Annotated in this window: 54 protein-coding genes (2 of these 54 only partly in view); 26 read left to right on the top strand and 28 right to left on the bottom strand. The window is 62.2% G+C overall.

The features are described from left to right. Positions 1 to 342, bottom strand: partial view of a LysR family transcriptional regulator gene (locus ACF8FB_RS23210; RefSeq protein WP_010955834.1) — the 5' end (the start) only. Its footprint begins 621 nt before the window's first position; only the first 342 of its 963 coding nucleotides appear in the window; its start codon is at positions 340 to 342; its stop codon lies beyond the left edge, outside the window. A gap of 189 nt (positions 343 to 531) precedes the next feature. Between ACF8FB_RS23210 and ACF8FB_RS23205 the strand changes: the two genes are divergently transcribed. Then, positions 532 to 1,947 (top strand): acetyl-CoA carboxylase biotin carboxylase subunit, encoded by a 1,416-nt coding sequence (locus ACF8FB_RS23205; protein ID WP_003253279.1) that lies wholly within the window; start codon positions 532 to 534, stop codon positions 1,945 to 1,947. An 11-nt stretch (positions 1,948 to 1,958) separates the two neighbouring features. Further along, the gene (gene oadA, locus ACF8FB_RS23200; RefSeq protein WP_003253282.1) at positions 1,959 to 3,767 is read left to right on the top strand and encodes a sodium-extruding oxaloacetate decarboxylase subunit alpha; all 1,809 of its coding nucleotides are present in this window, start codon (positions 1,959 to 1,961) and stop codon (positions 3,765 to 3,767) included. Positions 3,768 to 3,886: 119 nt separating this feature from the next. Here the strand turns inward: oadA and ACF8FB_RS23195 are convergent, their stop codons facing one another. From ACF8FB_RS23195 to ACF8FB_RS23185, 3 genes are read right to left on the bottom strand one after another with little or no spacing between them, the layout of a single operon-like run. Continuing rightward, positions 3,887 to 4,558 carry a GNAT family N-acetyltransferase gene (locus ACF8FB_RS23195; RefSeq protein ID WP_010955833.1) on the bottom strand — a complete coding sequence of 224 codons (672 nt, stop codon included), beginning with the start codon at positions 4,556 to 4,558 and terminating at the stop codon, positions 3,887 to 3,889. Positions 4,559 to 4,565: 7 nt separating this feature from the next. After that, entirely contained in the window at positions 4,566 to 5,012 is a 447-nt protein-coding gene (locus ACF8FB_RS23190) for a GNAT family N-acetyltransferase (RefSeq protein ID WP_392512102.1), read from the bottom strand. A gap of 11 nt (positions 5,013 to 5,023) precedes the next feature. Beyond that, positions 5,024 to 5,653 (bottom strand): FMN-binding negative transcriptional regulator, encoded by a 630-nt coding sequence (locus ACF8FB_RS23185; RefSeq protein WP_392512100.1) that lies wholly within the window; start codon positions 5,651 to 5,653, stop codon positions 5,024 to 5,026. 89 nt (positions 5,654 to 5,742) lie between these two features. On the opposite strand from ACF8FB_RS23185, the gene ACF8FB_RS23180 reads away from it, so the two are divergent. Continuing rightward, entirely contained in the window at positions 5,743 to 7,272 is a 1,530-nt protein-coding gene (locus ACF8FB_RS23180) for a PLP-dependent aminotransferase family protein (RefSeq protein WP_392512098.1), read from the top strand. 31 nt (positions 7,273 to 7,303) lie between these two features. Here the strand turns inward: ACF8FB_RS23180 and ACF8FB_RS23175 are convergent, their stop codons facing one another. The 4 genes from ACF8FB_RS23175 to aspA form a co-directional block, all read right to left on the bottom strand. Continuing rightward, complete coding sequence (locus ACF8FB_RS23175; protein ID WP_010955830.1) at positions 7,304 to 8,407, bottom strand: polyamine ABC transporter substrate-binding protein; 1,104 nt, start codon at positions 8,405 to 8,407, stop codon at positions 7,304 to 7,306. Then, on the bottom strand, positions 8,407 to 9,450 hold the full coding sequence (locus ACF8FB_RS23170; protein ID WP_010955829.1) for a histone deacetylase family protein: 1,044 nt from the start codon (positions 9,448 to 9,450) through the stop codon (positions 8,407 to 8,409). Before ACF8FB_RS23170 ends, ACF8FB_RS23175 begins: the two co-directional genes overlap by 1 nt. A gap of 229 nt (positions 9,451 to 9,679) precedes the next feature. Next, complete coding sequence (locus ACF8FB_RS23165) at positions 9,680 to 10,672, bottom strand: AraC family transcriptional regulator (RefSeq protein WP_020191297.1); 993 nt, start codon at positions 10,670 to 10,672, stop codon at positions 9,680 to 9,682. A gap of 229 nt (positions 10,673 to 10,901) precedes the next feature. Next, positions 10,902 to 12,326: an aspartate ammonia-lyase gene (gene aspA, locus ACF8FB_RS23160; protein ID WP_029380744.1), complete on the bottom strand. Its 1,425-nt coding sequence runs from the start codon at positions 12,324 to 12,326 to the stop codon at positions 10,902 to 10,904. 182 nt (positions 12,327 to 12,508) lie between these two features. Between aspA and ACF8FB_RS23155 the strand changes: the two genes are divergently transcribed. From ACF8FB_RS23155 to ACF8FB_RS23135, 5 genes are all read left to right on the top strand, one after another. Continuing rightward, positions 12,509 to 13,426 (top strand): LysR substrate-binding domain-containing protein, encoded by a 918-nt coding sequence (locus tag ACF8FB_RS23155; RefSeq protein ID WP_010955826.1) that lies wholly within the window; start codon positions 12,509 to 12,511, stop codon positions 13,424 to 13,426. Between the two features lie 267 nt (positions 13,427 to 13,693). Continuing rightward, positions 13,694 to 14,185 (top strand): 5-(carboxyamino)imidazole ribonucleotide mutase, encoded by a 492-nt coding sequence (purE, locus tag ACF8FB_RS23150; RefSeq protein ID WP_003253304.1) that lies wholly within the window; start codon positions 13,694 to 13,696, stop codon positions 14,183 to 14,185. A 10-nt stretch (positions 14,186 to 14,195) separates the two neighbouring features. Further along, positions 14,196 to 15,278 (top strand): 5-(carboxyamino)imidazole ribonucleotide synthase, encoded by a 1,083-nt coding sequence (locus ACF8FB_RS23145; protein ID WP_176682913.1) that lies wholly within the window; start codon positions 14,196 to 14,198, stop codon positions 15,276 to 15,278. Between the two features lie 108 nt (positions 15,279 to 15,386). Next, a complete protein-coding gene (locus ACF8FB_RS23140) occupies positions 15,387 to 15,632 on the top strand; it encodes a GlsB/YeaQ/YmgE family stress response membrane protein (RefSeq protein ID WP_010955824.1) in 246 nt (81 codons plus the stop codon). Between the two features lie 48 nt (positions 15,633 to 15,680). Continuing rightward, positions 15,681 to 16,214: a DUF3299 domain-containing protein gene (locus ACF8FB_RS23135; RefSeq protein WP_012054120.1), complete on the top strand. Its 534-nt coding sequence runs from the start codon at positions 15,681 to 15,683 to the stop codon at positions 16,212 to 16,214. A 61-nt stretch (positions 16,215 to 16,275) separates the two neighbouring features. Here the strand turns inward: ACF8FB_RS23135 and ACF8FB_RS23130 are convergent, their stop codons facing one another. Further along, complete coding sequence (locus tag ACF8FB_RS23130) at positions 16,276 to 17,172, bottom strand: D-hexose-6-phosphate mutarotase (protein ID WP_010955822.1); 897 nt, start codon at positions 17,170 to 17,172, stop codon at positions 16,276 to 16,278. A 71-nt stretch (positions 17,173 to 17,243) separates the two neighbouring features. Next, positions 17,244 to 17,642, bottom strand: a complete 399-nt coding sequence (locus ACF8FB_RS23125) for an acyl-CoA thioesterase (RefSeq protein ID WP_003253317.1) — start codon at positions 17,640 to 17,642, stop codon at positions 17,244 to 17,246. Between the two features lie 361 nt (positions 17,643 to 18,003). Between ACF8FB_RS23125 and ACF8FB_RS23120 the strand changes: the two genes are divergently transcribed. The 8 genes from ACF8FB_RS23120 (at position 18,004) to ACF8FB_RS23085 (ending at position 28,518) form a co-directional block, all read left to right on the top strand. Beyond that, the gene (locus ACF8FB_RS23120; protein ID WP_010955821.1) at positions 18,004 to 19,293 is read left to right on the top strand and encodes an MFS transporter; all 1,290 of its coding nucleotides are present in this window, start codon (positions 18,004 to 18,006) and stop codon (positions 19,291 to 19,293) included. A 237-nt stretch (positions 19,294 to 19,530) separates the two neighbouring features. Beyond that, positions 19,531 to 20,529 (top strand): phosphate ABC transporter substrate-binding protein PstS, encoded by a 999-nt coding sequence (locus ACF8FB_RS23115; RefSeq protein ID WP_010955820.1) that lies wholly within the window; start codon positions 19,531 to 19,533, stop codon positions 20,527 to 20,529. Between the two features lie 138 nt (positions 20,530 to 20,667). Continuing rightward, positions 20,668 to 22,956 (top strand): ABC transporter permease subunit, encoded by a 2,289-nt coding sequence (locus ACF8FB_RS23110; protein ID WP_392512095.1) that lies wholly within the window; start codon positions 20,668 to 20,670, stop codon positions 22,954 to 22,956. 71 nt (positions 22,957 to 23,027) lie between these two features. After that, entirely contained in the window at positions 23,028 to 24,644 is a 1,617-nt protein-coding gene (gene pstA / locus ACF8FB_RS23105) for a phosphate ABC transporter permease PstA (RefSeq protein ID WP_173881456.1), read from the top strand. A 72-nt stretch (positions 24,645 to 24,716) separates the two neighbouring features. After that, a complete protein-coding gene (gene pstB / locus ACF8FB_RS23100; RefSeq protein ID WP_003253327.1) occupies positions 24,717 to 25,550 on the top strand; it encodes a phosphate ABC transporter ATP-binding protein PstB in 834 nt (277 codons plus the stop codon). A 101-nt stretch (positions 25,551 to 25,651) separates the two neighbouring features. Next, positions 25,652 to 26,422, top strand: a complete 771-nt coding sequence (gene phoU, locus ACF8FB_RS23095; RefSeq protein WP_003253329.1) for a phosphate signaling complex protein PhoU — start codon at positions 25,652 to 25,654, stop codon at positions 26,420 to 26,422. Between the two features lie 162 nt (positions 26,423 to 26,584). Then, positions 26,585 to 27,475: a response regulator gene (locus tag ACF8FB_RS23090; protein ID WP_010955816.1), complete on the top strand. Its 891-nt coding sequence runs from the start codon at positions 26,585 to 26,587 to the stop codon at positions 27,473 to 27,475. A 146-nt stretch (positions 27,476 to 27,621) separates the two neighbouring features. Continuing rightward, a complete protein-coding gene (locus ACF8FB_RS23085) occupies positions 27,622 to 28,518 on the top strand; it encodes a peptidoglycan DD-metalloendopeptidase family protein (protein WP_104962825.1) in 897 nt (298 codons plus the stop codon). Positions 28,519 to 28,530: 12 nt separating this feature from the next. Here the strand turns inward: ACF8FB_RS23085 and ACF8FB_RS23080 are convergent, their stop codons facing one another. From ACF8FB_RS23080 to phoB, 3 genes are all read right to left on the bottom strand, one after another. Further along, the gene (locus ACF8FB_RS23080) at positions 28,531 to 29,871 is read right to left on the bottom strand and encodes a hemolysin family protein (RefSeq protein ID WP_392512092.1); all 1,341 of its coding nucleotides are present in this window, start codon (positions 29,869 to 29,871) and stop codon (positions 28,531 to 28,533) included. Positions 29,872 to 30,044: 173 nt separating this feature from the next. Further along, positions 30,045 to 31,352: a phosphate regulon sensor histidine kinase PhoR gene (gene phoR / locus ACF8FB_RS23075; protein WP_020190122.1), complete on the bottom strand. Its 1,308-nt coding sequence runs from the start codon at positions 31,350 to 31,352 to the stop codon at positions 30,045 to 30,047. 48 nt (positions 31,353 to 31,400) lie between these two features. Then, positions 31,401 to 32,090, bottom strand: a complete 690-nt coding sequence (gene phoB / locus ACF8FB_RS23070) for a phosphate regulon transcriptional regulator PhoB (protein WP_003253341.1) — start codon at positions 32,088 to 32,090, stop codon at positions 31,401 to 31,403. A 173-nt stretch (positions 32,091 to 32,263) separates the two neighbouring features. Between phoB and ACF8FB_RS23065 the strand changes: the two genes are divergently transcribed. Then, the gene (locus tag ACF8FB_RS23065) at positions 32,264 to 32,635 is read left to right on the top strand and encodes a hypothetical protein (RefSeq protein WP_020190123.1); all 372 of its coding nucleotides are present in this window, start codon (positions 32,264 to 32,266) and stop codon (positions 32,633 to 32,635) included. A 33-nt stretch (positions 32,636 to 32,668) separates the two neighbouring features. Here the strand turns inward: ACF8FB_RS23065 and ubiA are convergent, their stop codons facing one another. Both ubiA and ACF8FB_RS23055 read right to left on the bottom strand, forming a co-directional pair. Then, positions 32,669 to 33,559 carry a 4-hydroxybenzoate octaprenyltransferase gene (gene ubiA, locus ACF8FB_RS23060; protein ID WP_004575206.1) on the bottom strand — a complete coding sequence of 297 codons (891 nt, stop codon included), beginning with the start codon at positions 33,557 to 33,559 and terminating at the stop codon, positions 32,669 to 32,671. After that, complete coding sequence (locus ACF8FB_RS23055; RefSeq protein ID WP_010955810.1) at positions 33,559 to 34,116, bottom strand: chorismate lyase; 558 nt, start codon at positions 34,114 to 34,116, stop codon at positions 33,559 to 33,561. Before ACF8FB_RS23055 ends, ubiA begins: the two co-directional genes overlap by 1 nt. Before the next feature lie 224 nt (positions 34,117 to 34,340). Here ACF8FB_RS23055 and ACF8FB_RS23050 point away from each other — a divergent pair, with 224 nt between their 5' ends. The 4 genes from ACF8FB_RS23050 (at position 34,341) to ACF8FB_RS23035 (ending at position 36,682) form a co-directional block, all read left to right on the top strand. Further along, positions 34,341 to 34,508, top strand: a complete 168-nt coding sequence (locus ACF8FB_RS23050) for a rubredoxin (protein WP_003253349.1) — start codon at positions 34,341 to 34,343, stop codon at positions 34,506 to 34,508. Between the two features lie 16 nt (positions 34,509 to 34,524). After that, positions 34,525 to 35,673, top strand: coding sequence for an NAD(P)/FAD-dependent oxidoreductase (locus tag ACF8FB_RS23045; protein ID WP_392512089.1), 1,149 nt, complete (start codon positions 34,525 to 34,527; stop codon positions 35,671 to 35,673). Between the two features lie 187 nt (positions 35,674 to 35,860). Next, positions 35,861 to 36,160 (top strand): HU family DNA-binding protein, encoded by a 300-nt coding sequence (locus ACF8FB_RS23040; RefSeq protein ID WP_003253355.1) that lies wholly within the window; start codon positions 35,861 to 35,863, stop codon positions 36,158 to 36,160. Positions 36,161 to 36,307: 147 nt separating this feature from the next. Then, a complete protein-coding gene (locus tag ACF8FB_RS23035; RefSeq protein WP_010955807.1) occupies positions 36,308 to 36,682 on the top strand; it encodes an SCP2 sterol-binding domain-containing protein in 375 nt (124 codons plus the stop codon). Positions 36,683 to 36,862: 180 nt separating this feature from the next. On the opposite strand, the gene ACF8FB_RS23030 is transcribed toward ACF8FB_RS23035, so the two are convergent. From ACF8FB_RS23030 to exbB, 6 genes are all read right to left on the bottom strand, one after another. Next, a complete protein-coding gene (locus ACF8FB_RS23030) occupies positions 36,863 to 38,266 on the bottom strand; it encodes an aminoacyl-tRNA deacylase and HDOD domain-containing protein (protein ID WP_010955806.1) in 1,404 nt (467 codons plus the stop codon). 78 nt (positions 38,267 to 38,344) lie between these two features. Beyond that, positions 38,345 to 40,423: an ATP-dependent DNA helicase RecG gene (gene recG / locus ACF8FB_RS23025; protein ID WP_392512087.1), complete on the bottom strand. Its 2,079-nt coding sequence runs from the start codon at positions 40,421 to 40,423 to the stop codon at positions 38,345 to 38,347. 3 nt (positions 40,424 to 40,426) lie between these two features. Beyond that, positions 40,427 to 41,353 carry a hydrogen peroxide-inducible genes activator gene (locus ACF8FB_RS23020; protein ID WP_003253362.1) on the bottom strand — a complete coding sequence of 309 codons (927 nt, stop codon included), beginning with the start codon at positions 41,351 to 41,353 and terminating at the stop codon, positions 40,427 to 40,429. Between the two features lie 94 nt (positions 41,354 to 41,447). After that, entirely contained in the window at positions 41,448 to 42,179 is a 732-nt protein-coding gene (locus tag ACF8FB_RS23015; protein ID WP_010955804.1) for an energy transducer TonB, read from the bottom strand. After that, positions 42,176 to 42,604 carry a TonB system transport protein ExbD gene (exbD, locus tag ACF8FB_RS23010; protein ID WP_003253367.1) on the bottom strand — a complete coding sequence of 143 codons (429 nt, stop codon included), beginning with the start codon at positions 42,602 to 42,604 and terminating at the stop codon, positions 42,176 to 42,178. The genes ACF8FB_RS23015 and exbD overlap by 4 nt, the downstream gene beginning before the upstream one ends. Before the next feature lie 3 nt (positions 42,605 to 42,607). After that, on the bottom strand, positions 42,608 to 43,570 hold the full coding sequence (gene exbB, locus ACF8FB_RS23005; RefSeq protein ID WP_392509867.1) for a tonB-system energizer ExbB: 963 nt from the start codon (positions 43,568 to 43,570) through the stop codon (positions 42,608 to 42,610). A 190-nt stretch (positions 43,571 to 43,760) separates the two neighbouring features. Here exbB and ACF8FB_RS23000 point away from each other — a divergent pair, with 190 nt between their 5' ends. After that, positions 43,761 to 44,618, top strand: coding sequence for an NAD-dependent epimerase/dehydratase family protein (locus ACF8FB_RS23000; RefSeq protein ID WP_064493086.1), 858 nt, complete (start codon positions 43,761 to 43,763; stop codon positions 44,616 to 44,618). Between the two features lie 169 nt (positions 44,619 to 44,787). Here the strand turns inward: ACF8FB_RS23000 and ACF8FB_RS22995 are convergent, their stop codons facing one another. From ACF8FB_RS22995 to ACF8FB_RS22975, 5 genes are all read right to left on the bottom strand, one after another. Further along, on the bottom strand, positions 44,788 to 45,519 hold the full coding sequence (locus tag ACF8FB_RS22995) for a lipoprotein (protein ID WP_010955801.1): 732 nt from the start codon (positions 45,517 to 45,519) through the stop codon (positions 44,788 to 44,790). 56 nt (positions 45,520 to 45,575) lie between these two features. Next, positions 45,576 to 45,956: a RidA family protein gene (locus tag ACF8FB_RS22990; protein WP_009684531.1), complete on the bottom strand. Its 381-nt coding sequence runs from the start codon at positions 45,954 to 45,956 to the stop codon at positions 45,576 to 45,578. 23 nt (positions 45,957 to 45,979) lie between these two features. Continuing rightward, entirely contained in the window at positions 45,980 to 48,088 is a 2,109-nt protein-coding gene (spoT, locus tag ACF8FB_RS22985; RefSeq protein WP_010955800.1) for a bifunctional GTP diphosphokinase/guanosine-3',5'-bis pyrophosphate 3'-pyrophosphohydrolase, read from the bottom strand. A 59-nt stretch (positions 48,089 to 48,147) separates the two neighbouring features. Next, a complete protein-coding gene (gene rpoZ / locus ACF8FB_RS22980; RefSeq protein ID WP_003253383.1) occupies positions 48,148 to 48,411 on the bottom strand; it encodes a DNA-directed RNA polymerase subunit omega in 264 nt (87 codons plus the stop codon). Between the two features lie 240 nt (positions 48,412 to 48,651). Then, the gene (locus tag ACF8FB_RS22975) at positions 48,652 to 49,524 is read right to left on the bottom strand and encodes a LysR family transcriptional regulator (protein ID WP_003253385.1); all 873 of its coding nucleotides are present in this window, start codon (positions 49,522 to 49,524) and stop codon (positions 48,652 to 48,654) included. A 205-nt stretch (positions 49,525 to 49,729) separates the two neighbouring features. On the opposite strand from ACF8FB_RS22975, the gene ACF8FB_RS22970 reads away from it, so the two are divergent. The 3 genes from ACF8FB_RS22970 (at position 49,730) to ACF8FB_RS22960 (ending at position 53,545) form a co-directional block, all read left to right on the top strand. Continuing rightward, the gene (locus ACF8FB_RS22970; RefSeq protein WP_129931877.1) at positions 49,730 to 51,112 is read left to right on the top strand and encodes a glutamine synthetase family protein; all 1,383 of its coding nucleotides are present in this window, start codon (positions 49,730 to 49,732) and stop codon (positions 51,110 to 51,112) included. 4 nt (positions 51,113 to 51,116) lie between these two features. Next, positions 51,117 to 51,884, top strand: coding sequence for a gamma-glutamyl-gamma-aminobutyrate hydrolase family protein (locus tag ACF8FB_RS22965; protein ID WP_392509865.1), 768 nt, complete (start codon positions 51,117 to 51,119; stop codon positions 51,882 to 51,884). A gap of 119 nt (positions 51,885 to 52,003) precedes the next feature. Continuing rightward, positions 52,004 to 53,545, top strand: a complete 1,542-nt coding sequence (locus ACF8FB_RS22960; RefSeq protein WP_049588397.1) for an APC family permease — start codon at positions 52,004 to 52,006, stop codon at positions 53,543 to 53,545. Positions 53,546 to 53,578: 33 nt separating this feature from the next. Here the strand turns inward: ACF8FB_RS22960 and gmk are convergent, their stop codons facing one another. Both gmk and ACF8FB_RS22950 read right to left on the bottom strand, forming a co-directional pair. Then, positions 53,579 to 54,199 carry a guanylate kinase gene (gmk, locus tag ACF8FB_RS22955; RefSeq protein WP_010955795.1) on the bottom strand — a complete coding sequence of 207 codons (621 nt, stop codon included), beginning with the start codon at positions 54,197 to 54,199 and terminating at the stop codon, positions 53,579 to 53,581. 13 nt (positions 54,200 to 54,212) lie between these two features. Beyond that, positions 54,213 to 55,076, bottom strand: coding sequence for a YicC/YloC family endoribonuclease (locus ACF8FB_RS22950; protein WP_010955794.1), 864 nt, complete (start codon positions 55,074 to 55,076; stop codon positions 54,213 to 54,215). Between the two features lie 227 nt (positions 55,077 to 55,303). Between ACF8FB_RS22950 and rph the strand changes: the two genes are divergently transcribed. Next, positions 55,304 to 55,451 carry the beginning of a ribonuclease PH gene (rph, locus tag ACF8FB_RS22945; RefSeq protein ID WP_003253397.1) on the top strand. Its footprint extends 575 nt past the window's final position, so only the first 148 of its 723 coding nucleotides appear in the window; the start codon lies at positions 55,304 to 55,306; the stop codon falls past the right edge of the window.

Genomic DNA, 55,451 nt, shown 5'->3' with positions numbered 1-55,451 from the left:
GTGTGGCACGAAGTACTTGGCACTGGACTCGATCGCCAGTTTCAACTGACCCTGCAGTGAGCCCTGCATGTCCGACAGCTGCATGTCCAGGCTCTCCAGGCGCCCGAAGATATCGTGGCTGGCGCGCTGCAGGGCCTCGGCCGCCTCGGTCAGGTAGAGCTTCTTGCCCACGTACTCGAACAATGGCTGGCCAATCAGCTCTTCAAGCTGGCGGATCTGTAGACTAACGGCGGGTTGCGTCAGCGCCATCTCCTCCGCAGCACGGCTGTACGACCGCAAATCGCACACCTCGTTAAAGATCTGGAGTTGACGCAATGTCATACGCATCAAGGACTTACGCATTTTAATCAGCTCGTCGGCAACACCTTGTTACCCAACTATAAGCTTTTGCTAATACAGCCTCTAACAAATATTGATTTTTGTTTATCGACCTACAGCGCTAGGGTGAATACGCGACTGGCTAGCAACGTCTGGTCACGCGCCGACCGGTAGAACCGGCTCGACTGTTCCTACGGCTTTGGGAAGACTCCAGTGATAAAAAAAATCCTGATCGCCAACCGAGGTGAAATCGCAGTTCGGATCGTGCGTGCTTGCGCCGAGATGGGCATTCGCTCGGTAGCGATCTTTTCCGACGCCGACCGGCATGCCTTGCACGTCAAGCGCGCTGACGAAGCACACAGCATCGGTGCCGAGCCGCTGGCCGGTTACCTCAACCCGCGCAAGCTGGTGAACCTGGCTGTGGAAACCGGCTGTGATGCCCTGCACCCAGGCTACGGTTTCCTTTCGGAAAACGCTGAACTGGCAGAAATTTGCGCCGAGCGCGGGATCAAGTTCATCGGCCCGGCCGCCGACGTGATTCGCCGTATGGGCGACAAGACCGAAGCGCGCCGCACCATGATCGCCGCCGGTGTGCCGGTAACCCCGGGCACCGAAGGTAACGTTGCCGATATTCATGAAGCCCTGAGCGAAGGTGACCGCATCGGTTATCCGGTGATGCTCAAGGCCACCTCCGGTGGTGGCGGCCGTGGTATTCGCCGTTGCAATAGCCGCGAAGAACTGGAACAGAACTTCCCACGGGTCATTTCCGAGGCGACCAAGGCATTCGGTTCGGCCGAAGTGTTCCTGGAGAAATGCATCGTCAACCCTAAGCACATCGAGGCGCAAATTCTCGGTGACAGCTTCGGTAACGTAGTGCACCTGTTCGAGCGCGACTGCTCTATCCAGCGCCGTAACCAGAAGCTCATCGAAATTGCCCCCAGCCCACAGCTCACTCCTGAGCAGCGCGCCTACATCGGCGACCTGGCGGTGCGTGCGGCCAAAGCGGTGAATTACGAGAACGCCGGTACCGTGGAGTTCCTGCTCGCCGATGGCGAAGTGTACTTCATGGAAATGAACACCCGGGTGCAGGTGGAACACACTATTACCGAGGAAATCACCGGTATCGACATCGTTCGTGAGCAGATCCGCATCGCCTCGGGGCTGCCACTGTCGGTCAAGCAGGAAGACATTCAGCACCGCGGCTACGCCCTGCAGTTCCGTATCAATGCTGAAGACCCGAAAAACAACTTCCTGCCCAGCTTCGGCAAGATCACCCGTTACTACGCCCCCGGCGGCCCGGGCGTGCGCACCGACACGGCGATCTACACCGGCTATACCATTCCACCGTTCTACGACTCCATGTGCCTGAAACTGGTGGTGTGGGCGTTGACCTGGGAAGAAGCCATGGACCGCGGCCTGCGGGCCCTGGACGACATGCGCGTGCAAGGGGTGAAGACCACCGCCGCGTACTACCAGGAAATCCTGCGCAATCCGGAATTCCGTAGCGGCCAGTTCAATACCAGCTTTGTCGAAAGCCACCCTGAATTGACCAACTACTCGATCAAGCGCAAACCCGAAGAGCTGGCCCTGGCCATCGCCGCCGCCATCGCCGCCCACGCAGGCCTGTGAGGAACCCTATAATGTCCAAGAAAATTCACGTAACCGACACGATCCTGCGCGACGCTCACCAGTCCCTGCTGGCTACCCGCATGCGTACCGAAGACATGCTGCCGATCTGCGACAAGCTCGACAAGGTTGGCTACTGGTCGCTGGAAGTCTGGGGTGGTGCAACCTTCGACGCCTGCGTGCGCTTCCTCAAGGAAGACCCGTGGGAGCGCCTGCGCAAGCTGCGCGCAGCGCTGCCAAACACCCGCCTGCAAATGCTGCTGCGCGGCCAGAACCTGTTGGGCTACCGTCATTACAGCGACGACGTGGTCAAGGCCTTCGTCGCCAAGGCGGCGGTCAACGGCATCGATGTGTTCCGCATTTTCGACGCCATGAACGACGTGCGTAACCTGCGCGTGGCCATCGAAGCGGTCAAGGCCGCCGGCAAGCACGCCCAGGGCACCATCGCTTACACCACCAGCCCGGTACACACCATCGAAGCCTTCGTGAACCAGGCCAAGCAGATGGAAGCCATGGGTTGCGACTCGGTGGCGATCAAGGACATGGCCGGCCTGCTGACCCCGTTCGCCACTGGCGAGCTGGTCAAGGCGCTGAAGGCAGAACAGTCGCTGCCGGTGTTCATTCACTCCCACGATACCGCCGGCCTGGCAGCCATGTGCCAGCTGAAGGCCGTGGAAAATGGCGCGGACCACATCGACACCGCCATCTCCAGCTTCGCCTGGGGCACCAGCCATCCGGGTACCGAGTCGATGGTTGCTGCACTCAAGGGCAGCGAGTTCGACACCGGCCTGGACCTGGAGCTTCTGCAGGAGATCGGCTTGTACTTCTACGCTGTGCGCAAGAAGTACCACCAGTTCGAAAGCGAGTTCACCGCGGTAGACACCCGGGTGCAGGTCAACCAGGTACCGGGCGGCATGATTTCCAACCTGGCCAACCAGCTCAAGGAGCAGGGCGCCCTCAACCGCATGAACGAAGTGCTGGCCGAAATCCCGCGTGTGCGTGAAGACCTCGGCTTCCCGCCACTGGTCACCCCGACCTCGCAGATCGTCGGCACCCAGGCGTTCTTCAACGTGCTGGCGGGTGAGCGCTACAAAACCATCACCAATGAGGTGAAGCTGTACCTGCAAGGTGGCTATGGCAAGGCCCCGGGTGTGGTCAACGAGCAACTGCGTCGCCAGGCTATCGGCAGCGAAGAAGTGATCGATGTGCGCCCGGCTGACCTGCTGAAGCCGGAAATGGCCAAGTTGCGTAGCGACATCGGTGCCCTGGCCCGTTGCGAAGAAGACGTGCTGACCTTTGCCATGTTCCCGGACATTGGCCGCAAGTTCCTCGAAGAACGCGAAGCTGGCACCTTGACGCCTGAAGTTCTGCTGCCGATTCCGGAAGCCGGTGCCGTGGCTGCCCCAGGCGGTGAAGGCGTGCCGACCGAGTTCGTGATCGACGTACACGGCGAAACCTACCGCGTCGACATCACCGGTGTGGGCGTGAAGGCCGAAGGCAAGCGTCACTTCTATCTGTCGATCGACGGCATGCCGGAGGAAGTGGTATTCGAGCCACTCAACGAGTTCGTCAGCGGTGGCGGCAGCAAGCGCAAGCAAGCGACCGACCCTGGCCACGTGAGCACCACCATGCCAGGGAACATCGTTGATGTGCTGGTCAAGGAAGGTGACATGGTCAAGGCCGGCCAGGCGGTCCTGATCACCGAAGCCATGAAGATGGAAACCGAAGTGCAGGCGGCCATCGCCGGTAAGGTCGTGGCCATCCATGTGGCCAAGGGTGATCGCGTGACGCCGGGTGAGATCCTGATCGAGATCGAGGGCTGATTTAAGCCCTCATCTACAAGTGGTTAACCTCTGGGGAGCGGATGCTCCCCTTTTTTTGTGCCGGACTCACCCGCACCTCACAACGCGCATCCCTTGTAGGAGCTGATTCAGCACACCGCTCAACCTTTGCGGCACATCTCAAGGCTTTCCACCTGGCCACCCGGCTGCTGGTTCTCTTCACTCAACCACCGCTCAAACCCGGCAGCCACCGCCGGCCATTCATCATCGGTAATCGAATACCACGCCGTATCGCGGTTATGGTCCTTCACCACCAGGTGCTTGCGGAACACCCCTTCGTAGACGAAGCCGAATCGCTCTGCCGCACGTTTGGAGCGGGCGTTGGCGTTATTGCACTTCCACTCCAGCCGTCGATTACCCAGCGCGAAGCCCAGCTTGCCCAGCAGGTACACCGCCTCGGTACCCTTGGGCGTGCGCTGCATGGCGGCACCGAAGGCAATGTGGCCGATCTCGATCCGGCCGTGTTCAGGCACGATCGACATCAGGCTGAGGATGCCTTGGGCCTGGCCACTGGCGCGGTCGATGACGGTGTAGAAAAGCGGGTCGCGGCCAGCAGCGTTGCCTTCCAGCCAGCGGTCGAAGGCGGCGCGTTCGGCGAACGGGCCGTAGGGCAGGTAGTCCCACAGCACCGGATCGGAGGCCGGACCCTGCAGTGCCTCCCAGAGGTCTTCGCCATGGCGCCCCGGATCGAGCTTCTCCAGGCGGATGAAGCGGCCTTCAATGGGTTCGGCCTGGGGGGTTGCGGCGGGTTTCCAGTTCAATGCGTCTGTCATGTGCGGCCTACAAGCCTTTACGGAATTGGATGAAGCCCGAGCGCTCGGCAACCTGCTGGTACAGGCTGATGGCGGTGGCGTTGGTTTCGTGGGTCAGCCAGTGCACCTTGATGCAGTTGTCGGCCTTGGCAGTGGTGTAGACGTGCTCGATCAACTGTCGACCAATGCCCAGGCCACGTTGCGTGCTGTCCACATACAGGTCCTGCAGGTAGCAGGAATTCTCGATACTCCAGTTGGAACGATGGTAGATGAAGTTGACCATCCCCACCGCCTTGCCGTCGACCCAGGCCAGTGCCGAATGGGTTGGCTCGCTGGGGTCGAGCAGGCGTTGCCAGGTGCTCAGGCTGACGGCATCTGCCAGCTCGGTCTCGTAGAAGTGCAGGTAGGCCTGCCAAAGGGCGTGCCAGGCTGCGTGATCTTGGGCCGTGACAGCGCGCAGGGTAAGGTTGGGCATGGGCTATTCCTTCAGAGTTGGCGCATGTGCGCCGCGAGTTGATTGTCCAGTTGATCGGGGCTGGCGCTCAGGCCTTCACGCACACCAGCGATGTCTTGCCCGGAGCGGTTCTGGCTGAGCTTGCGCGCACCTTGCAGGCGCGCGATGGGCAGACGGATACCGACGATGGCGCGGAGCATGCCCTCGATGTAATCGGCAGGGGCGTCGGTGACTTTCCATGGTTCGCTGCGACCCTGTTCGTGGCGGTCGGTCAGGCGGCTTACGATAGCCAGTAGCGGCTCGGCCTCATGGATAACTTCGGCCGTGCCATAAGCGTGCACCGCCAGGTAGTTCCAGGTCGGCACCACATTGGGGTTTTCGGCCTTGCTTGGGTAATAGCCGGGGCTGACATAGGCATCGGCGCCGGGGAATACCAGCAGTGCTTCGCCGCCGTGCTGCAGGTCTTGCCATTGGCGGTTGGCTCGGGCCAGGTGGGCATACACAGTGCCAAAATCGCCCTCGGCGGTATCGACCAGCACCGGCAGGTGCGTGGCCAGAAGGCCCTGTTCGCCCTGGCTGACCAGAACGGCCAGGCGGGTGTCTAGCATGTGCTGGTGCAACCGAGTGAGGTCGTGTTCCTGATGCGGCTTACTGTTGTACATGGCGGGATCCTTGTCGAATGGTTCCATCCTAGGCAGGCTATTGGTTCTGGGTAAGATCCATTAATGCCTGTTTTCATAGGTCCAATATCATGCGCGAGTCGCCCCCCATACTGCCTTTCGACCCTGCCGGGATCGCGCTCGACCGCAGTCGCGGGCTTAGCCAGCAGCTATATCAGGCGTTGCGAGCGCGGGTGCTGGATGGGCGCCTGAGCAGTGGTACTCGTCTGCCGGCTACGCGCGACCTGGCTGCCATGTTGGCGCTTTCACGCAACAGCGTGGTGCGCGCGTACGATCAACTGTATGCCGAGGGCTTCATCGAAAGCCGGGTCGGTGATGGCACCTACGTTAGCCGGCTGCCAAAACTGTCCACACAAGTATCCACAGGGTTATCCCTGGGCTTATCAACAGGTTTATCCACATTTCATGAAGAAAATACTGAGGATTTATCCAGCGGGAGGCATATCAGCGCGCCTCTGCAGCGCCTGAAAAACAACCATTTGCCACCGCCCAGAAGCGGTTCGCCGCGTGCTTTTCGCGTTGGTATTCCAGCATTCGACCTGTTCCCGTTTGACGTCTGGGCCAAGCTACAGGCGGGTTTCTGGCGCAACCCATCGCCTGCACAACTGGGCTATGGTGACCCCGCTGGCGAGCCGGCTTTGCGCGATCTGATAGCGGCCTATCTACGCCGCTCGCGGGGGCTGAGCTGTACGGCTGAACAAATTGTGATCACAAGCGGTGCGCAGCAGGCCATCAGCCTTTGTGCACAGTTGCTGCTGCAGCCGGGCGACGGTGTGGCTGTGGAAAACCCAGGCTATCGGGCGGCCGCTCATGCCTTCACGCTCGCGGGTGGCCGGGTGTGTGGCGTGCCTGTGGATGAAGACGGGCTGGACTGCGGCCGGCTGGAACAGTTGACCGATTGCCGACTGACCTATGTCACGCCTGCACACCAATACCCGACCGGGGTGACCATGAGCCTTGCACGTCGCCTGGCATTGCTGGCCTGGGCTGAACGCAGTGACGGCTGGATCATCGAGGACGACTACGACGGCGAGTATCGCTACAGCGGTGCGCCGCTGGCCCCGCTGGCAGCGCTCGACCGGCACGGGCGGGTGCTGTATGTCGGCACCTTCGGCAAGATCGCCTTCCCGGCGTTGCGTCTAGGCTACCTGGTGCTTCCGTCGAAACTGGTGCAGGCCTTCAGCCAGGGCAGAGCTATAGCGGTGCGGCATTCGGAGGTCAGCAGCCAGTGCGTGATGGCCGAGTTCATGGCCCGTGGCCATTTTCAGCGGCACATCCGCCGTATGCGCAAGGCGGCATTGAAGCGGCGCGATGTGCTCAAGGCCGGTTGGCCTGTGGATATTCCGGGGTTGGGTGCAATGCCGGAAGTGGCGGCTGGGCTGCATGTGAAGGTCAATGTGGATAACTTTGCTCGGGAGCAGGAGTTGGTGGCCAAGGCTGAGGCGGTGGAAGTGGAAGTGACGCCACTGAGCAATTTCTGGTTGGCGGACTGCGAGGTGCCTGTGGATAAGCGGGCGGGGCTGGTGCTGGGCTTCGCGGCGGTGCCGGAGGGCGAGATAGCCGAAGCCTTGATGAAATTACGCAAAGTCTGGAGAAAATGAAGGGGGCTGCAAAGCAGCCCCCGGTTCAACATCACGTACCGGACTTTATCCGCGTCCAGGCGCGGGTCCTGGCCCGTTCGGCATTTCGCGTCAAAGGCTTGAGGGTATACAGCTTGGCCATCGCCTCTGCCGTCGGATACAGGTTGGGGTTGTTGCGAATCGTCGGATTCACCTTGTCGGTCGCATCCTTGTTCGGGTTCGGATACCCCACGAAGTCGCTGATCGGCGCAATCACCTCTGGCCGCAGCAGGTAATTGATGAACGTATGCGCATCCTCCGGGTTCGCAGCGCCCTTTGGAATCGCCAGCATGTCGAACCAGATCGGCGCGCCTTCCTTGGGCAGGCGCATGTCCACCACCACGCCGTTGTTCGCCTCACGGGCGCGGTTGGCTGCCTGCGAGAAGCTGCCGCTGTAGCCCACTGCCACACAGATGTCGCCATTGGCGATGTCTGCCATGTACTTCGAGGAGTGGAAGTAGGTGATATGCGGACGAATCTTCAGCATCAGTTCCTCGGCCTTCTTGTAGTCCGCCGGTTTGTCGCTGTTCGGCGGCAAGCCCAGGTACTGCAGCGCCAGCGGTAGAATCTCCGACGGCGAGTCGAGCAGGGCCACGCCGCACTGCTTGAGCTTGGCGATGTTCTCTTCCTTGAAGATCAGGTCCCAGCTGTCCACCGGCGCGTTGTCGCCGAGTGCAGCCTTGACCTTGGCCGGGTTGAAGCCGATCAGCACGGTGCCGTACATATACGGCACGGCAAACTTGTTGCCCGGGTCGTTAGCTTCGATCAGCTTCATCAGTGCCGGGTCCAGGTGTTGCCAGTTCGGCAGCTTGCTGCGATCCAGCGGCTGGAACACCCCGGCTTCGATCTGCTTGGCGAGGAACACGTTGGACGGTACTACCACGTCATAGCCGGAGTTGCCGGTCAGCAGCTTGGCTTCCAGCGCCTCGTTGGTGTCGAAGATGTCGTACACCAGCTTCACGCCGCTGTCCTTCTGGAAGGCAGTCAAGGTCTGTGGGGTGATGTAATCGAACCAGTTATATACACGCAGGGTGCGCTGCTCGGCTTGTGCATGCAGGGCGCCTGCGAACAGGGTGGCAGCGATGAACGGGGCGAGCAGACGTTTGAGTCGGACCATTATCGGGCTCCTGACTGGGCGCGCTGGAAGCCTTCCAGCACATTGACCGCGTTGATGCCGATTTCTTCCACAGCGTAGCCGCCTTCCATCACGAACAGGGTCGGCTTGCCGAGTTGGCCGATGCGCTTGCCCATTTCCAGGTAATCCGGGCTGTCCAGCTTGAACTGCGAGATGGGGTCGTCCTTGAAGGTGTCCACACCCAGGGAGATGACCAGCACGTCGGCGTCATAGCTGGCGATGCGCTTGCAGGCATCCTCCAGGGCTGCGCTCCAGGCGGCCCAGTCGCTACCGGCGGGCAAGGGGTAGTTGATGTTGTAGCCCTGGCCTGCGCCTTCGCCGGTTTCATCGGCATAGCCGAGGAAGAACGGGAATTCGTCCTGCGGATCGCCGTGGATCGAGGCGAAGAACACGTCGTCGCGGCTGTAGAAGATGTCCTGCGTACCGTTGCCGTGGTGGTAGTCGACGTCAAGGATGGCGACCTTGCGTCGGCCTTGGTCGAGGAAGGCCTGGGCGGCGATGGCGGCATTATTCAGATAGCAGTAGCCGCCCATCACTTCGCCGGCAGCGTGGTGCCCTGGCGGACGGCACAGGGCGAACGCGGCATGGGCGCCTTGCTGAATTGCAGCCTGGGCGGTCAGGGCAACTTGCGCAGCACTGTAGGCCGCCTGCCAGGTACCCGCGGTGATGGGGGCGCCGGCATCGAAACTGTAGTAACCCAGTTCGCCATGCAGGCCGGTCGGCTTGACCTGGCGCAGTGTGCGGGCCGGCCAGGTGAAGGGCAGCAGGTCACCCTCTTGGCCCAGCGCAGCCCAGCGGGCCCAGGCGCCTTCGAAGAAATCCAGGTAATCGGCGCTGTGGACGCGCAACAACGGCGCACGGCCGAAGTCGGTCGGGCCCTGGATGTCGCCGAGCTTGCGTTTTTTCACCTGGTCGAGCACATGGTCGGCGCGCGAAGGCATTTCGAAACAGGGCATCAGCTTGCCATCGATCAGCTCGCAGCGGCCGTGGTGCAGGCGGTGGTCATCGGAATAGATCGTCAGCATTGTTGTTCTCCGGTGGGACTGGCGTGGGTCCATTGTCATGGGCTGATCAGCAGGGGAGAACGACGCAAACGGCCAAAAGGGGATCGATATGGCCAAGGTCTTTGGCCGGATGGGTGGTGACCTATCCGGCCTTTTCGCGGGTGAACCCGCTCCTACAATGGCCACCAGGGCGTCAGGGGTTGTGACGCCCCTGTAGGAGCGGGTTTACCCGCGAAGAGGCCAGAACAGGTCAACCACGAAAATGGCTGGGCGCCACGCCACTCCAGCGCTGGAAGGCATGCCGAAAACTGGCCGTCTCACTGAACCCCAAAGTCTCTGCAATCCGGTAGATCGGCATCTGTTCATCGGCCAGCAACTGCTTGGCCCGCTCGAACCTCAGCTCGTCCAACAGCTGTTGATAACTGCTGCCCAGCGCCTGCAAATGCCGGCGCAGGGTGCGCGAAGAGCAGTTCATCTGCCGCGCAAGCCCTTCCAGCCCGGGGGCTGCGTCCAGTTGCTGCGCCAGCAGCTGGCGAATCCGTCCCAGCCATGCCTGGCGACCGGTGAATTCAAGGTTCAGGCGCCGGCAGCGCTCGCTCATGGCTTTGTGAGTAATCGGGTCGGCCAGCGGCAGCGGCATATCCAGCCATCGCCGTTCGAAGGCAAAGGCATTGTCCTCGGCGGCGAAACCGATCGGGCATTGAAACGCTCCGGCATAGAGCGCGTGGTAACCAGGGCGAGGGTGTTCGAAGCGTGCGCCAAGCAGCGGCAACGGCCGGCCAAGCAGGTCATCACAGATGACTTTCAGCGACACCAGGCAGAACTCGGCGTTGAAAGCGCTCAGCGCCGGGCTGTCCTGGTAATCGCTGGCGCTGAACCAGACACGTTGGCCGTCGTCGAGCAAGCGCAGCTTGAAGACTGTTCCCAGCAGTGCCGGATACTGCAGCGCCAGGCGTAGGGCGTCACCCAAAGTGGCACTGGAGAGCAGCGCGTAACCGAGCATGCCGTAGCACGACACGCGCATGCGCTGGCCCAGTTCCAGGCCAATGTCCTCGCGCCGGGCCACAGCATTGGCGCAAACCTGCAGCTCCTGCTGGGTGGTGATGCGCGCATCGGCATGCCCCAGGTCTGCCGGGCCAATGCCGCTGCCGGCCAGCAACGCCGACGCCTCGCAACCGTCTGCCTGGAAGACGTTGAGGATCAGCGAAACTGCGTTGAGGGTGGTCAGGTGGCTGTGCAGCATGCTGGGTAATCCCGTTTGGCTGGGACGCATTACGGAGCAAGTTATGTGCCGATATCCGGGGCTGCAGGCAAACCACATACCCTGCCGGCGCGGCCGGGTGTTGCGAAGGCTGCATAGCGGCCTCCAAAACCTTCAGGCAAAAAAAAGGCCCGAAGCAAGCGCTCGGGCCTTGGAAAGGTTGAGAGGTGTCTAGTCCCTCGACCTGGTGAGACTGTTTACAGCGGCCTGATTACGCCTTCAGCGGAACCAGACGTGGAGCGATCATATTTTCCGGACGCAGGATGTCGTCGAGCATCGCGTCGTCCAGCAGCTTCTCTTCGCGCACCAGTTCCAGTACGCCGCGGCCGCTTTCCAGGGCAACGCGGGCAATACGGGTGGCGTTTTCGTAGCCGATGTACGGGTTCAGTGCGGTAACCAGGCCGATCGAGTGCTCGACCAGTTCACGGCAGCGCTGTTCGTTGGCGGTGATGCCGACGATGCAGTGCTCGCGCAGCATGTCCATGGCGCGTTGCAGCAGGCGGATCGAGTCGAAGATCTTGTAGGCGATCAGCGGCTCCATCACGTTCAGCTGCAGCTGACCACCTTCGGCGGCGACGGTCAGGGCCAGGTCGTTGCCCATGATGGCGAAGGCCACCTGGTTCACAGCTTCTGGAATAACCGGGTTGACCTTGCCTGGCATGATCGAGCTGCCTGGCTGACGCGCTGGCAGGTTGATCTCGTTGATGCCGGTGCGTGGGCCGCTGGACAGCAGGCGCAGGTCGTTGCAGATCTTCGACAGCTTGACCGCGGTGCGCTTGAGCATGCCGGAGAACAGCACGAAGGCGCCCATGTCGGAGGTGGCTTCGATCAGGTCGGCAGCCGGTACCAGCGGGTGGCCGCTGATGGTGGCCAGGCGCTGTACGGCCAAGGCCTGGTAGCCAGGGTCGGCGTTGATGCCAGTACCGATGGCGGTACCGCCCAGGTTGATTTCGGTCAGCAGTTCCGGAGCCAGCGAGCGCAGGCGCTGCAGGTCTTCAGTCATGGTGGTGGCGAAGGCGCGGAATTCCTGGCCCAGGGTCATCGGTACGGCGTCCTGCAGCTGGGTACGGCCCATCTTCAGTACGTGGTCGAATTCTTTACCCTTGGCAGCGAAGGCCTGGATCAGGCTATCAAGGCTGGCCAGCAGCGCGTCGTGGCCCAGCAGCAGGCCCAGGCGGATTGCGGTCGGGTAGGCGTCGTTGGTCGACTGCGCCATGTTCACGTCGTTGTTAGGGTGCAGGTACTGGTACTCACCCTTCTGGTGGCCCATGGCCTCCAGCGCAACGTTGGCAATGACTTCGTTGGCGTTCATGTTGGTAGAAGTACCAGCGCCGCCCTGGATCATGTCTACCACGAACTGGTCGTGGAAATCGCCTTTGATCAGGCGGGCGCAGGCTGCGGAAATGGCAGCGTGCTTGGCATCGCTCAGGTGACCCAGCTCACGGTTGGCGTCGGCAGCGGCCTGCTTGACCATGGCCAGGGCCACGACCAGCTTCGGGTAGTGCGACAGCGGAACACCGGAGAGGTGGAAGTTGTTGGCAGCGCGCAGGGTCTGGATGCCGTAGTAGGCATCTGCAGGAACTTCAAGGGTACCCAACAAGTCTTTTTCGACGCGGAACGATGCAGCAGAGGACATGATGTATATCATCTCGATTTTGACCCGGCACATGCCGGAATGGCGCCAATCCTAGGCCTGAAGGTGTTTTTGCGGCCAATGCTATTGCACGCTAACCTATGCACAAACGGCATAGTGTTTCATGTGACGCCAATTGATATTCGAGCGTGTTCCATTTTGGTGCGCGCCGGGAGATGTGCTTCGTGAACCTTGAAAGCAAATGGCTGGAAGACTTCAGTGCTCTGGCCGCTACCCGCAGTTTTTCCCAGGCCGCAGAGCGGCGTTTCGTGACCCAACCGGCCTTCAGCCGGCGCATTCGCAGCCTTGAGGCGGCGTTGGGCCTGCAACTGGTGAACCGCTCTCGCACACCCATCGAGCTGACCGAGGCGGGTCAGCTATTTCTCGTCACAGCACGTACTGTTGTCGACCAGTTGAGCGAAATTCTCCGCCATTTGCATCACTTGGAAGGCGGGCAGGGCGAGGTGGTGCAGGTGGCTGCGGCACACTCCTTGGCGTCGGGTTTCTTCCCCCGTTGGGTGGCCCAGTTGCGCAACGACGGGTTGAACATCGCCACCCGCCTGGTTGCGACTAACGTCGGAGATGCCGTACATGCACTGCGCGAAGGCGGCTGCGACCTGATGCTGGCGTTCTACGACCCGGACGCGGCCTTGCAGATGGATGCCGAGATCTTCCCGTCGCTGCACATGGGCACCACTGAAATGCTGCCGGTGTGCGCTGTGGATGCCGATGGCAAGCCATTGTTCGACCTGGAGGGCGAGGGCAGTGTGCCGTTGCTAGCCTACACCGCCGGCGCATTCCTCGGCCGCTCGGTCAACTTGCTGCTGCGCCAGCGCAACCTGCGGTATACCACCGTTTATGAAACTGCCATGGCCGACAGCCTCAAGAGCATGGCCCTGGAAGGGATGGGCATCGCTTGGGTACCGCGTCTGTCCATGCGTGGCGAGCTCGAACGCGGTGAACTGGCGATCTGCGGCGGTAGCCAATGGCATGTGCCGCTGGAAATCCGCCTGTACCGCTGCGCGCTGGTGCGTAAGGCTAACGTCCGCTTGCTATGGCGCAAGCTGGAGTCGTCTGGAGCACAAGGTGAAGCGTCACTTTGAATTGTCCTTCAGGTATTCAGTGATTTGATGCAGGCGTGCAGCGCTCGTCGACCCCGAGGCAGCAGGAAAAAGTTGTCCCACGAGACAGCTTGCCCTTTGATCCGGCATGTGCTTGTAGGGGTGGGCGGCCAGCCTTTAAATACGTTACAATCCCGCGCCTTCGGCCGACCTGGTCGATTCAGAATCCGTATGACAAGCCACGCCGGCCCACCTGCGTGGCTTGTTGCTTTTAGCGCGCCAGAAGGCGCTTGCAGGAGAGGCTCGACGATGAGTGCACTGGTTGGCGTGATCATGGGCTCCAAGTCCGATTGGTCCACCCTTAGCCACACCGCCGATATGCTGGAAAAACTCGGCATTCCCTACGAAGTGAAGGTGGTTTCCGCCCACCGCACCCCGGATCTGCTGTTCCAGTATGCCGAGGAGGCTGAGGGCCGTGGCATCGAGGTGATCATCGCCGGTGCCGGTGGCGCAGCCCACCTGCCAGGCATGTGCGCCGCCAAGACCCACCTGCCGGTGCTGGGCGTGCCGGTGCAGTCGTCGATGCTGTCGGGCGTCGATTCGCTGCTGTCGATCGTGCAGATGCCAGCCGGTGTGCCGGTTGCCACCCTGGCCATCGGCCGTGCCGGTGCGGTCAACGCTGCCCTGCTGTCGGCCAGCATTCTGGGCGCCAAGTACCCGCAGTACCACGCGGCGTTGAAGCAGTTCCGCACGGAACAGACCGACACCGTGCTGGACAACCCAGACCCGCGCCAGGCTTGAGGCTCAACCCATGAAGATCGGTGTAATCGGTGGCGGCCAGCTGGGCCGCATGCTGGCCTTGGCGGGTACCCCGCTGGGCATGAACTTCGCCTTCCTCGACCCGGCACCGGACGCCTGCGCTGCGCCCCTGGGCGAGCACCTGCGTGCCGACTACGGCGATCAGGACCACCTGCGTCAGCTGGCCGACGAAGTCGACCTGGTCACCTTCGAGTTCGAAAGCGTCCCGGCCGAGACCGTGGCCTTCCTCTCGCAGTTCGTGCCGGTATACCCCAGCGCCGAATCGCTGCGCATCGCCCGTGACCGCCTGTTCGAAAAGAGCATGTTCCGCGACCTGGGCATCCCCACCCCGGCCTTCGCCGACATCCTCTCGCAGGCCGATCTGGACGCCGCAGTGGCCAGCATCGGCCTGCCGGCCGTGCTGAAAACCCGCACGCTGGGTTACGACGGCAAGGGCCAGAAGGTGCTGCGCACGCCAGAAGACGTGGTGGGTACCTTCGCCGAGCTGGGCAGCGTGCCATGCCTGCTGGAGGGCTTCGTGCCGTTCACCGGCGAGGTGTCGCTGGTGGCCGTGCGTGGCCGCGATGGTGAAACCCGCTTCTACCCGCTGGTGCACAATACCCACGAGAGCGGCATCCTGCGCTTGTCGGTAGCCAGCCAGGCACACCCGCTGCAGGCTCTGGCCGAAGATTACGTCGGCCGTGTGTTGCAGAAGCTGGATTACGTTGGCGTGATGGCCTTCGAGTTCTTTGAAGTTGACGGTGGCTTGAAGGCCAACGAAATCGCCCCGCGCGTGCACAACTCCGGGCACTGGACCATCGAAGGCGCCGAGTGCAGCCAGTTCGAGAACCATCTGCGTGCCGTTGCCGGCCTGCCACTTGGCTCGACCGCCAAGGTGGGCGAGAGCGCGATGCTCAACTTCATCGGTGAAGTGCCGGCCGTGGACAAAGTTGTTGCCATCGGCGACTGTCACCTGCACCACTACGGCAAGGCCTTCAAGGTTGGCCGCAAGGTAGGACACGCCACCCTGCGCTGCGCTGATATGGCCACCCTCGAGCGCAAGATTGCCGAAGTAGAGGCGCTGATCAGCAACTGATCGGGCATCGAATCGAACTTCTGCAAGCGGCATGCCCTCTGAATATGGCAACAAGCCGAAGCCCGTCTAGGCTTTGGCTTGTTCCAACTTCACTGCAGAGGGATTGCCATGGGTATCATTGGAACCATCTTCATCGGCCTCATCGTCGGCCTGCTGGCCCGCTTCATCAAACCGGGCGATGACAGCATGGGCTGGATCATGACCATCCTGCTGGGTATTGCCGGCTCCTTGTTGGCTACCTATGGCGGCCAGGCGCTGGGTATATACCAGGCTGGGCAGGCGGCGGGCTTCTTTGGTGCGCTGGTCGGTGCCGTGGTCCTGCTGGTGATCTACGGATTCATCAAGAAACGCTGATTACTGGTTAGAATGCTCGGCAATTCATTCGAGTTGCCGAGCATTTTCATGCGTGCCTTTTTCCTCGTCCCCTTGCTGTTGGCCAGTACCCTGGCCCATGCCGAACTGCCCGAAACCGACTGGCTGGAGCTGATGCCCAGGTCGGACCAGAAGGCGCTCGAACAAATGCCTGAAATCGACCACAACTCGCCGGAAGCCATGGGCACCTTTACCGCCAAGGGTGGCCTCAAGCAGAGCAAGGGCCTGCCTGCGGTGATGTACTCGACCAAGACCGTTGCGGCCATGAATGGCAAGGACATCCGCCTGGGTGGCTACCCTGTGCCGCTGGAGAGTGACGCCAAGGGCAACAGCACGTTGTTCTTCCTGGTGCCGTACCCGGGTGCGTGCATCCATGTGCCGCCACCACCGCCCAACCAGTTGGTACTGGTGCGCTACCCGAAAGGCCTGAAGATCGATGACATCTACACCCCGCTGTGGGTCAGCGGCAAGCTGAAGGTGGAGAAGGTCAGCAATGACCTGGCCGATGCGGCCTATGCGCTGGATGCAGACAAGGTGAGGGTGGTGGAAGACGCAGACCTTTGATAATTGCCCCGGCCTCTTCGCGGGCAAGCCCGCGAAGAGGCCGGTAAAAAAAGAGCAGGGCTCAGATATTTTCACAACCGATCTGGACGCCCAGCGAATGACTCGCCCCAGGCTTCAACTCCACCAGGTCATCCCACACATTCGCTGTCTCGATGCACAGCATTCGCTGCCATCCATCGTCAGCCATGTCCGCCAGCTCCTTGGCCCGCTCGGTCCACGGGTTCCAGATCACCGCCGAGCGCGAGCCGCTGCTGGTCAAGGTAATCCGCCGATTCCAATGCGGGTCGACGATGCTGAGGGTCTGCGGGGTGTTCAGGTAGATCCGGTCCGTCTCCCCGGCAAACGTAAGTGCCCCCTGCTGCTGGCGCTGTTCCCAGCCCGCCAGGGTTTCGATATAACCCAGCCCGTCGACGCCCTCGACCCGCGCCTGGCGCACATCGCTGACCGCGAAGTAGCTATGCAGGGCCTGGCTGATGGTCACGGGGGTATTGCCCATGTTGCGGCTGGTCAGGCTCAGTTTCAGCTCTGCGCCCATCTCCACCACCAGTTTCAGCTCGACATCATGGGGCCAACCGGGCAGGTCGCCCTGCGCTTCAGGCAGTTCGAACTCGATCCGCAGGGTTTCGCCCACTTCCTCGATACCCAGCAATTGCCAGTCACGCGTGCGCGCAAGCCCGTGGGCAGGCGCTGGTGTTCCCTGGTACATGGCCTGGACGGCCTGAGGGTTGCGCTGCAGGTTGCCAAACCATGGCCAGCACACCGGTACCCCGGCGCGTACCGACTTGCCCTGGCGGAAGATGGCCTGGTCGCTCAGCCACAGCAGCGGCGGTTCGCCTACCTGCTGGTAGCTGAGGACCTGTGCGCCCTGCTGGGCGATCAGGAGTTCGGCACGGTCACTGCTGATACGCCAGCAGTTGAGTTCGCCATGTTGCTCGGTTACGACCTGAAAGGTAGCCATTGCGTTCTTCTCATTGATTGCCAGTGGGCCTTGGACCCGGGCAGATGCAATGAGTTTACCGCCAGCGTGGCTCAGCGACGAGGCACCGAGCGGGTACGACCACTGCCGTCGATGGCGACGAAGACGAATACCGCTTCGGTGACCTTGCGCCATTCGCTGGACAGCGGGTCGTCGCTCCACACCTCGACCATCATCTGGATCGAGCTGCGGCCGATTTCCAGGGTCTGGGTATAGAAAGACAGCTGTGCGCCGACCGCGACGGGTACCAGGAAGGCCATGCGGTCGATGGCGACGGTGGCTACGCGGCCGCCGGCGACACGGCTGGCCATGGCCGTGCCTGCCAGGTCCATCTGCGCAACCAGCCAACCGCCGAAAATATCGCCAAACCCGTTGGTTTCTCGCGGCAATGCGGTGATTTGCAAGGCCAGGTCGCCTTGCGGGATTGGATCTTCTTGTTCGAGCTCAATCATGCGATGGGGCCTCTGACCCGTGACGCTTTTCGTTGGTGTGGCGCAAAGGCCGGGTAAACGATTCAGCTTGAAACATACTACGCCGATTTCGTTTCACTGGGCGGCCGTAGGGAAACTCTGCGAAACCGCCTGACAATAGTGACCGGCGTTTTCGCACAACATCCCACGTTAGGAGCAACATAATCCTACGAAATGCCAGTATATAGGGCATAACGACCAGCGACGACCGCGCATTCACGAATATCTGTGTGGATTTTGTATCGCTTTCGGCGTAGCTCGGCAATTTGCTATCTTCGCCTGTCTCCAATCCAGAAGCCGCGCGCCAAGCGGCCTGCATGCCCTACAAAGAGAACAACGAGCGATGACTTCCGTGCCCAGCAGTATCGAGCAGCCCTCGCGGCCGCTGACCCGCAGCGACTACAAGACCCTCTCACTGTCCGCCCTGGGCGGCGCGCTGGAGTTCTACGATTTCATCATCTTCGTGTTCTTCGCCACGGTGGTGGGCAAGTTGTTCTTCCCGGCCGACATGCCCGAGTGGCTGCGGCTGATGCAAACGTTCGGCATCTTCGCCGCCGGCTACCTGGCGCGGCCGCTGGGCGGCATCATCATGGCCCACTTCGGCGACCTGCTCGGGCGCAAGAAGATGTTCACCCTGAGCATCTTCATGATGGCCCTGCCGACCCTGATCATGGGCCTGCTGCCGACGTATGCGCAGATCGGCATGTGGGCACCGATCCTGCTGTTGCTGATGCGCGTGATCCAGGGCGCCGCAATCGGTGGCGAAGTGCCGGGCGCATGGGTGTTCGTCTCTGAACATGTGCCGGCTCGCAACACCGGCTATGCCTGCGGCACCCTGACCGCCGGCCTGACTGCCGGCATTCTGCTGGGCTCGCTGGTAGCGACCTTGATCAACAGCGTGTACAGCGCGGAAGAAGTGGCTGACTACGCCTGGCGAATCCCGTTCCTGCTTGGCGGTGTGTTCGGCCTGTTCTCGGTGTACCTGCGCCGCTGGCTGCACGAAACCCCGGTGTTCGCCGAAATGCAGCAACGCAAGGCACTGGCCGAGGAGTTGCCACTGCGCGCCGTGCTGCGTGACCACCGTGGTCCGATCATCCTGTCGATGCTGCTGACCTGGATGCTTTCGGCCGGCATTGTAGTGGTCATCCTGATGACCCCGGCGCTGTTGCAGAGCATCTACCACATCAGCCCGACCGACTCGCTCAAGGCCAACAGCCTGGCCATCGTGTTGCTCAGCTTCGGCTGTATTGGTGCCGGCAGCCTGGCCGACCGCTATGGTGCGGGCCGGGTGTTCGTGATCGGCAGCCTGCTTTTGCTGGTCAGCTCCTGGGTCTTCTACCACAGCCTGCCGACCCGTCCCGAGTTGCTGTTCCCGCTGTATGCCGTGACCGGCCTGTGCGTGGGCGTGATTGGCGCAGTGCCTTATGTCATGGTCAAGGCGTTCCCGGCGGTGGTGCGTTTCAGCGGGTTGTCGTTCTCGTACAACGTGGCCTACGCGATCTTTGGCGGGCTGACGCCGATGGTGGTGACCGCACTGCTGAAGGTGAGCCCGATGGCGCCTGCCTACTACGTGGCAGGCCTGTGCGCCGTTGGTCTGGCCGTGGGCCTGTACCTGCTCGCCAACAAGCGCTGATCTGCGCTTCGGCTACTGGCCTCTTCGCGGCTAAAGCCGCTCCTACAGGGGGTTTGCACAGGCCTCAAGGCCGACACCAAACCTGTAGGAGCGGCTTTAGCCGCGAAGAGGCCAGACCTGCTTTCAGTGATGGCCTTTCATCCAATTGTCACAATGAAGTCATATCGTATTCATGCGGCCTGCCGATACTTGGGCCCGTTCCATCCAACACCCCAATATTCCTGCTAGGAGCAAGGCATGAAACTGAAGCGTTTGATGGCGGCCCTTACCTTTGCCGCCGCTGGCGTTGCAACCGCCAACGCGGTAGCCGCTGTCGATCCTGCGATCCCGACCTACACCAAGACCACTGGTGTTTCGGGCAACCTCTCCAGCGTTGGTTCCGACACCCTCGCGAACCTCATGACTCTGTGGGCCGAGGCCTACAAGAAGGAATATCCGAACGTAAACATCCAGATCCAGGCTGCCGGCTCCTCTACCGCGCCACCTGCGCTGACCGAAGGCACCGCCAACCTCGGCCCGATGAGCCGCAAGATGAAGGACGTCGAGCTGCAAGCCTTCGAGCAGAAGTACGGCTACAAGCCGACCGCCATCCCGGTCGCCGTCGACGCCCTGGCCGTGTTCGTGCACAAGGACAACCCAATCAAGGGCCTGACCATGGCTCAGGTCGACGCCATCTTCTCCTCCACTCGCCTGTGCGGTGGCAAGGCCGACATCAAGACCTGGGGTGACGTCGGTGTGACCGGCGACCTGGCCAACAAGCCAATCCAGCTGTTCGGCCGTAACTCGGTATCGGGCACCTATGGCTACTTCAAGGAAGAAGCCCTGTGCAAAGGCGACTTCAAGCCTAACGTCAACGAACAGCCTGGCTCGGCTTCGGTCGTGCAGTCGATCAGCTCCTCGCTGAACGGCATCGGCTACTCGGGTATTGGTTACAAGACCGCCAGCGTCAAGACCGTACCCCTGGCCAAGAAAGAAGGCGGCGAGTTTGTTGAAGACAACGAAGCCAACGCCCTGAATGGCACCTACCCGCTGTCGCGCTTCCTGTACGTCTACGTCAACAAGGCGCCGAACAAGCCTCTGGCCCCGCTGGAAGCCGAGTTCGTCAAGCTTGTGCTGTCGCAAGCGGGCCAGCAGGTGGTGGTGAAGGATGGCTACATTCCGCTGCCGGCCAAAGTCGTCGACAAGACCCTGGCTGACCTGGGCCTGTCGCACACCGGTAACGTTGCAAAGAAGTAAGTAATTAAGAAGAGGCCGGTGCCACTGCCCGGCCTCTTCCACGAATTTCCAGTCCGAAGCCAGGTTCCCTGTGCGGCGGGCTTTCGCGCGTCACCACTTTGTAATGTTTTTGTCACACGGGACCGCTAGGGTGTGCGCATGAATGATCTGGCCAATTCCAACATGACCCAAAACTCCCAGCCCGTGCGCATTGATTTCAATACGCCCGAGTTGCAACGCAAGCGCCGCATGCGCGCGCTCAAGGACCGCCTGACCCGCTGGTATGTGCTGGTAGGCGGGCTTGCCGTATTGGCGGCAATCACGTTGATCTTCTTCTACCTGGCTTATGTGGTGCTGCCACTGTTCCAGGGCGCCGAGCTGACCAGCAAGAAAGCCCTGGAGCCGACCTGGCTGCAGCAGGATGCCGGGAAGCCACTGATGATCGCGCTTGAAGAGCAGAATCAGGTGGGGATGCGTGTTTCGGACAAGGGCCAGGCATTGTTCTTCGATACCAAGACCGGTAACGAACTCAAGCGTGTCGAGCTACCCGTGCCGGCAGACACCCAGGTCACGTCCATCAGTACTGACCAGCCGGGCAGCGCGCTGGTGGTGCTGGGCCTGTCCAATGGCCAGGCGCTGGTTTTCCAGCACACCTACAAGATCACCTACCCGGACAACAAGAAAACCATCAGCCCTGGCATCGACTACCCGTACGGCGAGCAATCGTTCGTGCTCGACGAGCAGGGGCGTGCGCTGGACCACGTCAGCGTCAACGTCAATGGCGACACCCTGCTGCTTGCCGGCTCTACCGGTGCTCATCTGCAGGTGGTCGAGCTGACCCGCACGGAAAACATGATGACCGAAGAGGTCACCACCGAGCAGAACCGCATCGAACTGCCGCAAATGACCGAGACGGTGAAGAATATCTTCATCGACCCACGCCAGCACTGGCTGTACGTGATCAACGGCCGTGCCACGGCCGACGTGTTCAGCCTGCGCGACAAGAGCCTCAACGGCCGTTACAAGTTGTCTGATAGCGCCGACACCGAAATTACTGCCACGGCCCAGCTGGTTGGCGGCATTTCGCTGATCATCGGTGACTCCAAGGGGGGGCTGGCCCAGTGGTTCATGGCCCGTGACCCGGATGGCGAATCGCGCTTCAAGCAGATCCGTACCTTCCAGATGGGCAAGGCGCCGATCGTGCAGATCGACGCCGAAGAGCGCCGCAAGGGCTTCATCGCCCTGGACGCCGAAGGCAAACTGGGCGTGTTCCACAGCACTGCACACCGAACCCTGCTGGTAGAGCCGGCTGCCGAAGGCCCTGGTACGCTGGCCCTGTCGCCACGCGCCAACCGCATCATCATCGAAGAAGGCGGCAAGTTGTTGCCGTTGAGCCTGCGCAACCCGCACCCGGAAGTTTCGTTCGGCGCGCTGTGGGGCAAGGTGTGGTACGAGAACTACGACGAGCCGAAATACGTCTGGCAATCGACCGCGTCGAACACTGACTTCGAGCCCAAACTGAGCCTGTCGCCGCTGACCTTCGGAACCCTGAAGGCCGCGTTCTACGCCATGATCCTGGCCGCCCCGCTGGCCATTGCCGCAGCCATCTACACCGCCTACTTCATGGCCCCGCGCATGCGCCGCAAGGTCAAGCCGGTGATCGAGCTGATGGAAGCGATGCCGACGGTGATCCTCGGCTTCTTCGCCGGCCTGTTCCTGGCCCCGTACCTGGAAGGCCACCTGCCCGGTGTGTTCAGCCTGTTCCTGCTGATGCCGATCGGTATCCTGCTGGCCGGCTTCTTCTGGAGTCGGCTGCCGGAGTCGATCCGCCTGCGTGTACCGGATGGTTGGGAAGCGGCGATCCTGATTCCGGTCATTCTGTTCACCGGCTGGTTCGCCCTGACCATGAGCCCGCACCTGGAAAGCTGGTTCTTCGGCGGCGACATGCGCCTGTGGATCACCAACGATTTAGGCATCACCTACGACCAGCGCAACGCCCTGGTAGTCGGTATCGCCATGGGCTTCGCGGTCATCCCGAACATCTACTCGATTGCCGAAGATGCCGTGTTCAGTGTGCCGCGCAGTCTGACCCTGGGCTCGCTGGCACTGGGGGCGACGCCTTGGCAGACCCTGACCCGCGTGGTCATCCTCACCGCCAGCCCGGGCATCTTCTCGGCGTTGATGATCGGCATGGGCCGTGCGGTAGGCGAGACCATGATCGTGCTGATGGCTACCGGCAACACGCCGGTGATGGAGATGAACCTGTTCGAGGGCATGCGCACCCTGGCCGCCAACGTGGCTGTGGAAATGCCGGAATCTGAAGTCGGTGGCAGCCACTATCGCGTGCTGTTCCTGGCCGCCCTGGTGCTGCTGATGTTCACCTTCATCATGAACACCTTGGCCGAGCTGATTCGCCAGCGTCTGCGCAAGAAATACTCGTCGCTTTGATAGAAAGGTAGCGATCCGTGAAAAAGGATTCCCTCAAAGGCTGGTTCAAGAGCGGCGCCCCAGGCGTCTGGATGAGCGGCGGCGCAGTGGCCATGGCCGTGATCATGACTGTCGGCCTGCTGGCGGTGATCGCCGTGCGCGGCCTGGGTCACTTCTGGCCAGCCGATCTTGTCCAGGCCACCTACAAGGTGCCAGGCCAGGCCGATCACGTCGTCATTGGCGAAGTGGTGCAGAAGGAGGAAGTACCCCGTGCTCGTCTGAAGGGGGCTGGCCTGCCAGTGCCTGACCAGGGCCCGGAGTTCATGACCCGCGAGCTGATCAAGGTAGGTAACCGCGACCTCAACGGCAGCGACTTTACCTGGGTGGTCGGCGACTGGCTGGTCGACGAACAGCGCCCGGCTGACCTGATGGCCCTTGAGCGCCGCGAGTGGGGCAACTTCTATGGCTACCTGGTCAGCGTCAAGGAACAAGGCCGCGTGGTTGCCGAAGGCCCGGCTGCCTGGAACGAACTGCAGGCCCGCCTCAAGCGTGCCAACCAGCTCAACAGCGAGCTGCAGCAGCTGGAGAAGAAGGACATCGGTGCCATCAACCATGGCCTTGAGCGCCTGCGCCTGCAAGCGCGCAAGCTGGAGCTGGACGGCAAGCTGGACGCCGCCGCCCAGGCCGACATGGACGCCGACCGTGCCGAACTCAACAGCCGCTACAAGGCTATCGAAGAACGCCTGACCGGCCTGCACCAGGCTTTCTCCCGCGACAGCCTGGTGGCCCGGGATGGCAACGGCCGTGAAGTGGAAATCAACCTGAGCAAGGTGGTGCATGCCGTTCAGCCGAACGGCATGTCGGCGTTTACCAAGCTGGGCACCTACTTCGGCAAGGTCTGGGAGTTCCTCAGCGACGACCCGCGTGAAGCCAACACCGAGGGCGGTATCTTCCCGGCCATCTTCGGTACCGTGATGATGACCCTGATCATGGCCGTGATCGTTACCCCGTTCGGCGTGCTGGCTGCCGTGTACCTGCGTGAATACGCCAGGCAGGGCCCGGTCACCCGGCTTATCCGCATTGCGGTTAACAACCTGGCCGGTGTTCCTGCGATCGTCTACGGTGTGTTCGGTCTGGGCTTCTTCGTCTACGTGCTGGGCGGCTCGATCGACCGCCTGTTCTTCCCCGAAGCGCTGCCGGCGCCGACCCTGGGTACCCCGGGCCTGCTGTGGGCATCGCTGACCCTGGCATTGCTGGCGGTACCGGTGGTGATCGTGGCCACCGAAGAAGGCCTGGCGCGAATTCCGCGCACCGTGCGTGAAGGCTCGCTGGCGTTGGGCGCAACCAAGGCCGAGACCCTGTGGAAAATCGTCCTGCCCATGGCCAGCCCGGCCATGATGACCGGCATGATCCTCGCTGTGGCCCGTGCCGCCGGCGAAGTGGCGCCGCTGATGCTGGTAGGTGTGGTGAAGCTGGCGCCGTCGCTGCCGGTGGATGGAAACTACCCGTACCTGCACCTGGACCAGAAGATCATGCACCTGGGCTTCCACATCTATGACGTCGGCTTCCAGAGCCCGAACGTCGAAGCCGCGCGGCCGCTGGTTTATGCCACTGCGCTGCTGCTGGTGCTGGTGATCGCGACCCTCAACCTCTCTGCCGTGTGGATTCGCAACCACCTGCGCGAGAAGTACAAGGCGCTGGACGGCTGACCCTGATTGCAAGCGTGCCGCCCGTAAGCCGGGCGGCCCTTTGAAACGACTTGATAGCGTATGGAGTTGACCATGCAGCAAGATTCCCACACCCATGGCATCGACATGTCTGCCCTGGGCCGCAACAAGCAGAGCCTGCGGATGGCTGAAGAAACCGTGGCCATCGAAGTGCCGGGCCTGAGCCTGTTCTATGGCGACAAGCAAGCGCTGTTCGACGTGCAGATGAACATCCCGAAGCAGCGCGTGACCGCCTTCATCGGCCCATCCGGCTGCGGCAAGTCGACCCTGCTGCGCACCTTCAACCGGATGAACGACTTGGTTGACGGTTGCCGTGTGGAAGGTGCCATCAACCTGTACGGCAACAATATCTACCGCAAGGGCGAAGACGTTGCCGAACTGCGCCGGCGTGTGGGCATGGTGTTCCAGAAGCCGAACCCGTTCCCCAAGACCATCTACGAGAACGTGGTCTACGGCCTGCGCATCCAGGGCATCAACAAGAAGCGCGTGCTCGATGAAGCCGTCGAGTGGGCGTTGAAGGGCGCGGCCTTGTGGGACGAGGTCAAGGACCGCCTGCACGAGTCGGCGCTGGGCCTGTCCGGTGGCCAGCAGCAGCGTCTGGTCATCGCCCGCACCATTGCCGTGGAGCCGGAGGTGCTGCTGCTTGACGAACCGTGCTCGGCGCTGGACCCGATCTCGACCTTGAAGGTCGAAGAACTGATCTATGAATTGAAATCCAAGTACACCATCGTCATCGTGACCCACAACATGCAGCAAGCGGCGCGTGTTTCGGATTACACCGCGTTCATGTACATGGGCAAACTGGTCGAATTCGGGGATACCGATACCCTGTTCACCAACCCGGCGAAGAAGCAGACCGAAGACTACATCACCGGTCGCTACGGCTAAGCGCCGCTCGCGAAACAGGCACCTTGGTGTCTGGCACCGGGGTTGCCGGTGTTCGCGGGTGAACCCGCTCCTACAGGGCCGCGCTACCAAAGGACAAAACGATGATCAACAAAGAAAGCCTTACCCATCACATTTCCCAGCAGTTCAACGCCGAGCTCGAAGAGGTGCGCAGCCACCTGCTGGCCATGGGCGGGCTGGTGGAAAAGCAGGTCAACGACGCGGTTACCGCGCTGATCGAAGCCGACTCTGGTCTGGCCCAGCAGGTGCGCGAGGTTGACGAGCAGATCAACCAGATGGAGCGCAACATCGACGAGGAGTGCTTGCGCATCCTCGCCCGCCGCCAGCCAGCGGCCTCGGACCTGCGCCTGATCATCAGCATTTCCAAGTCGGTGATCGACCTGGAACGCATCGGTGACGAGTCGACCAAGATCGCCCGCCGCGCCATCCAGCTGTGCGAAGAGGGCGAGTCGCCGCGTGGTTATGTCGAAGTTCGCCACATTGGCGACCAGGTGCGCAACATGGTCCGGGATGCGCTGGACGCCTTTGCCCGCTTCGACGCCGACCTGGCGCTGTCGGTGGCCCAGTACGACAAGACCATCGACCGCGAATACAAGACCGCGCTGCGTGAGCTGGTGACCTACATGATGGAAGACCCGCGCTCTATCTCGCGGGTGCTGAGCGTGATCTGGGTGCTGCGCTCGCTGGAGCGTATTGGCGACCATGCGCGCAACATCTCCGAACTGGTGATCTACCTGGTGCGCGGCACCGACGTGCGCCACATGGGCCTCAAGCGCATGACGGCAGAAGTGCAGGGCACTGCTGTCGCCAACGGCGAAAAGGCTAATGTTCCGGGTGAATCTGACGATAAGTAAGGTTGCTCCCGAGCATCGACGCCCGGCCTTGGCCGGGCGTTTTCGTTTGCGGTCGAGAGCCGGCAGGCACCCGCGAACGATGTGAAGAAGTCCCGGCGTGACCAGGTTGTAGCAAGTGGCCATCATTGGCAGTAGGCTAGTCGGGATTCAAAAGGAGTATCGATGAGTAAAGTGAATGTGCTGGTCGTGGATGACGCCCCGTTTATCCGTGATCTGGTCCGCAAGTGTCTGCGTAATGCCTTCCCGGGTATGGCCATCGACGACGCTATCAACGGTCGCAAGGCCATGGCCATGCTCGGCAAGGAAGCGTTCGACCTGGTCCTGTGCGACTGGGAAATGCCGGAAATGTCTGGCTTGGAATTGCTGACCTGGTGCCGTCAGCAGCCTGCACTGAAGAACCTGCAGTTCATCATGGTGACCAGCCGTGGCGACAAGGAGAACGTCATTCAGGCGATCCAGGCGGGTGTTTCCGATTTTGTAGGCAAGCCGTTCACCAACGAGCAACTGCTGACCAAGGTAAAGAAAGCCCTGACCAAGATCGGTAAGCTCGACAGCCTGATGGCCATCGGCCCGGCGCGAGCCAACCCGGCCTTTGCCAACGACTCGTTGAACGCGCTGACTGCGGGCAAGCCCGAAGCGGTCAAGGTGGCGGCGCCGACACCGGCACCGGCCAAGCCTTTGGTCGCGGCGCCCGCACCTGCCGCCCCCGCGCCGAGCGGCCGTGGCCAGGGCCAGCTGCGCCTGGCCAGTGGCATGCAGCCATGCGTGATCAAGGCGTTGAGCCTGAAAGAGGCACTGCTGGTGGTACGCCGCAGCGAAGCGCTGCCACAGGTGCTGGAAGGTGCGGTGCTGGACCTGGAGCAGGGCGAAAGTGCCGAAGTTGCTCGCCTGAACGGCTACCTGCATGCGGTGGCGGCGCTGGAGCCAAAACCTGACAGCGACTGGTTGCAGTTGACGTTCAAGTTTGTCGACCAGGATGCCCAGAAGCTCGACTACCTGTCTCGGTTGATTGCCCGCGGCACAGCGCAGAAGCACTTCACCCCCGGTGCCTGACCCCGGCCCCGCGTCATGCTTTGGGCAGGAGCAGCACAAGGCTGCTTCTGCCCAAGCCCGAGTTGCCCCATCCGACCAACTGCAATACCTACCGTAAAACCCGCTGCTAGGCTTCGACAGATCATAACTGTCAAAAAGCCACTATCATGCCCGCGCGCCTGCTGCTGTTCTGTGCATTGCTCATGGCCTCGGCGTCGAGCCAGGGCGTGACGCTCTACAAGATCACTGACGATTCCGGTGTCGTCTCCTATTCCGACCGCCCTGGCCCCGGCGCCAAGCCCTTGGTGTTGCTCGAACCCATGGTCGAAACGCTCGAAGGCCAGGTACTGCTGAACGCGAAAACCTTCGACGGTGGCGTGAGCTTTTCGGCACGAAACGAGCTGCATGTGCCGGTAGAGGTAGAGTTGCGGCTGGACAACCTGGTCAACGCACAAGGCGGTGATGCCCCGCGTATCGTGCGCCGGCTGCTGCCGCCGCGCACCACGCAGATGCTCAGTGTGCTCAGGGGGCGGCCCGGGCTGCTGCTGAACTACCGTTCGACCCTGCTGCAGGCCATGGGTGATCCGGGCAAACGGCCGCTAGGCTTCCGCTATGCGTTCCCGTGGATTGGCGGGCCGTTCCGCGTCACTCAGGGCCCCAATGGCCGTGTCAGTCATTTTGGGCCCCGAGGGCGCTACGCCATGGATATCGCCATGCCCGAAGGCACACCCATCATCGCGGCGCGGGAAGGGGTGGTGGTGAAGACGCAGAACAGCCAGAGCGGGCGCGGCCCCAACCCCTCGGGTAACTTTGTCAGGATTTTGCACCCGGACGGCACCATGGGCGTATACCTTCACCTGATGCGTGGTTCGGTGGTGGTAGCGGAGGGGCAACGGGTACGGCAGGGCCAGATGCTGGCCAAGTCGGGCAATACCGGCAACAGCACTGGGCCGCACCTGCATTTTGTGGTGCAGCGCAATGTGGGGTTGGCGCTGGAATCGATACCTTACCGCTTCGACAGACCGATCAGCGGATTGCCGGATTTCACTGCCGGCAACCCCTGACCGATTTAGCCATCAATCCAGCTTCAGCACCTTGGCCAGGACGATCTTGGGCCCTTTCATCTTCTTGATGATGATGCGCAGCCCTTCGACCTCCAGCACTTCCTCTTCTTCAGGCACGCGCTTGAGCGTCTCGTAGATCAACCCGGCCAGGGTTTCGGCCTCGATGTGGTCAAGGTCGATACCCAGCAGGCGCTCGACCTTGAACAGTGGGGTGTCGCCACGCACCAGCAGCTTGCCCGGCTGGTAGGCAAGAATGCCACGCTCGGTCTTGCGGTGCTCGTCCTGGATGTCGCCTACCAGCACTTCCAGCACGTCTTCCATGGTCAGGTAGCCGATCACCTTGCCATCGGCTTCCTCGACCAGCACGAAGTGCGCGCCGCCCTTACGGAACTGCTCCAGCAACTGTGCCAGCGGCATGTGCCGCGACACGCGTTCGAGTGGCCGGGCAAGGTCCTCCAGGTCGATGGTCTCTGGCAAGTGCTCCAGCTCAGCCAGCTCCAGCAGCAGGTCCTTGATGTGCAGCAGGCCGGTGAATTCTTCGCGCTCGGCGTCGTACACCGGGTAGCGGCTGAACTTGTGGCGGCGCACCAGGGCCAGGATCTGCTTCAGAGGCGCATGGGCGTCGATGCTGATCATGTCCTCACGCGAGTTGGCCCAGTCGACCACTTCCAGCTCGCCCATTTCCACGGCCGAGGCCAGCACGCGCATGCCTTGGTCGCTTGGGTCCTGGCCACGGCTGGAGTGCAGGATCAGCTTGAGTTCTTCGCGGCTGTAGTGGTGCTCATGGTGCGGGCCAGGCTCGCCCTGGCCGGCAATGCGCAGGATGGTGTTGGCGCTGGCATTGAGCAGGTAGATGGCCGGGTACATCGCCCAGTAGAACAGGTAAAGCGGCACGGCGGTCCACAGCGACAGCAGCTCTGGCTTGCGGATAGCCCAGGACTTGGGGGCCAGTTCGCCGACCACGATGTGCAGGTACGAGATGACGAAGAAGGCGACGAAGAACGAGATCGCCTTGACCAGCTCGGCGCTGTCCACGCCGAGATAGGCCAGCAATGGTTCCAGCAAGTGGGCGAAGGCGGGCTCACCCACCCAGCCCAGGCCCAGCGAGGCGAGGGTGATGCCCAATTGGCAGGCCGACAGGTAGGCGTCGAGCTGGTTGTGAACCTTGCGCAGGATGTTGCCACGCCAGCCGTGCTTTTCGGCGATGGCCTCTACGCGTGTGGCGCGCAGTTTGACCATGGCGAACTCTGCAGCAACGAAGAAGCCGTTGAGCAGCACCAGCAGTAAGGCAAAGATGATCATGCCGAAGTCGGCGAATAGCGAGGTGAGGCTAATACCAGAGGAAGGGTCCATGATGGAGTTTTTTCGGGGTCCGTCTTTGAGATAGAGAGAAAAAAAGTGCCAGCTTTTGCTGGCACAGGGGATCCAATGTAGCGGCTGGGGCTGTAAAAGCAAAGGGCAGCGGACTCATTGCGGGCCCAGTGGCAGCCGGCATGCCCGCGAAGGGCTGCGCCGCAGCCCCAATCTCAAGCCTTTTCGTTGGCCAATTGTGCTGGCGGAAAGTGACAGGTAAAGGTGCTGCCATGCCCCGGTACACTGCTGATTTCCAGCTTGCCGCGGTGGCGCATCAGCACATGCTTGACGATTGCCAGCCCCAGCCCGGTACCGCCGGTATTCGATGCACGGCTGGAGTCTACCCGGTAGAAGCGCTCGGTCAGGCGTGGCAAGTGCTTGGCATCGATGCCCACCCCCGAGTCCTGTACCGACAGGTGTGCGCCCTGGGCATCGACCCACCAGCGGATGCGGATGTTGCCTTCGTCCTGGGTGTACTTGACCGCGTTAAACACCAGATTGGAAAAGGCACTGCGCAGTTCCGACTCGCTGCCCTTCAGCTTGACGCCAGGCGCCGCTTCCAGGCTGATGCGCTGGTTGCGCGGCCCGGACAAGGCCTGGGCGTCGTTCTTGATGGCGGCGAGCAGGGCATCGACTGCCACCGGCTGGTTGTCCGATGGGTAATCGGTGGCTTCCAGTTTGGCCAGCAGCAACAAATCGTTGAGCAGGGTTTGCATGCGCGAGCCTTGCTGGCTCATCTGCTGCAGGGCACGGCTCCACCGCGGGTTCACGTCCTCGACGTTGTCCAGCAGGGTTTCCAGGTAGCCGGTGATTACCGTCAGCGGCGTGCGCAGCTCGTGGGACACGTTGGCGACGAAGTCCTTGCGCATCTGTTCCAGCTGGTGAATGCGGGTGACATCGCGCACCAGCATCAGGTGTTCATTGTTGCCGTAGCGGGTGATGTGCAACTGCACTCGCATGCGGTCATTGATCGGCGAAGGGATTTCCAGCGGTTCGAGGTAGTTTTCTGCCTCGAAGTACTCTTTGAAGAGCGGGTGGCGCACCAGATTGGTCACTTGCTGGCCGCCGTCCTGTGGGGTCTTGAAGCCCAGCAGAGTCTCGGCGGCGCGGTTCCACCATTCCAGGTTGCCGTCGCTGTCGAGCATGATCACCGCGTCACGCAGCGCAGCGGTGGACTCCTGCACCCGGTCGATCACTGCCTGCAGGCGGCCCCGTACGCGCTGGTCGCGGCGTTGCAGGTGGTAGATGCTATCGAATACCTCGCCCCACAGGCCGTAGCCATCGGGCGGTGCTTCGTCGGGTTGGTGATTGCGCAGCCAGTCGTGCAAGCGCAGCAGTTGCTTGAGGGTCCAGCCCAGATAGAGCGCCAGGCCAATGGCCAGGCTCCAGCCGTAGTAGCCGCTGACCAGCCCGCCGATCAGGCAGACGGTAATCAGCAACAGCAGATGGCGAATCAGGGTTGCGTGCCAGTTCTGGTTCAATTGACGGTCCTTGTACAACGACGTGCAGCTTGGCGCTCGGGAACTCGATCAGCTCTTGGTCGAGAAACGGTAGCCAGTGCCCCGGACGGTTTGTACCAGATTCTCGTAAGCTTCACCCAGTGCCTTGCGCAGGCGACGGATGTGCACGTCGACGGTACGTTCCTCGACATAGACGTTGCCGCCCCACACCTGATCCAGCAGTTGGCCGCGGGTATAGGCGCGCTCCTGGTGGGTCATGAAAAACTGCAGCAGGCGGTATTCGGTAGGGCCCATCTCGGCCGGCTTGCCGTCGATGGTCACACGGTGGCTGATCGGGTCGAGCAGCAGGCCGCCGACCTCGATCGGCGCCTCGCTGTCGCTCGGGCCAGTGCGGCGCAGCACGGCTTTCAGTCGCGCTACCAGTTCACGCGGCGAGAACGGCTTGGTGATGTAGTCGTCGGCGCCCACTTCCAGGCCCTGGATCTTGTTGTCCTCTTCACCCTTGGCGGTGAGCATGATGATCGGGATATCGCCGGTCAGTTCGTCGCGCTTCAGGCGGCGGGCCAGCTCGATGCCGGAGGTGCCCGGCAGCATCCAGTCGAGCAGGATCAGGTCCGGTTTGCGGTCGACGATGATCGCGTGGGCCTGTTGGGAGTTTTCCGCTTCCAGGCAGTCATAGCCGGCCATTTCTAGGGCAACGGCGATCATCTCGCGAATGGGCGCTTCGTCGTCGACGATCAGAATGTTCCTGCCTACCATGCTCAAAACCTCTCCTGGATTCGGTGTCTTGGCCCGCATTAGATAACGGAATTATTGCAGCTGTGTGACAGGGTGTTGGCCGTTCTGGCGACATTCCGTGACTGAACTAGGCTACAGAGGGCCGCTTTGATGGCAATCCGAACTCATTTCCCCCCGAAACAATGGTGAATCCAATGACACGACATACGCTGAGCTGGATGGCCCTTTTCACTGCGTTGGCGCTGCCGGGGGTGGCGTTGGCCCACCATGCCATGGAGAAGGATGGCATGTGGGTCGATCATGCCGGCATGACCCTGTACACCTTTGACAAGGATGCGGGTGGCAAGTCGATGTGCAATGGCGAGTGCGCCAAGAACTGGCCACCGTTGATGGTCAAGAAAGAAGACGAAGCACCGAAGGATAAATGGACCCATGTAACGCGTGACGACGGTTCGATGCAGTGGGCTTACGACGGCAAGCCGCTGTATACCTTCATCAAGGACAAGAAGGCCGGTGACATGACCGGTGACGGCATGAAAGACGTCTGGCACGTTGCCAAGCCATGAGATAGCAGGGGCCGCTTTGCGGCCCCAAACTACTCAGCGCAACGCGTAATCCAGCACAACTCCGATAAACACCAGCATCCCTGCCCAGTGGTTGTGCAGAAATGCCTTGAAGCACGATTCCCGGTCCAGCTTGCGCGTTGACCAGTATTCCCAGGCAAAGCACGCCGCCGCACCCAGCAACCCAAGGTGGAACCAGCCACCCAGGTCGAAGCGGCTACCGGCCAGCAACAGGCAGCCCAGCGACAGCAGCTGCAGGGTCAGGATGATGCTGCGATCAGCGTCGCCGAACAGGATCGCGGTGGATTTCACGCCAATCTTCAGGTCGTCATCGCGGTCGACCATGGCGTAGTAGGTGTCGTAGCCTACCGTCCACAGCAGGTTGGCGATATACAGCAGCCAGGCGCCGGCCGGCAGTTCACCGCCAGCGGCTGTGAAAGCCATGGGAATGCCCCACGAATACGCCGCCCCCAGCACCACCTGCGGGTAGTAGGTGTAGCGCTTCATGAACGGGTAGCAGAACGCCAAGGCCACCGCCCCGAACGACAGCCAGACAGTGCGGCTGTTGGTGCACAGCACCAGCAGGAAACTCACCCCGACCAGAATCGCGAACAGTGTCAGCGCCTCGCGTGGCCGCACCCGGCCGCTGGCCAAGGGGCGGTCTGCTGTGCGCTTGACGTGGCCGTCAACCTTGCGGTCGGCAAAGTCGTTGATGCAGCAGCCGGCCGCGCGCATCAGCACCACACCAAGGCCGAAGATGAGCACATTGGCCAGGGTGGGTGACCCATTGCCGGCAATCCACACTGCCGACAGGGTCGGCCACAACAGCAGGTAGATGCCTATCGGCCGGTCCATGCGGCTGAGCTGGACGAAGTCCCAGGCCCGTGGGTGCAGGCGGTTGAGCGACTTGAGCAGTTGCAGGTACATCAGCGGTTTTCCTCCTTGGCCGCTTGCCACAATGCCGGCAGGAACACTTCTGCCACCAGCAGGTCCAGGCCGTTGCGCTCGAAGCGCGAGCGGCGGCCCCAAAGCGCCGCATGTGCAGCTTCGGACGGCAGCCAGGCCTGTGGATAAGTGCACACTTCGAGTGGATGACGGATGAACGCCTGGTCGCAGAACAGCAGCTCGCCCAGCGAGCGGCTGCCCAAGGTTTCCAGGTCCAGGCCACCACGTTCCAGGGCGCTGCGGCTGGCCACGCTGCGGGCGAATACCCAAGGTTGGCCATGGCCGCGCAGATACACTTCGCGCACCCAGCCTTCGGCGCCGGCAGCGATGCCCAGCGCCTGGCATTCGTCATCGCGCAGCGGCTGCCAGCCCTCGAACAACGGGGTGACGGAAAAGTGATCAATGGACAGACGGGTCAGGCGGCGGGTCAGCGAGCCCTCGTCGAACAGCCAGTCAAGGGTGGGCTGGTCGATGTCGGTCGCCAGCTGTGAATACGGCAGCCACGCGACAGCGGCTGCTTGCGGGGATTCGTACGACACGTCGGTATGCTTTGTTACAGCCAGAGAGGCGGCGAGCTTAGCATGATTGCCCCAACTGCTTGCATACTGGCGGCAGGGCCGCTACAAAGCCCCCACGCATTGCGCGCTGGCCCTGTGCGCGGGCAAGCCCGCCAGGCCTGCGCGGTCACTGTAGGAGCGGCTTGCCCGCGAAGAGGCCATCAGCAGCAACACAAGCCCCAGCCTGAACCGAGGAAATAGACCTGATGAAAAAGTGGCAATGTATTGTCTGTGGCCTGATCTACGACGAAGCCGAAGGCTGGCCCGACGACGGCATCGCCCCCGGCACCCGTTGGGAGGATGTGCCTGAAGACTGGCTGTGCCCCGACTGCGGTGTCGGCAAAAGCGACTTTGAAATGATCTCCATCGGTTAATCGAGGAAAGCACGACATGACGTCCCCTGTGGTAATCATCGGTACCGGCCTTGCGGGCTACAACCTGGCCCGTGAATTTCGCAAGCTCGATGCGCAGACGCCGCTGTTGCTGATCACCGCCGACGATGGTCGTTCGTACTCCAAGCCGATGCTTTCCATGGGCTTTGCCAAGCAGAAGGACGCCGACGGCCTGTGCATGGCCGAGGCGGGCGCCATGGCCGAGCAATTGAACGCCGAGATCCGTACCCATACCCGTATCAGCGGCATCGACCCGGGCCACAAGCGGCTGTGGATCGGCGAAGAGGCCGTGGAATACCGCGACCTGGTGCTGGCCTGGGGGGCGCAGACCGTACAGGTGCCGATCGAGGGTGACGGCGGCCATCTGGTATTCCCGATCAACGACCTGGAAGACTACGCACGCTTCCGTGCTGCCGCCGCTGGCAAGCAGCGTGTACTGATCCTCGGTGCCGGCCTGATCGGCTGCGAATTCGCAAACGACATGAGCCTGGGCGGCTTCAAGGTCGACGTTGTGGCGCCGTGTGAACAGATCATGCCGACCCTGCTGCACCCGGCCGCTGCGGCGGCTGTGCAGGGTGGGCTGGAGGGCCTGGGTGTACGCTTCCACCTGGGGCCGGTGCTGACCCGTCTTCAGCAGGTGACTCAAGGCCTGGAGGCGCACCTGTCGGACGGCAGCGTGATCGCCTGCGACCTGGTGGTTTCGGCCATCGGCCTGCGCCCACGTACCGACCTGGCTGCCGCGGCCGGCCTGCAGACCAACCGTGGCGTAAGCGTAGACCGCGAGCTACGTACTTCACACGCCAACATCTTTGCCCTTGGCGACTGTGCCGAAGTCGATGGCATCAACCTGCTGTACGTGATGCCGCTGATGAGCTGTGCCCGGGCGCTGGCGCAAACCCTGGCCGGCAAGCCGACGGCAGTTTCCTACGGGCCGATGCCTATCACCGTGAAAACCCCGGCCTGTCCGCTGGTGGTCTCGCCAGCGCCACAGGGCTGCGAAGGCATCTGGCAGGTAGAGGGGCAGGGCAGTGACCTCAAGGTGCTCTGCCTTGATGCCGACGGCAAGCTGCTGGGCTACGCCCTGACCGGAGCGGCGGTGATGGAGAAGCTGGCGCTGAATCGTCAGTTGCCACCGGTTATGGCGTAAATAGCGCGCGTTCTGTCGGATTTATCCTGTTGTTGCCTGCACAATGGCCGCCCAGATACTGGCGCGGCCCCTGAGCTCGTGCCATTCTCACTCCCGTCTGCCGCAGATTAGAGCCTGCGGTGCCTTGAGCGCTGCTCCCAGAGGCAGCACGGCATAACAACAAGAATTCCGTCAAAGAGGCTTCACTATGCGCAAACCAGAACTCGCCGCCGTCATCGCCGATAAGGCTGATCTGACCAAGGAAAAGGCCAATCAGGTTTTGAACGCGATTCTCGACAGCATCACCGGTGCCCTGGACAAGGACACCGTGACCCTGGTCGGTTTCGGCACCTTCGAAAAACGTCATCGCGGTGCGCGTACCGGCAAGAACCCGCAAACTGGGGAACCGGTCAAGATCAAGGCCAGCAATACCGTGGCCTTCAAGCCTGGCAAGAACCTGCGTGACAGCGTTAACGCCCCCGCCAAGCCAGCCAAGAAAGGCAAGTGATCGCTCTCTGACAACCCAGTGTCGGCCAAGCGGGCGCCCCAAGGCGCCCGTTGTGCTTTCTGCAGGCAAAATGTTTCGAACTTGCATAAATAGTTCTGGAAAAGGATAAACTGCGCGCCTTAGTCACTTTTCATTCGAGGCGCGTTGATGAAGTTCCGCTTTCTTCTCTGGGCCATGGGGCTGTTGATGGCCAGGGCCAGCCGTAATAACCCCGCATTCCAGCAGCAGCTCAAGGGCAAGGACCTGGTGTTCCAGATGCAGACCCTGGACGGCAAGGTCGCCCGGCACTTCATCGTCAACAACGAGCGCATCAGCAGCAAGGGCGGCGCGCACCCACAGCCGGCATTCGCCATTGCCTTCAAGGACGCCGCCTATGGCTTCGCCACCATGCAGGCGGGTAACAAGCAGCTGGCGTTCATGCAAGGGATTCAGGACAAGCACATCCAGATCAAGGGCAACCCGGCGCTGGTGATGTGGTTCCAGGGGTTGATGAAATACCTGAAACCAAAGAAGAAAGGCTGAAGCCCGACGGGGATGATGACGCTTTACCTGTGGGAGCGGGCGTGCCCGCGAAACAAGCGACGCGGTGCATGGCACCGGCTTCGCCGGTGTTCGCGGGCAAGCCCGCTCCCACAGTCCAAAATCGCGCCAGCTGTTAGAAATTGAGCAAGACAGTTGCTCCCGCAGGCTATGTGTTAATGCTTAATGCGGTGCATGGAACTGCGAAGCCAGCTCACGCAACAGGTTCTCGGCCTCGAGCACCTTGTTCACCACATCCTCGGCCTTGTCCCGGGTAATGCTCAGGCGTTCCAGCAGTTCGTCAGGTATCTCTTCCTGCGGCCCTGAGCCTATACCTCGCGAGCGCAGCAGGCGGGTGGCCAGGCACACCAAGTTGGGGAACGCGAAATATTCGCCGTCGTAGGCCGGATCGTGCTGGAAGCGCAAGGCAGTCGACAGCTCTTCTGGCATGTCCCACAGCTTCATCAGCCAGGCACCGATCTGTTCGCGGCTGATGCCCAGCAAGTGTTGCTCCACATAGGTGTGGTTCAAATGCGGGTTGACCTCAAGGTGGCGGCAAATCAGCGAGAAGTGCGGCGGGAACACGTGCGCCAGCAGCAGGTAGCCGAAGTTGTGCAGTAGCCCGGCCAGGTAGGTCAGCCCGGCCTCGGGGCGTTCTGCACGAGGCATGGCGCGGGTGAGGCCTTCGATGATCGCGGCGGTGTAGATCGATTGTTGCCAGTAGGGCGTGGCCTGCTGCGGTTGGTCTTTGGGTAGGCTCAAGGTCTTGCCCAGCGCCAGGCCCAGGGCCAGGTTGATCACCAGGTCGAAACCCAGCACACGCACGATGGCGTCTTCCACCGAGCGGATCTTGCCTGGCGAACCGTAGTAGGGCGATGCAGCCCAGCTCACCACCTGTGCCGCCAGCGCCGGGTCGGTTTCGACCACGCCGGTGATGTCGTCGATGCTGGCGTTGGGATCTACCCGCAGCTTGATGATCTTCTGCGCGGTGTCGGCGAGCGGTGGAATTTCGATGGTTTCTTCCAGGCGTTTCTGAATGCGTCGGGCAGTGAAGGCCTGGACCGCATCGGTGATTTCCCGGGTGTCGTCATCGGGGCGGTCGAGATTGGGACTGATCGCTTCGACTTGCTGGCCGAAGCTGCTGGCGCTGGCCTTGGCCAGCATGCGCTTGAAGTGTGCGCGTTCGATTTCCAGCAACAGGCCGGCTTCGCCTGACTGGATAAAGACAGTTTCAGCGTCGAGCAGGCTCTTTTCGTACTGACATGGCGAGCTGGTCAGCGCCGGGATGCCCGGCAGGGCCTTGAGGTGGTGCTTGTCGAGCATCTGCTTCAGGCGCGGCACCGACACGGCGGTCAGCTTGCGCCCGGTCAGCTCGGCCAGCCGGTTGAGGTCCAGCAGGTGGCTCTGCGGGAACAGCACCATGAGGGCGCCGACCTCGTCGTCGAGAAGGACAGCCTGCACCCGCGAAGCCGCAGGCAGGTGCGAGTGTTCGACCACCTGGCGGTAGGGCACGCCGAGTTTGTCGAGCAGCAGCCTGATGACGGAGGGGGCGTGTGGGGTTGCGGTGTCCAGGGCAACTTCAGTCATGGTCCGTATCCACTGTATCTTTTAAACGCGAAGTATAACCAGCCTGCGAGCAAATCTGGATCCATTCTGGGACTAGCGTCACACTTGGCCATATTGTTGGCCGTGGCGCAGCCAGCGGTCCAGCAGCGGGCTGACGTGTTCCGGCCAGCGTGATACCAGAGCCTGGGCCGCGTCGCGCACGGCCGGCAGCAGGTCGGCGTCGCGCATCAGGTCGGCGACCTTGAACTGCAGCAGACCGGTCTGGCGGGTGCCGAGCATCTCGCCCGGGCCACGCAGTTCAAGGTCTTTTTCGGCGATGATGAAGCCGTCGTTGGTCTCTCGCATGATCCCCAAGCGCTCGCGGCCGATCTGCGACAGCGGCGGGTGGTACAGCAGCACGCAATGGCTCACGGCGCTGCCCCGGCCAACCCTGCCACGCAGCTGGTGCAACTGCGCAAGGCCCAGGCGCTCGGGGTTCTCGATGATCATCAGGCTGGCGTTGGGCACGTCCACGCCCACCTCGATGACCGTGGTGGCGACCAGAAGCTGCAGGTTGCCAGCCTTGAACTCGGCCATGATCTCGGCTTTTTCTGCCGGTTTCATGCGCCCATGGATCAACCCCACCTTCAGTTCACCCAGCGCACTGCCAAGCTCCTCATAGGTGCTTTCGGCGGCCTGGCAGGTGAGTTCTTCGGACTCTTCGATCAGCGTGCATACCCAATAGGCCTGGCGCCCCTCGGCGCAGGCGGCGCGTACCCGCTCGACCACTTCGAAGCGGCGGCTGTCGGCCACCAGCACGGTGTTCACCGGCGTACGCCCTGGCGGCAATTCGTCGAGCACCGAGGTGTCCAGGTCGGCGTAGGCGCTCATGGCCAGGGTGCGCGGAATAGGCGTGGCGGTCATGATCAGTTGGTGCGGGCACAGCTCGCCGGACACGCCCTTCCTGCGCAGGGCCAGGCGTTGCTGCACGCCGAACCTGTGCTGTTCGTCGATGATCGCAAGGGCCAGGTGCTTGAACCTTACCTCTTCCTGGAACAGTGCGTGGGTGCCGACCACCATGGGTGCGCCGTTGGCGATCTGCTCCAGGGAGGCGGCCCGGGCCTTGCCCTTGAGTTTACCGGCTAGCCAGGCGACTTCGATGCCCAGCGGTTCCAGCCAGCGCTTGAAGGTAATGTAGTGCTGCTCGGCGAGAATCTCGGTGGGTGCCATCAATGCCACCTGGTAGCCCGCCTCCAGCGCCTGCAACGCCGCCAGTGCAGCGACAACGGTCTTGCCGGCACCCACGTCGCCCTGCACCAGACGCATCATCGGTTCGTGCTGGCTAAGGTCGTAGGCAATTTCGTTGGCTACCCGCTGCTGCGCGCCGGTCGGCTGGAAGCCCAGGTTAGCCAGGTATTGCGCCTGCAGGCGCGTGGCCTTGGGCAGTACCGGCGCACGCAGGCTGCGCAGGCTTTCGCGCAGGCGTTGCTGCGACAGCTGATGGGTCAGCAACTCTTCGAAGGCCAGGCGGTGTTGAGCCCAGTGCTGGCCTTCGGCGAGCTCGTCGAGGTCAGCATCGGCCGGCGGGTTGTGCAGGTAGCGGATGGCTTCGTCCAAGGGTGCCAGCTGGTAGTCCCGGGCAAGCTCGTCAGGCAGCCAGTCGGGCAGGCTACGCGGGCCAAGCAGCGCAAGGCTCTGCTGGCACAACAGGCGCAGGCGTTGCTGGGTAAGGCCTTCGGTGGACGGGTAGATCGGCGTCAGGGTCTGTTCCACCGGTGGTGGTGGCTCGTTGCCGTTCAGCGCACGGTACTCCGGGTGGTAGATCTCCAGGCCCGAAGCGCCGGGGCGGGCTTCTCCGTAGCAGCGCAGGTGGGTGCCCCGCTTCAGGCCCTCCTTCTGCGCGTTGCTGAAGTGGTAGAAGCGCAATGTCAGCACACCGCTGCCGTCGCCCAGGCGCACCACCAGGCTGCGGCGCTTGCCCATGGTCACATCGGCACCACTGACCACACCCTCGATAACCGCGTCCTGGCCGGGACGCAGTTGGCCGATTGGCACCACACGCGTACGGTCCTGGTAGCGCAGGGGCAGGTGGAACAACACGTCCTGCAGGTTTTCCAGGCCGACCTTGGCGAGTTTCTCCGCCATAGCCTCGCCCACGCCTTTCAGTACTGTGACCGGGACCTTCGACAGCTCACTCATGACTCAGGCCGGTTGTTCCGCAGGGTTTTTGGCGACCGAGCACAGGCGGATCGAATCGGCGAGGATCTCGATGGCCTTTGGCCGCGGGAAGCTGGCGCGCCAGGCGATGGCGACCGTGCGGAACGGTGCCGGTGCCGTCAGCGGGCGCACTTCGATGACGCCGGGGGCATAGTGATGGCTGTGCACTGCCGACAGCGGCAAGATCGATACGCCAAGGCCGGAAGCCACCATGTGACGGATGGTTTCCAGCGAGCTGGACTCAACCGTGGTGTGCCGTGAGCCTTCACCCCCCTTGTTCAGGGTAGGGCAGGCTTCCAGTACCTGGTCACGGAAGCAGTGGCCCTCACCAAGCAGCAGCAGGCTCTTGTCGTTGAGCATGGCGGTGTCGATGGTCTTCTTCGCCGTCCATGGGTGGTCGGCAGGCATCAGGGCGCAGAACGGTTCGTCGTATAGCGGTAGCGTCAGCACGTCGGCTTCGTTGAACGGCAGGGCGATGATCACCGCGTCCAGTTCACCATTGCGCAGCTTTTCGCGCAGTACGTGGGTGAAGTTTTCTTCGATGTACAGCGGCATTTGCGGCGCTACGCGGTGCAACTGCGGGATCAGGTGCGGGAACAGGTAGGGGCCGACGGTGTAGATAGCGCCGACCTTGAGCGGAGCGGTCAGCTGATTTTTGCCGGCCTGGGCCAGCTCGCGAATGCCTTGGGCCTGCTCCAGTACCTTCTGCGCTTGGGCGACGATGTTTTCGCCGACCGGGGTCAGACGGACTGCGCTTTTGCTGCGCTCGAAGATCAGAACGCCAAGCTCGTCCTCGAGCTTCTTCACACCGACCGACAGGGTGGGTTGGCTCACATGACAGCGCTCGGCGGCATGGCCGAAGTGCTGTTCCTGGGCGAGTGTGACGATGTAGCGTAATTCTGTGAGGGTCATAACGTGCGTCCATGAAGTTGCGAGCCCAGCATAGCGGCTGCAATTGATAGACGCACGTTATCAGACTTGCCGAATTGTGACAGAAACAAAAGTCTTAGCGGCGGTCCAGTGAGTAGACGAACGGTGCCACGACTTCAATCGTGCCATTGTTCAGCAACTCGGGTGGCGGCTTGGGTACCGTGCCGGCCCGACGGATCATTTCCAGGGTCGCCCGGTCCAGTGCGGCACTGCCCGAGCCACCGGCCATGGAGTACGACACGACCTTGCCTTCGGCGTCGACCACGAAGCGCAGGCGGTTCATGCCTTGCAGGCCGCGACGGCGCGCGTCTTCCGGGTAACGCTTGTACTTGGCAAGGTGGCGCAGCAGGTCGCTCTGCCAGGTTGGCAAGGCGTTGCTGTTGGACGCAATGCTCGGTGCCGGTGCCGCGGACTTCTGCGGTGGCGAGTTGCTGGGCGGTGCGTCCACCGTTTGCTCGGTGGGCGGTGCTTCCTTCGGCGGCTCAGGCTTTTTCTCGGGCTTGGGCGGCTGGGGCTTGGCCTTCGGCTTGGGCGGCTTGGGGATGGCGATCTTGGGCTTGGGCGCTTCTGCCAGCTTCGGCAACGGTGGTTCCTCGACCGGGGCCGGTGGCTGCGGAGCTGCCTTTGGGGGTGGTGGTGGCGCAGGCTCCGGCAACGGTGCCAGTTCGACCATCATCGCTGCCGGGGGCAGCTCGATGGCCTGTGGCACCGACCAGTTGAGCGTCAGCAGCACGGCGACCACGTGCACACCCAGCACGATCGCCAGGCTGCCACCGTAGCGCGCCATGTTAGAGCGCGTTTTCATCATTTCTTGGCTGCCGTCTCGAGACCTACCAGACCGACTTTCAGGTAGCCGGCCGCGCGCATGTTGTTCATCACTTCCATCAGGTCGCCGTAATCCACGCCTTTGTCAGCCTGGAAAAAGATGGTGGTTTCCTTGTCACCCTTGGTCTTGGCGTCGAGCATCGGGCCAAGCTGGTCGGGTGCAGCAACCTGATCGTCGCCGACATACAGCTTCTGGTCGGCCTTGACGCTGACGAACACCGGTTTCTCCGGCCTTGGCGCCGGTTTGGCGGTTGAGGCCGGCAGGTCGACCTTGATGTCGACCGTAGCCAAGGGAGCGGCGACCATGAAGATGATCAGCAGCACCAGCATCACGTCGATGAACGGCGTAACGTTGATTTCGTGGTTTTCGGCGAGGTCGTCGCCACCTTCGTTGAGATGCAGGCCCATGGCTTACCCCACTTTCACCATGTGCGGGGCGGCGCGCTCGCTACCCTGGTGGTCCAGATCACGGCTGACCAGCAGCAGTACCTGGGCGGAGGCATCGGACACCTGCGCCTTGTAACCGGCAATGGAGCGGGCGAAGACGTTGTAGATGACCACGGCCGGGATTGCCGCGACCAGGCCCAGAGCAGTGGCCAGCAGCGCTTCGGCGATACCTGGGGCAACGACGGCCAGGTTGGTGGTCTGGGTCTTGGCGATGCCGATGAAGCTGTTCATGATGCCCCATACGGTACCGAACAGGCCGACGAACGGCGCGGTGGAACCGATGGTCGCGAGGACGCCGGTGCCGCTGCTCATGGTACGGCCGCTGGCATGCACCAGGCGCTCCAGACGGAAGCTGACGCGTTCCTTGATACCTTCTTTTTCGCGAGCGTTAGCCGAAAGACGCATCTCTTCGAGGGCGTCGTGGACCAGGGTGTGGGCCAGGGTGCCTTCCTTGTTGGTGACCTCGCTGGCTTCTTTCAGGGTGGTGGACTTCTTCAGCTGGGCGATTTCACCACGCAGGCGACGCTTGGCGCCCATCAGCTCGAAGCCTTTGGCAATCCAGATGGTCCAGGTGATGATGGAGGCGATGGCCAGGCCGATCATGACGATCTTCACCACGATGTCGGCGTTCTTGTACATGCCCCATGGGGACAGGTCATGGGCCATTCCCAGCGAGGTGTCTTCGACCAGGGCTTGAACGCTCGGGTCTGCTGCGGCCGGGTTGCTGGCAGTGGCATCAGGCGCCGGAGCATCCGCCGGGGCAGCAGCAGGTGCGGCCGGGGCAGTGGCAGCAGCAGGTGTGGCGGCGTTGGTGGTTGGCTCATCGGCCATGGCCACCGGGGCCAGCACCAGGCTAACTGTCAGCGCGGCGATGGCGCGCCAGGCGCGCGACGGGGTTGGCGAAGCGGAAGGTTGAGTACGTGTCATGCTGGCCGGACCTGATGAAGAAAAAAGTGAGCGTTCTCCAAGGCCTCGATGTAGGCCGAGAACAATTTGGCGGTCATTATTGCAAGTAATTCTTGTTAACAAAAGTAATATTGTAGCTTTTTTCGCCTATGGTCTAGCCGCCCATCGTGTAGCGTGGCCAAGCTGATTAATTGGTCTAGGGAGTTTAGAGATGTCAGACCTTTCCGTGATGGTGGTGGGTTGTGGTGATGTGGGTGGGCGTCTGGCCAGGCAGATGTTGGCTAAAGGCTGGCAGGTGAGCGGCCTGCGCCGTTCTGTTGGTCAGCTGCCCGCAGGGGTTCAGCCGGTTGCCGCAGATTTGGCCGAACCGTCGATACCGCAGGCCTGGCCACAGGGCCCGCTGGACTACCTTGTGTACTGCGTGGCGGCCAGCCAGCACGATGAGGCGGGTTACCAGGCAGCCTATGTCGATGGTTTGCGCCATGTGTTGGCCTGGTTGGCCGAGCGTGGCCAACGCCCGCGCCGGCTATTGTTCGTCTCCAGCAGCAGCGTGTATGCGCAGAAGGACGGCGAGTGGATAGCTGAGGGCGCTGCCACCGAGCCCGAGGGCTATTCCGGACGGGTGATGCTGGAGGCTGAACGGTTGGCACTGGCCAGCGGCATCCCGGCGAGCGTGGTCCGCCTGACCGGTATCTATGGCCCAGGGCGCGAGTGGTTGCTGAGCCAGGTGCGTCAGGGTTACCGCGTTGCCGAGGAGCCGCCGCTGTATGGCAACCGCATTCATGCCGAAGATGCCGCCAGCCTGCTGGCGTTTCTGCTGCAGGCCGATGCTGATGGCAAGGCTCTAGACGACTGCTACATTGGCGTCGATGATGACCCGGCGCCGCTGGCCGATGTGGTGGCCTGGCTGCGGGCGTATATGGGCGTTACCGAATGGTCCGATGAGCAGCGGGTGCGGCGTACTGGTAGCAAGCGTTGCAGCAATGCCCGGGCGCGGGCGCTGGGTTGGGCGCCGGTATATCCGAGCTACAAGGAAGGCTACGCCGCGATCCTGGCAGGAAAAGCCTAGCTGGCAACTGGCGCGATGCCTTGTGGGAGCAACTGTCTTGCTCAATTTCTAAAAGCTGGCGCGATCCCTGTGGGAGCGGGCTTGCCCGCGAACACGGGCGAAGCCCGTGCCATCCACCGCGGTGTCTTCTTCGCGGGTAAACCCGATCCTACAGGGACCGCGCATCATCTCAGCTGCGCTCCAGCGTCCACTGACGCTTGCCCGCTGCCAGCTCTGGCATTTCATCCGGCTGTGCACGGTTCACTGCCTGGAAAATCTCCAGCTTGTCACCATCGCGCTTGATGATGAACGGTGCACCACGCTGGTTGCGCTCCAGCCACAGGCTGTCATTGTTGCCACCCATGGTCGCGCAATCACCCGCCAGGCACAGGGCGAAGCGGTCCGGCCCCGGTAGGCCGGTGACGTTGCCGGTGTCGCTGAAGCGCACGCTGGCGCCCTTGCCTTGGCCTTCGACGATCTTCCAGTTACCACCCAGGTAGGCCTGGTAAAGCGCTTTCTCGAAGCTGCTGCCCAGTGGTGCATTGGCTGCAGCCTGCGCCTTGGCGCGCACGAAGGTTTGCTTGGTGCCGTTCTGGTCGACGGCCAGCAGCTCGTCGCCATCGAGCGAAAGCTGCTCGGTCTGGCCGCCTTGGAAACGGGCCTGCCATTGCTTTTCATTGGCGCTCAGCTGGCCGTCGGCGGCCTCGAAACCATTGCTATAGCTAGCTTGCTGATTGGCCACGTCGAGCTTCCACTCGAACACTGGGCCGTGCTCATTCAGCGCCTGGCGCAGGCTGCCGGCTTTGACCGCCGCAGTGATGGCTTCCTGGTTGATCCAGATGCCGTTGAAATCTTCGGGTTTGTGGCTGGTGCAGCCGCCCAGTAGCAGGGCTGCCAGCGCGAAGGGCAGTGCTTGACGCATGACGGGGTAACCTTGCAGAGGAAGGAGGGTGACGGGCAGGGCCCGTCACCAGGGCATCATTCGATGACCAGGATGGCGTCCATTTCGACCTGGGCGCCTTTCGGCAGTGCGGCAACGCCGATGGCGGCGCGGGCCGGGTAGGGCTGTTCGAAGTAGCGGCCCATCACCTCGTTTACCTTGGCGAAGTGGCTCAGGTCGGTGAGGAAGATGTTCAGTTTCACGATGTCCTTGAACGAACCGCCAGCAGCTTCAGCCACGGCCTTGAGGTTCTCGAACACCTGCACGGTCTGGGCTTCGAAGCCTTCGACCAGCTCCATGGTCTTCGGGTCCAGAGGGATTTGGCCCGACATGTACACGGTGTTGCCGGCCTTGATCGCCTGCGAGTAGGTGCCGATGGCGGCAGGGGCCTTGTCGCTGTTGATGACGGTTTTGCTCATGATGACTCCTTGCGGTTGGCGGACTACGTACGCATGCGGGTGATGCGGACCACACCGGTCAGGGTACGCAGCTTCTTGATCACACGCGCCAGGTGCACGCGGTCGTGCACGCTGACCACCAGTTGGACCACGCTGATACGGCCGTCGCGTTCGTCCATGCTGATCTTCTCAATGTTGCCGTCGGCGGCGTTGACGCTGCTGGCCAGCAGGGCGATCAGCCCGCGCTGGTGTTCCAGTTCGACACGCAGTTCGACATTGAACTCGCCAGTGATGTCCTTGGCCCAGGAGAGTTGCACGCACTTTTCGGGGTTGTGGCGGATTTCACTGATGTTGCGGCAGTTCTCCAGGTGCACGACCATGCCCTTGCCGGCCGACAGGTGGCCGACAATCGGGTCACCCGGGATCGGCGTGCAGCACTTGGCGTAGCTGAGCACCAGGCCTTCGGTGCCGCGGATCGCCAGTGGGCCTTCTGGCGCCGGCAGCTGTTCGCCTTCGGCCGACAGCAGGCGGCGCGCGACCACGTAGGCCATGCGGTTGCCCAGGCCGATGTCTTCGAGCAGGTCTTCTATGAGCTCCAGGCGGTACTCGGCGAGAATAGACTGGATGCGTTCCTGGGGGATTTTCTCCAGGCTGCTGTCGAAGCCAGTGAGTACCTTGTTCAGCAGGCGCTCGCCCAGGCTGATGGACTCCGAGCGGCGCTGTTGCTTGAGCGCGTGGCGGATATTCGTGCGTGCCTTGCCCGAGACCACAAAGTTGAGCCATGCCGGGTTTGGCCGAGCGCCCGGGGCGCTGACGATTTCCACTGTCGAGCCGCTTTGCAGCGGTTCGGACAGCGGCGCCAGGCGGCGGTTGATGCGGCACGCGATGCAACTGTTGCCGACGTCGGTGTGCACCGCGTAGGCGAAGTCGACGGCCGTGGAGCCTTTGGGCAACTCCATGATCCGGCCTTTGGGCGTGAACACGTAGACCTCGTCCGGGAACAGGTCGATCTTCACGCTCTCGATGAATTCCAGGGAGTTGCCGGCACGTTGCTGCAGTTCAAGGATACCCTTGACCCACTGGCGGGCGCGCGCGTGGCTGCCCTTGGGCTGCTCGTCGTCGTTTGACTTGTACAGCCAGTGCGCGGCGATGCCGTTGTTGGCCATCTCTTCCATTTCGCGGGTGCGAATCTGGATTTCGATGGGCACGCCGTGCATGCCGAACAGGGTGGTGTGCAACGACTGGTAGCCGTTGGCCTTGGGGATCGCGATGTAATCCTTGAAGCGTCCGGGCAGCGGCTTGTACAGGTTGTGTACGGCGCCGAGCACGCGGTAACAGGTGTCAACCTTGTCGACGATGATGCGGAAGGCATACACGTCCATGATCTCGTTGAAGGCACGGCGCTTGCCGCGCATCTTCTTGTAGATGCCATAGAGGTGTTTCTGCCGACCGCTGACTTCGCCCTCGATGCCGTCGGCGGCCAGGCAGTTGGCCAGCGAGTGCTCGATCTTGGCGACGATCTCTTTGCGGTTGCCGCGCGCGCTCTTCACTGCACGATGAATCAGCGACGAGCGCATCGGGTGCATGGCCTTGAAGCCAAGGTCTTCGAACTCTACGCGCACGGTGTGCATCCCCAGGCGGTTTGCGATGGGGGCGTAGATCTCGAGGGTTTCCTTGGCAATGCGCCGGCGCTTTTCGCCAGACAGCACTTCCAGGGTGCGCATGTTGTGCAGGCGGTCGGCCAGCTTGACCAGGATCACGCGGATATCGCGGGCCATGGCCATGGCCATCTTCTGGAAGTTTTCCGCCTGCGCCTCGGCCTTGGTCTCGAAATTCATCTGGGTCAGCTTGCTGACCCCATCGACCAATTCGGCCACGGTCTCGCCAAACTGCTGGCTGAGGGCTTCCTTGGCGATGCCGGTGTCTTCGATCACATCGTGCAGCATGGCCGCCATCAGGCTCTGATGGTCCATGTGCATGTCGGCGAGGATGCTGGCCACGGCCAGCGGGTGGGTCACGTAGGGCTCGCCACTGCGGCGGCGTTGCCCATCGTGGGCCTGTTCGGCGTAGAAATAGGCACGCCGAACCAGGTTGACCTGTTCGGGGCCAAGATAGGTCGAAAGCCGTTCGGCCAAGGCTTCTATACCCGGCATGGGTTCACCTCCTGCCGAGGAAGAGGGCCTTGCGCCGTACGACGTCGACCTGGCATCAATCAGACAGCCTCGTTGTTCTCGTCCTCGAACGCGGCGAACACCGGATCCTCGGTGACGATCTCTTCAGCGGCGATGAACTCGTTGGTGACGATGCCTTCGGCAATTTCACGCAGGGCAACAACGGTTGGCTTGTCGTTTTCCCACGCAACGCGTGGCTCTTTGCCGCCGGTCGCCAGCTGGCGAGCGCGCTTGGTCGAGAGCATGACCAGCTCAAAGCGGTTATCCACGTGTTCCAGGCAGTCTTCAACAGTTACGCGGGCCATGGTCTTCCTCAGTAGCAATTGCGGTGGGCGTGCAGCCCATTAATGGGCAGGCGGACTCGATAGTATAAAAATTCACCAGCCAATAGGGAAGCGCTGTTTTGCCGGGCGGTACCTGCAAAACCAGCGATGCCTTCTTCGCGGGTGAACCCGCTCCTACAGTGGCCGCGTAGCTTGTAGCGGCGGGTTTACCCGCGAAAGGGCCGGAACAGACACCCTCAGTGCATGAGCCTGACGATAACCTCAGAGCATCGCGTCACGCAACCGCGGGGTCAGCTCTTCGAACAAGGTCTGCACCGAGCGCAACGCCCGGCAATCCGGCCGGGTCAGCAACCACAGCTGAGTGTCGCAGCCGGGCAGGGGGCCGCTGAGTGCATCCACCCCGGGCAGCGCATGCACCATGTAGTCCGGCAGTGCTGCCACGCCCAGGCCGGCCATTACCAACTGGGCGATGGTCGACATGCTGCTGCACTGGTAGCGCGGGCTCAGGCCCGGGTGTTGCTGGTTGCGCCAGACCACCGTAGGGTGGTCCTGCATCGAGTCGTCTGGTGCGATCCACGGCACGCTGGCGGGGGACTCGCTGAGGCGCTCGCGCCACTGTGGCTGGCCGCAGACCACATAGGAGGTCGAACCCAGGTTGCGGCCCACCAGGTGCTCCGGTGGCGTATTGGTCAGGCGCAGGGCGATGTCGGCGTCGCGCCGGCTGAGGTTGGCGAAGGTGTTGGAGGTGCCCATCTCCAGCGACAAGGCCGGGTAGTTGGACATGAACTCGGCCAGTGCGGGCAGCAACAGGCTGTGCATCACCGCCTCCGTGCAGGTCAGGCGCACCGTGCCGCTGACCACTTGCTCGCCACTGGTCATGGCAATGCGCGCCGCTTCCAGCGCCTGCTCGGCACGTTCGGCCTGCTCGGCCAAGGCCTGGGCGGTGTCAGTCGGCAGATAGCCCTTTCGGCTCTTGACGAACAAGGCGGTGCCCAGCGCCGACTCCAATCGGCGGATCGAGCGGAATACGGTCGAAACGTCGACTTTGAGCAGTTCGGCGGCTTTGGCCAGCGAGCGGCCACGTTCCAGTGCCAGGACCAGAGAGAGGTCTGCGTGGGTTATCTGATATTGCATTGATGCACGCTCTGCTTGCCAAATTGCCAATGTCTGTTGCGTCTGGGCCATTTTATAGTGAAACGGCCCCCCGGAATCAATGCGCCCGGTCGGGTAACCAGTCCCCACGATGGGAAAGTGAAAACAACAACAGCTGCAACCATCGTCGCCCGTGAGGCGCCAGCCGTATCCCCACATCGCCGCAGCACATCAAAGGATGTACACCATGACGTCGGTAACCCCGTGCGCCAGTTCTTCCAGCGAGATGAATGACTTCCTCCAGGCCCATCCGGACACGCAGTACGTAGACCTGCTGATCTCCGACATGAATGGCGTGGTACGTGGCAAGCGCATCGAGCGGGCCAGCCTGCACAAGGTGTACGAGAAGGGCATCAACCTGCCCGCATCGCTGTTCGCCCTTGATATCAACGGTTCCACTGTCGAAAGCACCGGCCTTGGCCTGGACATCGGCGACGCCGACCGCATCTGTTTCCCGATCCCCGGCACGCTGTCGGACGAGCCGTGGCAAAAGCGCCCCACCGCCCAGCTGCTGATGACCATGCACGAGCTGGATGGCCAGCCGTTCTTCGCCGACCCGCGTGAAGTGCTGCGCCAGGTGGTGAGCAAGTTCGACGACCTGGGCCTGACTATCTGCGCCGCGTTCGAACTGGAGTTCTACCTGATCGACCAGGACAACCTCAACGGCCGCCCACAGCCGCCGCGCTCGCCGATCTCCGGCAAGCGCCCGCAGTCGACCCAGGTGTACCTGATCGACGACCTCGACGAGTACGCCGACTGCTTGCAGGACATGCTCGAAGCGGCCAAGGAACAGGGCCTGCCCGCCGACGCCATCGTCAAGGAAAGCGCCCCGGCGCAGTTCGAGGTCAACTTGCACCACGTGGCGGATCCGCTGAAGGCCTGCGATTACGCGATCCTGCTCAAGCGCCTGATCAAGAACATCGCCTACGACCATGAAATGGACACCACCTTCATGGCCAAGCCCTACCCGGGCCAGGCAGGCAACGGCCTGCATGTGCACATTTCATTGCTGGACAAGAAAACCGGCAAGAACATCTTCGCCAGTGACGATCCGCTGCAAAGCGATACGCTGCGCCACGCCATTGGTGGCGTGCTGGAAACCATGCCGGCGTCGATGGCCTTCCTGTGCCCCAACATCAACTCCTACCGCCGCTTCGGTGCGCAGTTCTACGTGCCCAATGCGCCGAGCTGGGGCCTGGACAACCGCACCGTGGCCGTACGCGTGCCCACCGACAGCAGCGAAAACGTGCGCCTTGAGCACCGTGTAGCCGGCGCCGATGCCAACCCGTACCTGATGCTCGCGGCGATCCTTGCCGGCGTTCACCATGGCCTGACCAACAAGGTCGAGCCCGAGGCGCCGATCGAAGGCAACTCCTACGAGCAGCTGGAGCAAAGCCTGCCGAACAACCTGCGCGATGCCCTGCGCGCGCTGGATGACAGCGAAGTCCTCAACCAATACATCAGCCCGGACTACATCGATATCTTCGTGGCCTGCAAGGAAAGCGAACTGGCCGAGTTCGAAGTGTCGATTTCCGATCTTGAGTACAACTGGTACCTGCACACGGTGTAAGCCCATGAGCGCAAATGCGGTCCCTTTGATCGGTGTCAGCGCCTGCCGTCAGCAGGTAGGGAAGAACTCCTCGCACACGGTCGGCGACAAGTATGTCGAGGCGGCCGGCTTTGCCGGCTTGCCACTGATCTTGCCGGCCCGTGATGGCGGCAGCGACACGCAAGCGCTGCTGGCTCGCCTGCACGGCATTGTTTTTACCGGCTCGCCTTCAAATATCGAGCCGCATCATTACAATGGCGCCCCCAGTGTGGCGGGTACCCGGCATGATCTGGCGCGTGATCGCCTGACCCTGCCGCTGCTGCAGGCAGCCATTGCCGTCGGTGTGCCCGTATTCTGCATCTGCCGAGGCTACCAGGAGCTGAACGTGGCCCTTGGCGGCAGCCTGCACCAGCGTGTGCAGGAGCTGCCTGGCTACCTTGACCACCGCGAACCCGAGGATGCCCCCCTGGAGGTGCAATACAGCCCTCGCCACTCGGTCAGTATCGAGCCTGGCGGGTTGTTCGAGCGCCTGGGCCTGGGGGCGCAGTTCGAGGTCAATTCGCTGCACAGCCAGGGCATCGACCGTCTGGCCCCGGGCCTGCGCGTCGAGGCACGGGCCCCGGATGGCCTGGTCGAGGCGGTGTCCATGCCTGCGGCACCGGGCTTTGTGCTCGGGGTGCAATGGCACCCGGAGTGGCGCTTCAACGAAAACCCGGTCTCGCTGCGTCTGTTTCAGGCGTTTCGCGAGGCCTGCAATGCCTACGCAGCACGGGAGGGCTTACGGCAGGAATGATTCTGACGTCAGCCGAAGGTCTCGGATGACTCGTTCCCGATAGCAAGCTTTCAATGAGTGAAAGCGAGCCTTGTACCCAAGGCTTGTTAAAACAATTCCAAAATTTACGGCAAATACTCATGAGCAATTACACAGAAGCCGGCCGCCCACCCGATGTGGCGGCCGACGCGGGCAACACTCAGCGCAGCAAAGGCCTGGCCAAGGGCCGCTTGGGGCTGCTGGCCAGCGTGGTGCTGGGCATTTCCACCATCGCCCCGGTCTATACCCTGACCGGCGCCCTTGGCCCTACCGTGCGTGAGGTGGGCGCCCACCTGCCGGCCGTGTTCATCGTGGGCTTCTTGCCGATGCTGCTGGTGGCCCTGGGCTATCGCGAGCTGAACTCGGCGGAGCCTGACAGCGGTACTTCGTTTACCTGGTCGGCGCGTGCATTCGGCCCGATGATCGGCTGGATCGGCGGCTGGGGACTGGTGGTTGCCACCACGATCGTGCTGTCGAACCTGGCAGGTGTGGCGGTGGATTTCTTCTACCTGTTCCTTGGCCAGATCACCGGCAAGCATGAGCTGGCAGCGTTGGCCGACAACCTGTTGATCAACATCGTTACCTGTTGCGTGTTCATTGGCCTGGCAGTGTGGATCTGCTGTCGGGGTATCGCCACCACAATGACCGTGCAGTACGGCTTGGTGGCCCTGCAGCTGTTGGTGTTGATCGGCTTTGCTTTCGCCGCTTTCGGCGGCACTACCGCGCCGCCACCGCTGGCGTTCGATTTCGCCTGGTTCAACCCGTTCGGTGTCGAGTCGTTCTCGGCCTTTGCCGCTGGCCTGTCATTGTCGATCTTCATCTTCTGGGGCTGGGACACTTGTCTGACCGTCAGTGAAGAGTCGGTGGGCAGCGAAGAGGTGCCGGGCAAGGCCGCTACCTGGACCGTGATGTTGATCCTGGGCCTGTACCTGTTCACCGCCATCGCCACCCTGCAGTTTGCCGGTATCAGTGAAACGGGTCTGGGCCTGAACAACCCGCGCATCCAGGAGAACGTCTTTGCCCACCTGGCCGGCCCGGTCATGGGGCCGCTGGCGATCCTGATGTCCATCGCCGTGCTGGCCAGTACGGCGGCGTCGCTGCAGTCCACCTTCGTGGCGCCGGCGCGCACCCTGTTGGCCATGGGTTATTACGGTGCGGTACCGCAGAAGTTCGCCAGCGTCTGCCCGCGCTCGCAAACGCCGCGCTATGCCACCATCTGCGCCGGCCTGGCCGCAGGCCTGTTCTACGTGACCATGCGTACGCTGAGCGAGAACGTGCTGGCAGATACCATCACGGCATTGGGCATGATGATCTGCTTCTACTATTCGCTGACCGCGTTTGCCTGCGTCTGGTATTTCCGCGGCAGCCTGTTCGACAGCCTGCGCCACTTCATCATGCGCGGCCTGTGCCCGCTGCTGGGGGGTGTTATCTTGTCGGTGATCTTCGTGCGCACCGCCATCGACAGTGCTTCGCCGGACTTTGGCAGCGGCTCGCATGTGGGCGGGCTGGGGCTGGTGTTCGTGATTGCCGCGATCATCTCGGTGCTTGGCATCGGCCTGATGATGCTGTCGCGCATGCGTGCGCCGGCGTACTTCCTCGGGGCTACCCTGCGTCAGCAGGCTACCTTGCCGCTGCAGGACTAAACCATTGGGGCTGCAATGCAGCCCCATCGATCTTCAGCCGATCATTTGCTTGAGCAATGCCGCATGACGCTGCTGCTGCTTCTTCAGCAGCAGCCGATTCGAGCGGAACACTGCTTTCAAGTCTGCCAGCGCCGTGTCGAAATCATCATTGATGATGACGTAGTCATACTCGTCGTAGTGCACCATCTCGCTGACCGCTTCCTTCATGCGCCCGGCAATGATCTCTTCGCTGTCCTGCCCGCGTCCGTCCAGGCGGTGGCGAAGCGCCTCCTGGCTTGGAGGCAGGATGAACACCGACAGCGCCTGTGGCATCAGCTTGCGCACTTGCTGTGCACCTTGCCAGTCGATTTCCAGAATCAGGTCGTAGCCCTGGTCCAGGGTCTGCTGCAGCGCGCTGCGTGAAGTGCCGTAGAAGTTGCCGAACACTTCGGCATGCTCCAGAAAGTCACCTTGCGCGATCAGCGCCTTGAATTCCTCGTGGACCACGAAGTGATAGTTCACCCCGTGCTGCTCGCCCGGGCGCATGGCGCGGGTGGTGTGCGAGACCGAGACGCGGATCTGCTGGTCGTCTTTGGTCAGGGCGGTGACCAGGCTGGTCTTGCCGGCACCCGAAGGGGCCGAAACGATGTAGAGGGTGCCGCTGCTGTGGTTCATGGTCGGGGTGGCCTTACTCGATGTTCTGTACTTGTTCACGCATCTGTTCGATCAATACCTTCAGGTTGACCGCCGCTTGCGTGCTGCGTGGGTCGAAGGCCTTGGAGCCGAGGGTGTTGGCCTCGCGGTTGAGTTCCTGCATCAGGAAGTCCAGGCGCCGGCCAGCGGCGCCGCCACCCTTGAGCACGCGGCGCACTTCGGTGACGTGGGTGCTGAGGCGGTCGAGTTCCTCTGCCACGTCGCTTTTCTGGGCCAGCAGTACCATCTCCTGCTCCAGGCGCTGTGGGTCCAGCTCGGCTTGCATGTCGCCGAAGCGGTCGAGAATCTTCTGCCGCTGCGCCGCCAGCATCTGCGGCACCAGGGCGCGCAGGGTAGTGACTTCGCTGGCCATGTTGTCCAGGCGTTCGTTGATCAGCCGGGCCAGTTCCTGGCCTTCGCGCTGGCGCCCGGCCTTGAGTTCGGCCAGCGCTTCGTCGAACAGCGCCATGGCTTCGGCGTTCAGTGCCTGGGGGTCGCTGGTGTCGGCCACCAGCACGCCTGGCCATGACAGCACTTCCAGCGGGTTCAGGGGGGCCGGCTGCTTGATCAGGCCAGCCACTTCCTCGGCGGCGGCAACCAGTTGCGCGGCGCGCTCATGGTCCACTTTCAGCGGTTTGCCATTGCTGTCTTCGTTGAGGCGCAAGGTGCATTCCACCTTGCCGCGTGACAGGCCCTGGCGCAGGCCTTCACGTACACCGCCTTCGAGGTCGCGCAGGGCCTCGGGCAGGCGCAGGTGCGGCTCCAGATAACGGTGGTTGACCGAACGCAGCTCCCAGACCAGGGTGCCTTGGCTGCCGGCGCGCTCGACACGAGCAAAAGCGGTCATGCTGTGCACCATGGGGAGTACCTCGCGTAATGAATGAACGGTGGGAGCCTCTCGGCTGCAAGGCGCAGGATTGTAGCGCAGTGTCGCCGTGGCGCCCAATCCGCCTATGTTACTGACGGGTGGCTACTGCGGTAGGAAAAGGCGACGGGCTGTGCCGGGCGCGACAATAGGCATGTCTTCCCCGGGCTGCGGGCTCTATAATGCTCGGCAGATTCAAAGTCCCAGTACAGGTATCCCAGATGAAACGTCCAAGTGGTCGCGTTGCCGATCAGCTCCGCTCGATCCGCATCACCCGCAACTACACCAAGCACGCCGAAGGGTCGGTACTGGTCGAGTTCGGTGACACCAAAGTCATCTGCACGGTCAGCGTTGAAAACGGTGTACCGC

This window comes from Pseudomonas sp. yb_2 (assembly GCF_043103905.1).
In the GTDB taxonomy this organism is placed as follows: domain Bacteria; phylum Pseudomonadota; class Gammaproteobacteria; order Pseudomonadales; family Pseudomonadaceae; genus Aquipseudomonas; species Aquipseudomonas alloputida.
This window is presented reverse-complemented; position numbering and strand designations above follow the sequence as displayed.

Excerpts from the sequence above, each read along its gene's own strand:
- ACF8FB_RS23125 (WP_003253317.1), bottom strand. The coding sequence starts at position 17,642 with ATGATTGAGCTCGAACAAGAAGATCCAATCCCGCAAGGCGACCTGGCC.
- ubiA (WP_004575206.1), bottom strand. The coding sequence starts at position 33,559 with ATGTACCTGCAACTGCTCAAGTCGCTCAACCGCCTGCACCCACGGGCC.
- ACF8FB_RS23180 (WP_392512098.1), top strand. The coding sequence starts at position 5,743 with ATGCGCGAGTCGCCCCCCATACTGCCTTTCGACCCTGCCGGGATCGCG.
- purE (WP_003253304.1), top strand. The coding sequence starts at position 13,694 with ATGAGTGCACTGGTTGGCGTGATCATGGGCTCCAAGTCCGATTGGTCC.
- ACF8FB_RS22965 (WP_392509865.1), top strand. The coding sequence starts at position 51,117 with ATGAGCGCAAATGCGGTCCCTTTGATCGGTGTCAGCGCCTGCCGTCAG.
- ACF8FB_RS23170 (WP_010955829.1), bottom strand. The coding sequence starts at position 9,450 with ATGCTGACGATCTATTCCGATGACCACCGCCTGCACCACGGCCGCTGC.
- ACF8FB_RS23110 (WP_392512095.1), top strand. The coding sequence starts at position 20,668 with ATGAATGATCTGGCCAATTCCAACATGACCCAAAACTCCCAGCCCGTG.
- pstA (WP_173881456.1), top strand. The coding sequence starts at position 23,028 with ATGAGCGGCGGCGCAGTGGCCATGGCCGTGATCATGACTGTCGGCCTG.
- ACF8FB_RS23015 (WP_010955804.1), bottom strand. The coding sequence starts at position 42,179 with ATGATGAAAACGCGCTCTAACATGGCGCGCTACGGTGGCAGCCTGGCG.
- exbB (WP_392509867.1), bottom strand. The coding sequence starts at position 43,570 with ATGACACGTACTCAACCTTCCGCTTCGCCAACCCCGTCGCGCGCCTGG.
- ACF8FB_RS23080 (WP_392512092.1), bottom strand. The coding sequence starts at position 29,871 with ATGGACCCTTCCTCTGGTATTAGCCTCACCTCGCTATTCGCCGACTTC.
- ACF8FB_RS23175 (WP_010955830.1), bottom strand. The coding sequence starts at position 8,407 with ATGGTCCGACTCAAACGTCTGCTCGCCCCGTTCATCGCTGCCACCCTG.
- ACF8FB_RS23135 (WP_012054120.1), top strand. The coding sequence starts at position 15,681 with ATGCGTGCCTTTTTCCTCGTCCCCTTGCTGTTGGCCAGTACCCTGGCC.
- ACF8FB_RS23030 (WP_010955806.1), bottom strand. The coding sequence starts at position 38,266 with ATGACTGAAGTTGCCCTGGACACCGCAACCCCACACGCCCCCTCCGTC.
- aspA (WP_029380744.1), bottom strand. The coding sequence starts at position 12,326 with ATGTCCTCTGCTGCATCGTTCCGCGTCGAAAAAGACTTGTTGGGTACC.
- ACF8FB_RS22960 (WP_049588397.1), top strand. The coding sequence starts at position 52,004 with ATGAGCAATTACACAGAAGCCGGCCGCCCACCCGATGTGGCGGCCGAC.
- ACF8FB_RS22995 (WP_010955801.1), bottom strand. The coding sequence starts at position 45,519 with ATGCGTCAAGCACTGCCCTTCGCGCTGGCAGCCCTGCTACTGGGCGGC.
- oadA (WP_003253282.1), top strand. The coding sequence starts at position 1,959 with ATGTCCAAGAAAATTCACGTAACCGACACGATCCTGCGCGACGCTCAC.
- ACF8FB_RS23085 (WP_104962825.1), top strand. The coding sequence starts at position 27,622 with ATGCCCGCGCGCCTGCTGCTGTTCTGTGCATTGCTCATGGCCTCGGCG.
- ACF8FB_RS23115 (WP_010955820.1), top strand. The coding sequence starts at position 19,531 with ATGAAACTGAAGCGTTTGATGGCGGCCCTTACCTTTGCCGCCGCTGGC.
- ACF8FB_RS23020 (WP_003253362.1), bottom strand. The coding sequence starts at position 41,353 with ATGACCCTCACAGAATTACGCTACATCGTCACACTCGCCCAGGAACAG.
- spoT (WP_010955800.1), bottom strand. The coding sequence starts at position 48,088 with ATGCCGGGTATAGAAGCCTTGGCCGAACGGCTTTCGACCTATCTTGGC.
- phoU (WP_003253329.1), top strand. The coding sequence starts at position 25,652 with ATGATCAACAAAGAAAGCCTTACCCATCACATTTCCCAGCAGTTCAAC.
- ACF8FB_RS23120 (WP_010955821.1), top strand. The coding sequence starts at position 18,004 with ATGACTTCCGTGCCCAGCAGTATCGAGCAGCCCTCGCGGCCGCTGACC.
- ACF8FB_RS23145 (WP_176682913.1), top strand. The coding sequence starts at position 14,196 with ATGAAGATCGGTGTAATCGGTGGCGGCCAGCTGGGCCGCATGCTGGCC.
- gmk (WP_010955795.1), bottom strand. The coding sequence starts at position 54,199 with ATGAACCACAGCAGCGGCACCCTCTACATCGTTTCGGCCCCTTCGGGT.
- ACF8FB_RS23050 (WP_003253349.1), top strand. The coding sequence starts at position 34,341 with ATGAAAAAGTGGCAATGTATTGTCTGTGGCCTGATCTACGACGAAGCC.
- ACF8FB_RS23195 (WP_010955833.1), bottom strand. The coding sequence starts at position 4,558 with ATGACAGACGCATTGAACTGGAAACCCGCCGCAACCCCCCAGGCCGAA.
- ACF8FB_RS23045 (WP_392512089.1), top strand. The coding sequence starts at position 34,525 with ATGACGTCCCCTGTGGTAATCATCGGTACCGGCCTTGCGGGCTACAAC.
- ACF8FB_RS23000 (WP_064493086.1), top strand. The coding sequence starts at position 43,761 with ATGTCAGACCTTTCCGTGATGGTGGTGGGTTGTGGTGATGTGGGTGGG.
- ACF8FB_RS23040 (WP_003253355.1), top strand. The coding sequence starts at position 35,861 with ATGCGCAAACCAGAACTCGCCGCCGTCATCGCCGATAAGGCTGATCTG.
- recG (WP_392512087.1), bottom strand. The coding sequence starts at position 40,423 with ATGAGTGAGCTGTCGAAGGTCCCGGTCACAGTACTGAAAGGCGTGGGC.
- ACF8FB_RS22950 (WP_010955794.1), bottom strand. The coding sequence starts at position 55,076 with ATGGTGCACAGCATGACCGCTTTTGCTCGTGTCGAGCGCGCCGGCAGC.
- ACF8FB_RS23185 (WP_392512100.1), bottom strand. The coding sequence starts at position 5,653 with ATGTACAACAGTAAGCCGCATCAGGAACACGACCTCACTCGGTTGCAC.
- pstB (WP_003253327.1), top strand. The coding sequence starts at position 24,717 with ATGCAGCAAGATTCCCACACCCATGGCATCGACATGTCTGCCCTGGGC.
- exbD (WP_003253367.1), bottom strand. The coding sequence starts at position 42,604 with ATGGGCCTGCATCTCAACGAAGGTGGCGACGACCTCGCCGAAAACCAC.
- ACF8FB_RS22970 (WP_129931877.1), top strand. The coding sequence starts at position 49,730 with ATGACGTCGGTAACCCCGTGCGCCAGTTCTTCCAGCGAGATGAATGAC.
- ACF8FB_RS22990 (WP_009684531.1), bottom strand. The coding sequence starts at position 45,956 with ATGAGCAAAACCGTCATCAACAGCGACAAGGCCCCTGCCGCCATCGGC.
- ACF8FB_RS23165 (WP_020191297.1), bottom strand. The coding sequence starts at position 10,672 with ATGCTGCACAGCCACCTGACCACCCTCAACGCAGTTTCGCTGATCCTC.
- ACF8FB_RS23190 (WP_392512102.1), bottom strand. The coding sequence starts at position 5,012 with ATGCCCAACCTTACCCTGCGCGCTGTCACGGCCCAAGATCACGCAGCC.
- ACF8FB_RS23140 (WP_010955824.1), top strand. The coding sequence starts at position 15,387 with ATGGGTATCATTGGAACCATCTTCATCGGCCTCATCGTCGGCCTGCTG.
- ACF8FB_RS23130 (WP_010955822.1), bottom strand. The coding sequence starts at position 17,172 with ATGGCTACCTTTCAGGTCGTAACCGAGCAACATGGCGAACTCAACTGC.
- ACF8FB_RS23090 (WP_010955816.1), top strand. The coding sequence starts at position 26,585 with ATGAGTAAAGTGAATGTGCTGGTCGTGGATGACGCCCCGTTTATCCGT.
- ACF8FB_RS22975 (WP_003253385.1), bottom strand. The coding sequence starts at position 49,524 with ATGCAATATCAGATAACCCACGCAGACCTCTCTCTGGTCCTGGCACTG.
- phoB (WP_003253341.1), bottom strand. The coding sequence starts at position 32,090 with ATGGTAGGCAGGAACATTCTGATCGTCGACGACGAAGCGCCCATTCGC.
- ACF8FB_RS23065 (WP_020190123.1), top strand. The coding sequence starts at position 32,264 with ATGACACGACATACGCTGAGCTGGATGGCCCTTTTCACTGCGTTGGCG.
- rpoZ (WP_003253383.1), bottom strand. The coding sequence starts at position 48,411 with ATGGCCCGCGTAACTGTTGAAGACTGCCTGGAACACGTGGATAACCGC.
- ACF8FB_RS23035 (WP_010955807.1), top strand. The coding sequence starts at position 36,308 with ATGAAGTTCCGCTTTCTTCTCTGGGCCATGGGGCTGTTGATGGCCAGG.